Annotated in this window: 48 protein-coding genes, 3 tRNA genes, 1 other RNA gene and 1 pseudogene (1 of these 53 running past the window's edge); 19 read left to right on the top strand and 34 right to left on the bottom strand. The window is 46.1% G+C overall.

Features of this window, described 5'->3' with window-relative positions; translation table 11 throughout:
- A protein-coding gene (locus tag ACPEPR_RS02040) for an alkaline phosphatase D family protein (RefSeq protein WP_423561862.1) crosses the window boundary here: on the bottom strand, positions 1–1539 show its 5' portion. It extends 231 nt beyond the left edge of the window; only the first 1539 of its 1770 coding nucleotides appear in the window; it begins with the start codon at positions 1537–1539; the stop codon falls past the left edge of the window.
- Positions 1540–1738: 199 nt separating this feature from the next.
- On the opposite strand from ACPEPR_RS02040, the gene ACPEPR_RS02035 reads away from it, so the two are divergent.
- Positions 1739–1824 (top strand) — tRNA-Leu (locus tag ACPEPR_RS02035).
- A 363-nt stretch (positions 1825–2187) separates the two neighbouring features.
- Here the strand turns inward: ACPEPR_RS02035 and ACPEPR_RS02030 are convergent.
- From ACPEPR_RS02030 to rlmE, 5 genes are all read right to left on the bottom strand, one after another.
- Positions 2188–2502, bottom strand: coding sequence for a DUF5713 family protein (locus ACPEPR_RS02030; RefSeq protein WP_205779573.1), 315 nt, complete (start codon positions 2500–2502; stop codon positions 2188–2190).
- A gap of 126 nt (positions 2503–2628) precedes the next feature.
- Positions 2629–3480: a dihydropteroate synthase gene (gene folP / locus ACPEPR_RS02025; protein WP_423561861.1), complete on the bottom strand. Its 852-nt coding sequence runs from the start codon at positions 3478–3480 to the stop codon at positions 2629–2631.
- A 188-nt stretch (positions 3481–3668) separates the two neighbouring features.
- Positions 3669–4322, bottom strand: a complete 654-nt coding sequence (locus ACPEPR_RS02020) for a YitT family protein (protein ID WP_016659947.1) — start codon at positions 4320–4322, stop codon at positions 3669–3671.
- Between the two features lie 259 nt (positions 4323–4581).
- Positions 4582–6471: an ATP-dependent zinc metalloprotease FtsH gene (gene ftsH / locus ACPEPR_RS02015; RefSeq protein ID WP_005176319.1), complete on the bottom strand. Its 1890-nt coding sequence runs from the start codon at positions 6469–6471 to the stop codon at positions 4582–4584.
- Positions 6472–6605: 134 nt separating this feature from the next.
- Complete coding sequence (rlmE, locus tag ACPEPR_RS02010) at positions 6606–7256, bottom strand: 23S rRNA (uridine(2552)-2'-O)-methyltransferase RlmE (protein ID WP_005176316.1); 651 nt, start codon at positions 7254–7256, stop codon at positions 6606–6608.
- Between the two features lie 196 nt (positions 7257–7452).
- Here rlmE and yhbY point away from each other — a divergent pair, with 196 nt between their 5' ends.
- Both yhbY and ACPEPR_RS02000 read left to right on the top strand, forming a co-directional pair.
- A complete protein-coding gene (yhbY, locus tag ACPEPR_RS02005) occupies positions 7453–7776 on the top strand; it encodes a ribosome assembly RNA-binding protein YhbY (RefSeq protein ID WP_005176314.1) in 324 nt (107 codons plus the stop codon).
- A gap of 9 nt (positions 7777–7785) precedes the next feature.
- The gene (locus tag ACPEPR_RS02000) at positions 7786–8325 is read left to right on the top strand and encodes a DOMON-like domain-containing protein (RefSeq protein ID WP_075167187.1); all 540 of its coding nucleotides are present in this window, start codon (positions 7786–7788) and stop codon (positions 8323–8325) included.
- 95 nt (positions 8326–8420) lie between these two features.
- On the opposite strand, the gene ACPEPR_RS01995 is transcribed toward ACPEPR_RS02000, so the two are convergent.
- The gene (locus tag ACPEPR_RS01995; protein WP_423561860.1) at positions 8421–8912 is read right to left on the bottom strand and encodes a hypothetical protein; all 492 of its coding nucleotides are present in this window, start codon (positions 8910–8912) and stop codon (positions 8421–8423) included.
- Between the two features lie 310 nt (positions 8913–9222).
- On the opposite strand from ACPEPR_RS01995, the gene carA reads away from it, so the two are divergent.
- From carA to ACPEPR_RS01965, 6 genes are all read left to right on the top strand, one after another.
- The gene (carA, locus tag ACPEPR_RS01990) at positions 9223–10362 is read left to right on the top strand and encodes a glutamine-hydrolyzing carbamoyl-phosphate synthase small subunit (RefSeq protein ID WP_005176309.1); all 1140 of its coding nucleotides are present in this window, start codon (positions 9223–9225) and stop codon (positions 10360–10362) included.
- Positions 10363–10376: 14 nt separating this feature from the next.
- On the top strand, positions 10377–13607 hold the full coding sequence (gene carB, locus ACPEPR_RS01985) for a carbamoyl-phosphate synthase large subunit (RefSeq protein WP_005176308.1): 3231 nt from the start codon (positions 10377–10379) through the stop codon (positions 13605–13607).
- 92 nt (positions 13608–13699) lie between these two features.
- The gene (greA, locus tag ACPEPR_RS01980; protein WP_016659940.1) at positions 13700–14176 is read left to right on the top strand and encodes a transcription elongation factor GreA; all 477 of its coding nucleotides are present in this window, start codon (positions 13700–13702) and stop codon (positions 14174–14176) included.
- Positions 14177–14308: 132 nt separating this feature from the next.
- Complete coding sequence (locus ACPEPR_RS01975; protein WP_423561859.1) at positions 14309–15745, top strand: cryptochrome/photolyase family protein; 1437 nt, start codon at positions 14309–14311, stop codon at positions 15743–15745.
- Between the two features lie 42 nt (positions 15746–15787).
- Complete coding sequence (locus ACPEPR_RS01970) at positions 15788–16411, top strand: CatB-related O-acetyltransferase (RefSeq protein WP_005176296.1); 624 nt, start codon at positions 15788–15790, stop codon at positions 16409–16411.
- Positions 16412–16730: 319 nt separating this feature from the next.
- A complete protein-coding gene (locus ACPEPR_RS01965) occupies positions 16731–17168 on the top strand; it encodes a universal stress protein (RefSeq protein WP_005176293.1) in 438 nt (145 codons plus the stop codon).
- 52 nt (positions 17169–17220) lie between these two features.
- Here ACPEPR_RS01965 and ACPEPR_RS01960 read toward each other — a convergent pair.
- From ACPEPR_RS01960 to ACPEPR_RS01950, 3 genes and pseudogenes are all read right to left on the bottom strand, one after another.
- Positions 17221–17550, bottom strand: a pseudogene (locus ACPEPR_RS01960) (MGMT family protein).
- Between the two features lie 137 nt (positions 17551–17687).
- Positions 17688–18593 (bottom strand): KPN_02809 family neutral zinc metallopeptidase, encoded by a 906-nt coding sequence (ypfJ, locus tag ACPEPR_RS01955; protein WP_005176288.1) that lies wholly within the window; start codon positions 18591–18593, stop codon positions 17688–17690.
- A 47-nt stretch (positions 18594–18640) separates the two neighbouring features.
- Positions 18641–19567: a DUF808 domain-containing protein gene (locus ACPEPR_RS01950; protein WP_075174426.1), complete on the bottom strand. Its 927-nt coding sequence runs from the start codon at positions 19565–19567 to the stop codon at positions 18641–18643.
- A gap of 203 nt (positions 19568–19770) precedes the next feature.
- Between ACPEPR_RS01950 and trpS the strand changes: the two genes are divergently transcribed.
- The 3 genes from trpS (at position 19771) to ACPEPR_RS01935 (ending at position 23593) form a co-directional block, all read left to right on the top strand.
- A complete protein-coding gene (gene trpS, locus ACPEPR_RS01945; RefSeq protein WP_005176282.1) occupies positions 19771–20784 on the top strand; it encodes a tryptophan--tRNA ligase in 1014 nt (337 codons plus the stop codon).
- Between the two features lie 405 nt (positions 20785–21189).
- A complete protein-coding gene (locus tag ACPEPR_RS01940; protein WP_005176281.1) occupies positions 21190–21837 on the top strand; it encodes a YqiJ family protein in 648 nt (215 codons plus the stop codon).
- 25 nt (positions 21838–21862) lie between these two features.
- Positions 21863–23593, top strand: coding sequence for a flotillin family protein (locus tag ACPEPR_RS01935; RefSeq protein ID WP_127798958.1), 1731 nt, complete (start codon positions 21863–21865; stop codon positions 23591–23593).
- A gap of 59 nt (positions 23594–23652) precedes the next feature.
- On the opposite strand, the gene pgaD is transcribed toward ACPEPR_RS01935, so the two are convergent.
- The 11 genes from pgaD to sdhC form a co-directional block, all read right to left on the bottom strand.
- Positions 23653–24024, bottom strand: a complete 372-nt coding sequence (gene pgaD, locus ACPEPR_RS01930; RefSeq protein ID WP_423561911.1) for a poly-beta-1,6-N-acetyl-D-glucosamine biosynthesis protein PgaD — start codon at positions 24022–24024, stop codon at positions 23653–23655.
- A gap of 131 nt (positions 24025–24155) precedes the next feature.
- Entirely contained in the window at positions 24156–26534 is a 2379-nt protein-coding gene (pgaA, locus tag ACPEPR_RS01925; RefSeq protein ID WP_423561858.1) for a poly-beta-1,6 N-acetyl-D-glucosamine export porin PgaA, read from the bottom strand.
- Between the two features lie 220 nt (positions 26535–26754).
- Complete coding sequence (sucD, locus tag ACPEPR_RS01920) at positions 26755–27645, bottom strand: succinate--CoA ligase subunit alpha (protein ID WP_104471739.1); 891 nt, start codon at positions 27643–27645, stop codon at positions 26755–26757.
- 11 nt (positions 27646–27656) lie between these two features.
- Positions 27657–28823 carry an ADP-forming succinate--CoA ligase subunit beta gene (gene sucC / locus ACPEPR_RS01915; RefSeq protein ID WP_005176263.1) on the bottom strand — a complete coding sequence of 389 codons (1167 nt, stop codon included), beginning with the start codon at positions 28821–28823 and terminating at the stop codon, positions 27657–27659.
- Positions 28824–28993: 170 nt separating this feature from the next.
- Positions 28994–30427, bottom strand: a complete 1434-nt coding sequence (gene lpdA / locus ACPEPR_RS01910) for a dihydrolipoyl dehydrogenase (protein WP_045796462.1) — start codon at positions 30425–30427, stop codon at positions 28994–28996.
- A gap of 99 nt (positions 30428–30526) precedes the next feature.
- Complete coding sequence (odhB, locus tag ACPEPR_RS01905; protein ID WP_104471741.1) at positions 30527–31735, bottom strand: 2-oxoglutarate dehydrogenase complex dihydrolipoyllysine-residue succinyltransferase; 1209 nt, start codon at positions 31733–31735, stop codon at positions 30527–30529.
- A gap of 16 nt (positions 31736–31751) precedes the next feature.
- A complete protein-coding gene (locus ACPEPR_RS01900) occupies positions 31752–34577 on the bottom strand; it encodes a 2-oxoglutarate dehydrogenase E1 component (protein ID WP_005176258.1) in 2826 nt (941 codons plus the stop codon).
- Between the two features lie 816 nt (positions 34578–35393).
- Positions 35394–36104, bottom strand: coding sequence for a succinate dehydrogenase iron-sulfur subunit (locus tag ACPEPR_RS01895; protein WP_005176256.1), 711 nt, complete (start codon positions 36102–36104; stop codon positions 35394–35396).
- 14 nt (positions 36105–36118) lie between these two features.
- The gene (locus ACPEPR_RS01890; protein WP_005176254.1) at positions 36119–38017 is read right to left on the bottom strand and encodes an FAD-binding protein; all 1899 of its coding nucleotides are present in this window, start codon (positions 38015–38017) and stop codon (positions 36119–36121) included.
- Between the two features lie 12 nt (positions 38018–38029).
- A complete protein-coding gene (sdhD, locus tag ACPEPR_RS01885) occupies positions 38030–38395 on the bottom strand; it encodes a succinate dehydrogenase, hydrophobic membrane anchor protein (protein WP_005176252.1) in 366 nt (121 codons plus the stop codon).
- Complete coding sequence (gene sdhC / locus ACPEPR_RS01880) at positions 38395–38793, bottom strand: succinate dehydrogenase, cytochrome b556 subunit (protein ID WP_005176242.1); 399 nt, start codon at positions 38791–38793, stop codon at positions 38395–38397. Before sdhC ends, sdhD begins: the two co-directional genes overlap by 1 nt.
- Before the next feature lie 1020 nt (positions 38794–39813).
- Between sdhC and gltA the strand changes: the two genes are divergently transcribed.
- The gene (gene gltA, locus ACPEPR_RS01875; protein WP_005176240.1) at positions 39814–41088 is read left to right on the top strand and encodes a citrate synthase; all 1275 of its coding nucleotides are present in this window, start codon (positions 39814–39816) and stop codon (positions 41086–41088) included.
- 119 nt (positions 41089–41207) lie between these two features.
- Here gltA and ACPEPR_RS01870 read toward each other — a convergent pair whose 3' ends face one another.
- The 5 genes from ACPEPR_RS01870 to ACPEPR_RS01850 all read right to left on the bottom strand — a co-directional run bounded on the left by ACPEPR_RS01870 (position 41208) and on the right by ACPEPR_RS01850 (position 47824).
- Complete coding sequence (locus ACPEPR_RS01870; RefSeq protein ID WP_171526552.1) at positions 41208–42662, bottom strand: flavin-containing monooxygenase; 1455 nt, start codon at positions 42660–42662, stop codon at positions 41208–41210.
- Between the two features lie 175 nt (positions 42663–42837).
- Complete coding sequence (locus ACPEPR_RS01865) at positions 42838–43689, bottom strand: SDR family NAD(P)-dependent oxidoreductase (protein WP_034597594.1); 852 nt, start codon at positions 43687–43689, stop codon at positions 42838–42840.
- A gap of 15 nt (positions 43690–43704) precedes the next feature.
- Positions 43705–44661, bottom strand: a complete 957-nt coding sequence (locus ACPEPR_RS01860) for a metal-dependent hydrolase (protein WP_423561857.1) — start codon at positions 44659–44661, stop codon at positions 43705–43707.
- A gap of 209 nt (positions 44662–44870) precedes the next feature.
- The gene (locus ACPEPR_RS01855) at positions 44871–46334 is read right to left on the bottom strand and encodes a VWA domain-containing protein (RefSeq protein ID WP_005176227.1); all 1464 of its coding nucleotides are present in this window, start codon (positions 46332–46334) and stop codon (positions 44871–44873) included.
- A complete protein-coding gene (locus ACPEPR_RS01850; protein ID WP_163146055.1) occupies positions 46322–47824 on the bottom strand; it encodes an AAA family ATPase in 1503 nt (500 codons plus the stop codon). Before ACPEPR_RS01850 ends, ACPEPR_RS01855 begins: the two co-directional genes overlap by 13 nt.
- Before the next feature lie 154 nt (positions 47825–47978).
- Between ACPEPR_RS01850 and ACPEPR_RS01845 the strand changes: the two genes are divergently transcribed.
- The 3 genes from ACPEPR_RS01845 to ACPEPR_RS01835 all read left to right on the top strand — a co-directional run bounded on the left by ACPEPR_RS01845 (position 47979) and on the right by ACPEPR_RS01835 (position 51004).
- Entirely contained in the window at positions 47979–48479 is a 501-nt protein-coding gene (locus tag ACPEPR_RS01845) for a hypothetical protein (RefSeq protein ID WP_016659914.1), read from the top strand.
- A 374-nt stretch (positions 48480–48853) separates the two neighbouring features.
- Positions 48854–50479: an NAD+ synthase gene (locus ACPEPR_RS01840; RefSeq protein ID WP_005176221.1), complete on the top strand. Its 1626-nt coding sequence runs from the start codon at positions 48854–48856 to the stop codon at positions 50477–50479.
- 237 nt (positions 50480–50716) lie between these two features.
- Entirely contained in the window at positions 50717–51004 is a 288-nt protein-coding gene (locus ACPEPR_RS01835) for a hypothetical protein (RefSeq protein ID WP_087662151.1), read from the top strand.
- A 116-nt stretch (positions 51005–51120) separates the two neighbouring features.
- On the opposite strand, the gene ACPEPR_RS01830 is transcribed toward ACPEPR_RS01835, so the two are convergent.
- Positions 51121–51197: transfer RNA gene (locus tag ACPEPR_RS01830), tRNA-Met, on the bottom strand.
- Between the two features lie 186 nt (positions 51198–51383).
- On the opposite strand from ACPEPR_RS01830, the gene ACPEPR_RS01825 reads away from it, so the two are divergent.
- The gene (locus ACPEPR_RS01825) at positions 51384–51797 is read left to right on the top strand and encodes a hypothetical protein (protein WP_225876425.1); all 414 of its coding nucleotides are present in this window, start codon (positions 51384–51386) and stop codon (positions 51795–51797) included.
- 41 nt (positions 51798–51838) lie between these two features.
- Here the strand turns inward: ACPEPR_RS01825 and ACPEPR_RS01820 are convergent.
- The 4 genes from ACPEPR_RS01820 to coaD form a co-directional block, all read right to left on the bottom strand.
- A tRNA-Met gene (locus tag ACPEPR_RS01820) sits at positions 51839–51915 on the bottom strand.
- Between the two features lie 73 nt (positions 51916–51988).
- Positions 51989–52367: RNase P RNA component class A (gene rnpB, locus ACPEPR_RS01815), an RNA gene on the bottom strand.
- Positions 52368–52394: 27 nt separating this feature from the next.
- Positions 52395–52658, bottom strand: coding sequence for a YfhL family 4Fe-4S dicluster ferredoxin (locus tag ACPEPR_RS01810; RefSeq protein WP_034597403.1), 264 nt, complete (start codon positions 52656–52658; stop codon positions 52395–52397).
- Position 52659: 1 nt separating this feature from the next.
- Positions 52660–53151 (bottom strand): pantetheine-phosphate adenylyltransferase, encoded by a 492-nt coding sequence (gene coaD, locus ACPEPR_RS01805; protein WP_005176208.1) that lies wholly within the window; start codon positions 53149–53151, stop codon positions 52660–52662.
- 181 nt (positions 53152–53332) lie between these two features.
- Between coaD and smpB the strand changes: the two genes are divergently transcribed.
- Positions 53333–53809 carry an SsrA-binding protein SmpB gene (gene smpB, locus ACPEPR_RS01800; RefSeq protein ID WP_005176206.1) on the top strand — a complete coding sequence of 159 codons (477 nt, stop codon included), beginning with the start codon at positions 53333–53335 and terminating at the stop codon, positions 53807–53809.
- Between the two features lie 80 nt (positions 53810–53889).
- Here smpB and ACPEPR_RS01795 read toward each other — a convergent pair whose 3' ends face one another.
- The 3 genes from ACPEPR_RS01795 to rluD all read right to left on the bottom strand — a co-directional run bounded on the left by ACPEPR_RS01795 (position 53890) and on the right by rluD (position 56353).
- Positions 53890–54453 carry a flavodoxin family protein gene (locus ACPEPR_RS01795; protein WP_104500249.1) on the bottom strand — a complete coding sequence of 188 codons (564 nt, stop codon included), beginning with the start codon at positions 54451–54453 and terminating at the stop codon, positions 53890–53892.
- A gap of 33 nt (positions 54454–54486) precedes the next feature.
- Positions 54487–55236 (bottom strand): peptidoglycan editing factor PgeF, encoded by a 750-nt coding sequence (gene pgeF / locus ACPEPR_RS01790; RefSeq protein WP_005176194.1) that lies wholly within the window; start codon positions 55234–55236, stop codon positions 54487–54489.
- Between the two features lie 64 nt (positions 55237–55300).
- Positions 55301–56353 (bottom strand): 23S rRNA pseudouridine(1911/1915/1917) synthase RluD, encoded by a 1053-nt coding sequence (gene rluD / locus ACPEPR_RS01785; RefSeq protein ID WP_104470400.1) that lies wholly within the window; start codon positions 56351–56353, stop codon positions 55301–55303.
- A 71-nt stretch (positions 56354–56424) separates the two neighbouring features.
- On the opposite strand from rluD, the gene ACPEPR_RS01780 reads away from it, so the two are divergent.
- Positions 56425–57408 (top strand): outer membrane protein assembly factor BamD, encoded by a 984-nt coding sequence (locus ACPEPR_RS01780; protein WP_005176190.1) that lies wholly within the window; start codon positions 56425–56427, stop codon positions 57406–57408.
- Positions 57409–57671 lie beyond the last annotated feature (263 nt).

The following is a 57671-nucleotide window of genomic DNA, read 5'->3' as shown; positions in this document are numbered from 1 at the left end:
CTTGGCCGCCGGAATCTGCAGATATTCTTCCATCCCCGGAGAGGACACCGAACTGGTGGCCAGCTCCACCCCGACAAAGTTCTGCTGGGCATCATACAGCTGTGCAGACCAGGCATTATGAGTATCGCCCGCCAGCACCACCACTTTTTTACCCAGTTGACCCAATACGCTATACAGTGCTTCACGCTCGTAAGCATAGCCATCCCAAGCATCCAGATTATACGGCACCACGGTCAAAATACGGGCCTTTTCCTGTGCGGTTAAAGTGGGATCGCCCTGTAAATAACGGCTTTTCAATGTGACCAGTTCTACCAGCATCCGCTCGACATTGGCCAAGGTCTCTACGGTTGCCTGACCACTGGTGATTTGCCCGAGCACCTGCAAGATTTCCGCCGGAATCAGCATTTTCGCCATCAGCACCTGTTGCCCCAGCACATTCCAGGTGGCTTGAGATTGAGTCAGCTGCTGGGCCAGCCAGGCAAACTGAGTACGTCCAAGCAAGGTACGGTTAGTGTCAGTTAAATCTGCGCTAAATCGGGCGGCATCCAGACCGGTCGCGGTTAAATAATGGGCATAATCCAGCTGCTTGTGACGTGCTAGTACCCGCGTATCCAGCATATTCAACTGCACCAGCTGACCGAAATTGAACTGGCGGTAAATATTCAGATGGTCATTTTCAGAGACCGGACGAATTGGCATCCACTCAAAATAGGCCTGCAATGCAGCCAACTTGCGTGCAAAGAAATCACCTTCGTTGTCCTGATGATTCTCCACCCCTTCCATCCAAGTGTCATTGGTTAGCTCGTGGTCATCCCAGATTACAATAAACGGATGACGTTGGTGCACTGCCTGCAAATCGGCATCTCCACGATACAGAGCATAACGCTTGCGATAATCATCTAAACGGATAATTTCCTGATTGTTATCTGCGGCCAAGGTACGTCCCAGTTTTTCGGCATCTTCAGTGGCATAACCATCGGCGCCATATTCATAAATATAATCACCCAGGTGGATGACCACATCCAGATTTTCCTTGGCCATTTCCTTATAGACATGGAAATAACCGGCCGGATAGTTAGAGCAAGAACAGACTGCAAACTTTACGGCAGCGGTATCAAGCGGCAAGGTTTTGGTCTGGCCCACCAGTGAGCTTTGTGCGCCATAGCGGAAACGGTAGAAATAGGTCTGATTGGCTTCTAAACCGTCTGCATCAACTTTGACGGTAAAGTCCTGCGCCTGTGTGGTCAGCACTTTGCCCGTATTTACAATGTGCTGAAACGCCTGATCGGTCGCGATTTCCCATTGTACTTCCAGACGCATGGCCGTATCTTCGGGGCTAAGACGGGTCCATAGAATCACCCGGTCTGCCAATGGGTCACCACTGGCCACACCATGTAAAAATTGTATTTGTGGCGCATCAGGAGATGAATGCTCTGGATCATCATCGCCACAGGCAGTTAAGCTGAGTGGCAAAGACAGTGCCCCAAAACCTGCAATGGTTTTTTGAATCAGTTCGCGACGGTTCATGTGCGTTGTCATACGGTTTTCCTGTTATTTTTATTTGCACTACCTTAGAAAACCGAGGTTTAGCTTTGATCTCATTTTGATGAAAAAATGATGACAGTCGACATCCAGCCTGCTTCGAGTTTAGGCTAATACAATGATTTGCTTGAAAAGAAAGCAATTGTAAGCAAATTTACTTGCCAAGTTTTCCATCCTCCTCTATTATTGCGCACATGCCCGAGTGGTGAAATCGGTAGACACAGGGGATTTAAAATCCCCCGCCCTCAAAGCGTGCCAGTTCGAGTCTGGCCTCGGGCACCATTTTAATAGATCTTAAAATGGTGCAATAAATTACCCAGCGTCAAGCTGGTTTTTTTATGCCCGAAATTTAATAAAACAGATTGAATAGAAAGAGAAGAAATATAAAAAGAAGAATGAAATATCAGGTCACCCTACTCACCTTGCCAAGCTGTTTTTCAAGCATTTATGCCGCCGATGAATCAAGCATTTAATATGATCAAGAAACGCCCGTACAGCAGAGTAACACACTGAGTAGGTCTTGCAGGTAGATGAGAGGACTAAAGCATATCCGAAACAGAGCTGCTATTTACTGTACACCCTGTAAGATTGAGCGATAGAATCATCTCAAACCCAGATCACCCCATTATAAAAAAAGAGAGCGGCTTACCACTCTCGATTCGATACCAGTTCTTCCATTTCCAGCTCGAAATAGCCAGCATCTTGCAGCACCATCATCATCGCTTCGGCAATATAATCTGCCGCAGTATCATCCAGTGATGAATCCAGATCTTCAAATTGTGGTTTCATCTTGTTGATGACGTTTACCGTTTCATGCGCGAAGTGATAAATGTCAGCCTCGGACAAATTCGGCTTGGCGATTTTTTTCGCAAACTGTTCAATGGACTGTTTGATTTCAGCGACCAGAATATCGGGATAATAGTCATCGTCAAACATGGGGAGAAGTAAATCTGTAAACATACAGGCACTCAAAACTACAAAAGGTCAAATTCAAGACAGGCTATATAGCACAAAGCCCCTGAAAAGCCAAACTGAGCGAGATTTGAATACCTATATGATATAAAGCAGGCTGGTATAGAGCAGCCCTTAAGCCAATTGCATCGCCTGCCAGATTTTAATGGCATCGGCGGTAGCTTTCACATCATGCGCGCGCACCATACAGGCACCCTGCTGAATACTCAGCAAATGCGCAGTGGCTGAACCAACTGCACGTTGCTGTGGCTCTGCGGCATCCAGCACACTGCCAATAAAACGTTTACGCGACAAGGCAGATAAAATTGGATAACCCATGTCAGTCAGTTTATGGAACTCATTTAGCAATTGCAGATTTTGCTGGGCATTTTTGGCAAAACCAAAGCCCGGATCAATCATAATGTTTTCAGCCTTGACCCCGGCATCCAGTGCATCCTGAACCCGTTGCGAGAGTTCACGAATAACATCTGTAGTGACATCTTCATATTGATCCAGATTATTCATGGTGGTTGGCTCACCGCGCATATGCATGATGATCACCGGAATATTTAATTCAGCTGCGGTTTCCAGCGCCTGAGGACGGGTTAAAGCCCGCACATCATTCCAGATATGTGCACCGGCCGCTACTGCCGCACGAATCACTTCCGGCTGTGAAGTATCACTTGAAATCACCACATCCAGTTTGGCCAGCTCCTCGACCACAGGCACCACCCGGCGGATTTCTTCCTCAATTTCCACCACCGCTGCGCCGGGACGGGTCGATTCACCCCCCACATCAATGACGGTGGCACCTTCAGCAATCATCTGTTTGGCACGGGCAATCGCCTGCTCTTTTTCATTGTGCTGCCCCCCGTCACTAAACGAGTCCGGGGTTACATTCAAAATTCCCATCACATGCGGCTGAGACAGATCCAAAGTTAAAGCTCCAAAGCTCCATTGACGCTGCGGTAATGGCATCAGCTGCATGTTTTTCTCCTCATTCACAATAAGGCAAATATTGTCTTATGGATAATTCAGTAAAGTAAAGCCTTAGATGTCAAACTGCGGCTTATTTGCATATTGCAACAGCTTGGACAGTCGGCTTAATTTCACAAAAGGGATCATTTTTTTCGTCCGACAAAACAGCTGATAGATCCCCTATTAAAGACAGGAGATTATGACTGACCCTGATAACGCCCCGGCCGATGATTGAGGGCCAAAAAGATACCCATAATCACCGCTGCCAAGATAGACCACAACACCTGCTGATACGGCATTACCCCAAAGGCCAATGCAACGACCACACAATCAATGGCCATTTGTACTTTACCGGCACTGATGCCAGCTTTGTCTTGCAAATACAGCGACAAGATGGTGGCGCCGCCCAAACTCGATTGATGCCGGGCCAAAAACAGAATACCAGTTCCCAGCATTAAGCCACCGGCAATGGCGGCAAAAAGTGGATGCAAATAATGAATGTCCAGATATTGCGGCACAATATAGGTCAATAAAGAAAGTAAGGCCACGCAAATAAAGGTTTTTAGTGTGAAGCTTTTGCCCAACCTGCGCCACGCAAACCAGTAAAATGGCAGATTAATCAGGAAATACAGCAAACTAAACGACCAGCCAGTTGCATAGTGCAGCACAAAAGCAATCCCTGCGGTACTCCCGGTCAGCAGACCTGCCTGTTCATACAGAATCAGGGTAATTCCGACAAACAGCGTTCCTGAGAACAGTGCTAGGCTGTCATCCATATAACTATGTTTAAGCGGATGCATCGATGGTAGAGGTGCAGCTTTTAGCGCGCTTGGATTAGATTGGTTATTCATGTTGAGAATCCCCTGTTCACCCTGTACTTGTGGTCTGTGGTGAATAGCATGTGTGTGCTTATGGCACGTGGTATTTTTATTGCGTTTTTAATATGACAAAGGATAAAAATTTCTACAATCTTTAATTGTTGTCTTTTCTCCTGTCCGGGTTTATGGCTTGCATAGACCTTTCATCTAACCAATTGGGTCAGGTACCCATAAATACATGCAAATTTCATGCATAAAAAAACCACCCGAAGGTGGTTTTCTTAAAATATTCTTAGTTGGCTGGCAATGGTGGTGGTGTGCTTGGACCATTGCTTGGAGTTACATCAATCACCGGATTTTCTGCAACATATACTTTTGGTGGCTGTGGTTCACGACCTTCCATAATGTCACGAATCTGCTCACGATCAATGGTTTCCCAATCCATCAGCGCTTTTACCATAGCATGGGCAATATCTTTGTTGTTTTCCAGGATATCCCAGGCCACTTTATATTGCTCATCCAGAATGCGGCGCACTTCACGGTCCACTTCCAGCTGCGTCGCTTCAGAAATGGTCCGGCTACCCAGGCTGCCCATGAAGGATTGCTGTGAATCATCTTCATAAACCATCACACCTAGTTTGTCCGACATACCGTATTTGGTCACCATGGCACGCGCCATTTTGGTTGCACGCTCAAAGTCGTTCGATGCACCGGTAGACTGCTGATTAATGAAAATTTCTTCAGCAATACGACCACCAAACAGGATTGAAATTTCTTTCAGCATCTTGTCTTTGTAATGGCTGGTCTGATCAAACTCAGGCAACTGCCAGGTTACACCCAGCGCCCAACCACGCGGCATAATCGTAACTTTATGCACAGGATCCGTACCCGGCAGCATTTCCGCCACAATGGCATGGCCTGCTTCATGATAAGCCGTCGCACGACGTTCTTCTTCACGAATCACCATTGATTTACGTTCAGGACCCATGTACAGCTTGTCTTTGGCGTCTTCAAAGTCATGCATGTCGACCGTGTTCTTGTTACGACGTGCAGCAAATAGCGCTGCTTCGTTCACCAAGTTGGCCAACTGTGCACCCGAGAAGCCCGGTGTACCACGTGCAAGGACTTTTACATCCACACCTGTGGTTGAAGGCAATTTTTTCAGGTGAACATTCAAGATTTGCTCACGACCTTTAATATCGGGTAAGCCCACCATCACCTGACGGTCAAAACGACCTGGACGTAATAAAGCTTTATCCAGTACATCGGCACGGTTGGTTGCGGCAATGACGATAATACCTTCGTTGCCTTCAAAACCGTCCATTTCGACCAGCATCTGGTTTAAGGTCTGCTCACGCTCATCGTGACCACCACCAGTACCTGAACCACGGTGACGACCGACCGCATCAATCTCATCAATAAAGATAATACATGGCGCGTGGCGTTTCGCCTGCTCGAACATGTCACGGACACGAGAGGCGCCCACACCCACGAACATTTCTACGAAGTCAGAACCTGAAATACTGAAGAATGGCACTTTAGCTTCGCCAGCAATGGCTTTTGCCAGCAAAGTTTTACCGGTACCCGGAGGACCAACCATTAACACGCCTTTCGGAATGGTTGCACCCAAACGTTTAAATTTGGCCGGATCTTTCAGGAAGTCGACAATTTCTACTACTTCCTGTTTGGCTTCATCACAACCTGCAACATCGGCAAAGGTTACTTTAATCTGGTCTTCAGACAGCATTTTCGCTTTGGACTTACCAAAGCTCATTGGGCCGTTTTTACCACCTGCACCGCCACCCATGTTGCGCATAAAGAACATGAATAACAAAATGATTAAAAGTACAGGGAAACTAGCAATGAGTAGTTGCATCAACAAACCTTGACGTTGAGGTGCAGTACCTTCAACAACAACGTTGTTTTCAATGAGGCTCGGCATGAGTTCAGGATCTTGAACCGCCGGACGAATACTTTCAAATGGTGAGCCATTGGCTTTTTCACCACTAATTCTTTCGCCATCAATTGTAACTTTTTTAATTTGACCAGCATCCACCGCCGCAACGAACTCGGAATAGTTCATTGACGTTGGCTTATCACTGCCATTGATGTTACTGAAAATCAGAATCAGTACACCAAGTATAATTAGCCACAATACGGCATTCTTGAAGAGATCGCTCAAAGCTTTATTCCCATATCAATCTAATTTGATCATGCCCTTTACAGGGTGACCTTAATGTTAAAGCTGAAGATCAGCCTACAAAACTCTTAAAAACGTACAAAATGCACAATTTTTAACGGCTTGGCAAGTAAACTTTATTTGAATGCCTTCTTCCGGCCCTGTCCGATCAAAAACACTTCTTTCGAACGTGCACGAGAAGCTGCCGGTTTTGCAGTCTTTAATACATCGAAGCTGTCGACGACCTGTTTGCGAAATTCATCGAAGCCAGAACCCTGGAACACCTTCACAACAAACTGTCCGTTTGGCCCCAGCACTTTTTGCGCAAAGTCCAAAGCCAGTTCACATAAATAGATTTGTCGTGGCTGATCTACTGCTCTATTACCTGATGTATTGGGGGCCATATCGGAAATTACAACGTCTACAGTCCGGCCATTTAAAATATTTAACAATTTTTCAAAAACTTCTTCCTCACGGAAGTCACCTTGCAGGAAGGTCACATCTGGTAAGGCATCCATAGGCAAAATATCCGATGCAATCACCAGCCCTTTGTCACCGACCAGTTTGCCGGCAATTTGCGACCAGCTGCCGGGCGCAGCACCCAGATCGACCACCGTCATGCCGGGTTTGATAATTTTATATTTTTCCTGAATCTCTAGCAGTTTATACGCAGCACGCGCACGATAACCTTCCTTCTGGGCTTTTTTCACGAAAGGGTCATCCAGGTGCTCTCTCATCCACGCACGACTACTTTTGGATAATTTCTGGTTGGTAATGCGTGTTGCCATAACTCTCTAAATATTAAAAACCTTCTAATTTATAATTGTACGTGAAAATTGCCGCGCTTGCAGTACAGATGTGTAGTTAAATGGACGTAGAGGGTGTGATTTTTTCTATTATTTGCATCGATTATTTGCGCAGATTTTACAGCGTTTCAAATTGGGATTTGCTATACTAAGCCGTTTTTAAAATCAGGTTATTTTTATGGCGGCTTTATCTATTCAGGAACGCAAGCGTTTACGTCAAATCGGTCATGCACTCAATCCGGTTGTGATGATTGGCGGACAAGGGCTTACTGAAAATGTCATTGAAGAAACCACGCGTGCGTTAAACGACCACGAACTGATTAAAGTGAAAATTGGCGGTGAAGACCGTGAAGCACGTGCAGCTGTAATTGAGGCAATTGCAGAAGCGACTGGTGCAGAAGTGGTACAGACCATTGGTAAAATTGCCCTGCTGTATAAAAAAGCCAAACCGCAAAATCCAAAATTATCGAACCTGGTTCGTCACGCGCATCTGGCAAAATAATTTTTCCTTATGGCAAGTTATGAACTGAGTGCTTTTGATCGCCGTTTTCAGGCCATCTCCCTGGTCGGGGCGATTGAGCAGCAAAGCCCGTTTAACCTGAATATTGGTTACTGGCTGCGTGATCCGAACCAGTATGTGCAGTGGCCCGATCTGGTGTCTGCGCATCCGCGTCAGGATTTTCTCTGGCAGAACACCTGTTTTGAAGTGTTTATTGGGGTTCATGGGGAAGATTTTTATCGTGAAATTAATCTTTCTCCATCTCAAGCCTGGCAGGCCTATCAGTTTGAGGAATATCGCTATCCGGAAGATATGCCGCCGCAAGCCGCCTATGATATTGAGCTCAACCAGCTGAAACGCACCCATTATGGACTGAATGTCAGTCTGGACTTGGGCGAATTCATGGCCAAGCATAAATTAAAGTGGTCGGATCTGTTCATTGGTTTAACTGCCGTGTTAAACACTTCTGAAGGTGAACACTATTACGCCATGCAGCACAGCAGCCCACAGGCCGATTTTCATAACAAGCGCGATTGGCTGCATCAGTTCTAGGCATTATGTCTGAACTAAAACGCAGTATAAAAAAAGTGAGGCACATGACCTCACTTTTTTATTGCCTGCATCGCACGCACCCGCTACAACACGCCTTAGCTTTTAAGGGTGGTGTCGGTTTCAGAAGCGGGTGCCGCCTCTTTTGCTGGTACAACTTTTTTCCAGGTTTCCAAGGTATGTTCTTTGGAGCGCTTGAAGGTTTCAGTTAACTGGTCTTTATGCTTGACTGAAATCTGGCTGACATCAGCTTTAAGCTCTTTGCCAATTTTATTCAAATCTTCAATCACTACATTAAACTCGGTTTTCACGAACTCTTTTAGTTCACCAAGATCTTTTTGTGAGCTGCCAAAATGCCCCTTGAGCGATTCAATTTTCTGTAGCAGCTCTTTCTTGAGCTGACTGAGCTGCTCCTGCACGCTGCCATTAAATTTTTTCGCTTCGGTCTGCAGTTTTTCCTGGGTCTCCCCGACTGCTTCAGTAACCTGCTGCTTGGCCTCTTGCGCTGCCTGTTCAAGCTTTTCAGTGCCTTCTGCCACCACGTCTTTTAAGGAGTTTTTAGCCGCTGGCTGTTTTTGTTCTGCTGTCATTGCCGTTCACCCGCCTGTTATTATGAAAGACCACAGCATAGTAGAAACAGATAAAATTTAAGTTTTGATTTGTTAGACAATTATTAAATGCTTACATTTCTGTGACATTGCGTGACAAACATGCTTTTGCACCAAAAGAATACTTTTTTATTGGATATTCCGCTTCAAGAACGTGGACTTTTTCAGAGTTGGTGCGTATAATGCGCTGTTAAGTTCAAGCGAGCAGATGTGAGGAGGGTAGGTTGTATAGTAGCCTTCCTTTTTTTTCGTCTACTCGCTTTTTTACAGCCTAAATTTCAGGAGCTTTGGTTTGAGCACCCCCGCCATTTTAGCCCTTGCCGACGGTACGATCTTCAAAGGAACGTCAATCGGTGCATCGGGTAGTACGACTGGTGAAGTCGTTTTTAACACTGCCATGACTGGCTATCAAGAAATTTTGACTGACCCGAGTTATGCACAGCAACTTGTGACTTTAACTTACCCGCATATTGGTAACACAGGTTGTAATGAAGAAGACGCAGAATCTGGTCGTATTCATAAAGTATGGGCCAACGGATTAATCATTCGTGATCTGCCTTTATTGCATAGCAACTTCCGTTCTACACAGTCTTTAGCGGATTACCTGAAGCAACACAATGTGGTTGCCATTGCCGATATCGACACGCGTAAACTGACTCGTATTTTACGTGCAAAAGGTGCGCAAAACGGTTGTATTCTGGCTGGTGAAAATATCACTGAAGAAGAAGCAATTGCAAAAGCACGTGCATTTGGCGGCTTAAACGGTTTAGACCTTGCAAAAGAATGCTGTGACCCGAACGGTTTTGAATGGACCGAAGGCTCATGGGAACTTGGCAAAGGCTTTACTCAACCTGAACTTAAATTCCATGTGGTTGCATACGACTACGGTGTCAAAACCAACATCCTGCGTATGCTGGCAGACCGCGGCTGTAAACTGACCGTTGTGCCTGCACAAACCCCTGCTGCTGACGTACTTGCGTTAAATCCAGATGGCGTGTTCCTGTCGAACGGCCCTGGCGACCCAGCTGCTTGTGATTATGCAATTGAAGCTGTAAAAACTATTGTTGAAACCACCAATCTCCCTGTGTTTGGTATCTGTTTAGGTCACCAGATTCTTGCTCTGGCTTCTGGCGCAAAAACCATGAAAATGGCGCACGGTCACCACGGTGCCAACCATCCTGTACAAAACATCGAAGATGGTACAGTGATGATTACCTCGCAAAACCACGGCTTCGCAGTGGATGAAAGCAACCTGCCAGCAGTCTTGCGTGTTACCCACCGTTCACTGTTCGATGGTACTAACCAGGGTATCCACCGTACAGACAAGCCGGCATTCAGCTTCCAGGGTCACCCTGAAGCCAGCCCAGGTCCACACGACTGTGCCCCACTGTTCGATCATTTCATCGAACTTCTTGAAGCAGCTAAGAAGTAATTAAGGAGCAAATAATGCCAAAGCGTACGGATATTAAAAGCATCTTAATTATTGGTGCTGGTCCTATTGTTATCGGTCAGGCCTGTGAGTTTGACTACTCGGGTGCTCAAGCCTGTAAAGCGCTGCGTGAAGAAGGTTACCGCGTCATTCTGGTGAACTCGAACCCTGCGACCATTATGACTGACCCGGCAATGGCGGATGCAACCTATATCGAGCCAATCACCTGGCAAACCGTTGCAGCGATCATTGAAAAAGAACGTCCAGATGCAGTTTTACCAACCATGGGCGGCCAGACTGCACTAAACTGTGCCCTTGCTCTGGATGCCAACGGTATTTTAGAAAAATACAATGTTGAGCTGATTGGCGCGACTAAAGAAGCGATTGAAAAAGCAGAAGACCGTAAACTGTTTGACGAAGCAATGCGTAAAATTGGTCTGGAATGTCCAAAAGCTGCGATTGCGGAATCTATGGAAGAAGCGCTGGACATTCAGGCGCGCTTCGGTTTCCCTGTGATTATTCGTCCATCATTCACCATGGGTGGTTCTGGTGGCGGTATCGCGTACAACCGCGAAGAATTCCTTGAAATCTGTGAACGTGGTTTCGACCTGTCTCCGACTCACCAGTTATTGATTGATGAATCACTCATTGGCTGGAAAGAATACGAGATGGAAGTTGTTCGTGACAAAAACGACAACTGTATTATCGTCTGTTCAATCGAAAACTTTGACCCAATGGGCGTGCATACTGGTGACTCCATCACAGTTGCTCCGGCACAAACATTGACCGACAAAGAATATCAACTCATGCGTAACGCGTCTTTAGCGGTACTGCGTGAAATTGGTGTAGAAACCGGTGGTTCTAACGTTCAGTTCGGTATTAACCCGAAAGATGGCCGTATGGTTATCATTGAAATGAACCCGCGTGTATCGCGTTCATCTGCCCTTGCGTCTAAAGCAACAGGTTTCCCGATTGCGAAAATCGCAGCGAAACTGGCAGTGGGTTATACCCTGGATGAGCTGAAAAACGACATCACTGGCGGTACAACTCCTGCATCGTTCGAGCCATCAATTGACTACGTTGTAACCAAGGTTCCACGTTTCAACTTCGAAAAATTCCCGCAAGCAGATGCAACACTGACAACTCAGATGAAATCTGTGGGTGAAGTGATGGCAATTGGCCGTAACTTCCAGGAATCTGTCAACAAAGCCCTTCGTGGTCTAGAAGTCGGTGCTTCTGGTTTTGATGAAAAAATCGAAGTGGGTACTGAAGGTGCGCGCGAGAAAATCCTGCAAGAACTTAAAGTTCCAGGCCCAGAGCGTATCTGGTACGTAGCGGATGCCTTCCGTCATGGCTTCACTTTAGATGAAGTATTTGAAGCGACCAAAATTGACCGCTGGTTCCTGATTCAGATTGAAGACATCATCAATACTGAAAACCAGATCAAAACTTTAGGTTTCGGTGATTTAAACGCAGACAACATCCGTGCGTTCAAACGCAAAGGTTTATCGGATCTGCGTATTGCCAACCTGATGGGTATTTCACAAAAGCAATTCCGTAAACACCGCTGGAACCTGGGCGTGACTCCGGTTTACAAACGTGTGGATACATGTGCAGCAGAATTCGAATCTGATACCGCTTATATGTATTCAACTTACGATGATGAATGTGAATCGAATCCATCTGCGAAAGACAAGATCATGGTCATCGGTGGTGGTCCTAACCGTATTGGTCAGGGTATCGAATTCGATTACTGCTGTGTACACGCGGCGCTTGCGATGCGTGAAGACGGTTATGAAACCATCATGGTGAACTGTAACCCTGAAACGGTTTCTACTGACTATGACACCTCAGATCGTCTGTACTTCGAACCAATTACTTTGGAAGATGTGCTTGAAATCGTGCGTACCGAGAAGCCTAAAGGCATTATCGTACAGTACGGTGGTCAAACACCGCTGAAACTGGCGCGTGCGTTAGAAGAGGCTGGTGCACCAATCATTGGTACATCTCCAGATGCGATTGACCGTGCCGAAGACCGTGAACGTTTCCAGCAAATGATTCAACGTCTGCAACTGCGTCAACCAAACAACAGCATCGTAAAATCGGCTGAAGAAGGTATTGCTGAAGCGGCGAAAGTGGGCTATCCACTGGTGGTACGTCCATCATACGTACTAGGTGGCCGTGCGATGGAAATCGTGTACAACGAAGAAGAATTGAAGCGTTACTTACGTGATGCCGTTCAGGCGTCGAATGATGCCCCTGTTCTTCTTGACCGCTTCCTGGATGATGCGATTGAAGTTGACGTAGACTGCGTATCTGACGGTAAAGATGTAGTGATCGGCGGGATCATGCAGCACATTGAACAGGCGGGTATTCACTCAGGTGACTCTGCATGTTCGATTCCACCTTACTCGTTATCAAACGAAGTACAGGACGAAATGCGTCGTCAAACCGTAGCCATGGCCAAAGAGCTGGGCGTTATCGGTTTAATGAACGTACAGTTCGCGGTGAAAGGTGATGACGTTTACATCTTAGAAGTGAACCCACGTGCATCTCGTACCGTGCCGTTCGTATCTAAGTGTATCGGTGAATCTTTAGCGAAAATTGCAGCACGTTGTATGGCAGGTCAATCTCTGGAGTCACAAGGCTTCACGACAGAGATTATTCCTGAACACTTCTCTGTTAAAGAAGCGGTGTTCCCATTCAACAAATTCCCGGGCGTTGACCCAATCCTTGGCCCTGAAATGAAATCGACAGGCGAAGTGATGGGTGTGGGTAAAACTTTTGGTGAAGCATTCTACAAAGCTGTGTTAGGCTCGAATGAACGCTTACCAGGTTTGCCAACCGAAGGCGAAATCAAGCATGCATTCATTTCGGTACGTGATTCTGATAAACCACGTGCAGCAGGTATTGCCAAACAGCTTGCAGACTTTGGCTTCAAAATTATCGCTACCGGCGGTACTTATGATGTGATCAAAGCCGCAGGAATTGAATGTGAACGTGTGAATAAAGTAACTGAAGGTCGTCCGAATATTGTGGACCGCTTGAAAAATGGCGAAATTCACCTCATTATCAATACCACTGAAGGCAAACAAGCGCAGCAGGATTCATTCTCAATCCGCCGTTCTGCCCTGCAAGGTAAGGTCTATCATACGACTACCCTGAATGGTGCCGATGCGGTATGCCAAGCGTTAGCCATTAAATTGCCGATGGATGTTTATCGTTTGCAAGATTTAAGCAAAGGTTAATTGTCTACCGAGAAGTCCCGTCACCTCTCGGTGGCGGGCTTTTTTTCATTTATAGAGCTGTATTTTTCTAATATTCAACTTGAGGGACAACAATGCAACGTTATCCTATGACTCCTGAAGGCAAAGTCGCCTTAGAGAAAGAATTACACCAGTTAAAAACTGTTGAACGCCCACGTATTACTGCTGCGATTGCAGAAGCACGTGAACACGGCGACCTAAAAGAAAATGCAGAGTATCATGCAGCACGTGAGCAGCAAGGTTTCTGTGAGGGGCGTATTCAAGACATCGAAGGTAAACTCGGTGCTTGCCAAGTCATTGATGTAAAAGAACTTGAGCAAAATGGTCGTGTTGTATTTGGGGTAACAGTAACCATTGAAAACCTTGACACAGAAGAACGTAAAACTTACAAAATTGTAGGTGATGATGAAGCAGATTTTAAAATTAATAAAATCTCTGTGAACTCTCCTATTGCTCGTGGTCTTTTAGGTAAAAATGAAGGCGATGAAGCAAAAATTGTAACACCACAAGGTGAAGTTGAGTACGAAATCGTCAGCGTTGAATACATCTAATCCTTAGATGGTTTGACATCCCAAAGCCCCTCTTCTGAGGGGTTTTTTTATTATCTTTCAAACAAAAGTTCACGAAAAAATTACAGCAAATGTATATGCTTTAATAGTCAATATTTTTCTATAAATTTTAAAATGCAGCTTATTTGGTTCCGTCAAGATTTAAGAATTCATGATCATGCAGCTCTTTGGCATACTCGCGAAGCTGGCCCTTGCATTGCCTTAGTCGTGCTATCGCCAAAACAATGGCAAGTGCACAATGATGCGCTAATTAAAATTGACTTCTATTTAAGACAACTGAATCATCTAAAAAATGAACTTGCCACGTTAAATATTCCACTTGTTATTTTAACTATTCCATTATGGAAAGACCTGCCAAATCAATTATTAAGCTTATGCCAAAATCATAATATTCAAGCTGTTCATGCCGATATAGAATTGGGTGTAAATGAATTAAAACGCGATGCTCAAACTCAACAGCTATTAGAAAAGAATAATATTCGTTTTGAGTTGTATCATGACCGAACTATTTTCCCTGTTGGAAGCATTCGTAATAAAACTGGTCATCCATATCAAGTATTTGGTGCATTTAAAAAGCAATGCTATGAGAAACTCAGCATAAGCTTGCCACAATGCTACCCAACTATTGAGGTTCAAAAACCAATTCCACAGCACAATGACTTTACAAGAGAAGTTCCACAATTAAGTGATATTTACTCAGATTCAGAAGAAAAAGTAATCAGCGAAAACCTACAGAATCTTTGGCAAATTGGTGAGCATCATGCTTGGGAACTTTTAGATGAGTTTATTGAAAATCAAGTTGAGTATTATCATATTGAACGTGATTTCCCGAATTTGAATAGCACGAGTAAACTTGCAGCTTATTTAAATATTGGCATTCTTTCTATTCGCCAATGTTTACAAGCTTTGTTTCGCCACAGTCACGGCTGTATGGAATTTAAAAACAATGGGCAACAAATTTGGTTAAATGAACTCCTTTGGCGTGAGTTTTATCAGCATATTTTATTCGACTACCCTCGCGTATCGAAAAACTTACCATTTAAATTAGACACTCAACGCATTGTATGGCGCAATGCTCCTGAAGATTTACAGGCTTGGCAGCATGGGCAAACAGGTATCCCAATTGTAGATGCTGGCATGCGACAGTTACTTGCAACGGGTTGGATGCATAACCGTGTTCGTATGATTTGCGCGATGTTTTTAAGCAAAAATTTACTGATAGATTGGCGTTTAGGCGAATCATGGTTTATGCAGCATTTAATTGATAGTGATTTAGCTGCCAATAACGGTGGATGGCAGTGGTGTGCCTCTACAGGAACAGATGCTGCACCGTATTTCCGTATTTTCAACCCTGTAAGTCAGTCGCAAAAGTTTGATGCAAATGGCGATTATATTCGTCAATGGGTACCTGAAATTTCACATTTAAATGCGAAACAAATTCACGAACCTTATGCGAAAAATCCACAACTAAAATTGGATTATCCAAAGCCGATTGTAGATTTAAAAAGCAGTCGTGTTCGTGCAATTGAGGCCTTTAAGCATTTGAGTTAACTTCGGCTATAATGGCGTTACGCTTGTTCTTTGATTGCTCTTATGGCTGAACCCTTAATTAATTCCCCTGTTAAGCATTGGTGTGAATTCGAATTTATTTCTAAAACTATGAAAAACCCTAATATTCATATTAAGGGAAACTATTCTTATTATTCTGCTTATTGGGATCAGGGTTTTGAGCGTTGTGTTGTGCGTTATTTGCATGACAAGCCTTCTACGCCTGAGAAGCCAATTGATCAGCTTTATATTGGCAATTTCGTGTGTTTTGGGGCGGAATGCGTGATTATGATGGGCGGTAATCAGTTACACCGAACTGACTGGATTTCTGCCTTTCCGTTTGATACGCGCAGTTTTGTACCTGCTGGCGATACTGTTATTGGTGATGGTTGCTGGATTGGCTCACGTGCCATGATTATGCAAGGCGTGACGCTGGGTGAAGGTGCAATTGTGGCAACTGGTGCGGTCGTAACAAAAGACGTTCCACCTTATGCCGTAGTGGGAGGAGTTCCTGCCAAAATTATTAAATATCGCTTTCCACAAGAAGATATAGAAAAACTGCTTTCCCTTAAAATTTACGAGATGGATGAAAAGCAGTTTTTAAAGATGCGGGAACAGTTGCAGACAGAGGATGTTGCTGCTTTGGTTGATTATTTCAAAGACTGCTGATTATTCCCTTGGACTTTTGCTTAGGCCAAGCATCAGGTCAAAACTTTCATCTAATCGATATTAAAACTCAAAAAACCTGAGCTAAACACATTCTAAAGCCAGACTTAATGAAATAAGCCTTCAACTTTAGTGTAAACTGCTGATTAATTACTCAAAAACATGTTAAATTAGAAAGGCTTAAACTTTCTTAAAAAAATAATTATCCCTATGAAATTACTGGGTTTTATTATTTAAAAATAAGCGCTAAGATAACATTAAGGCAATAGAAAGTGTTCCCTCAATTTTTTATTGTTGAATGACACAATAAGGAGAAATAACGATGGCATTTCAACACATTTTAGTTCCAGTGGACGGTTCTGAAACTTCTTACGCAGCAGTTGCCAAAGCAGTCGAGCTTGCCAAAGCTTTCGGCAGTAAAGTAACCGTTGCACAGGTGTTAACACTCGATCCATATATTGCATCAGAATACATTTCAGCAGGCCAGACCAATGACCTGATTGAACGTGCGCGTGTGTCTATTCTCAAAACACTGGATGAAGCCAAAGCAAAATTCCAGGAACAAGGTGTAGCAGTTGAGTCTCGTCTGCTTGAAGGTCAAGTGATTCATCGTGAAATTGCACGTGCTGCAACTGAAATGAATGCAGACCTGATTGTGATGGGTTCTCATGGCCGTACCGGTTTGAAAAAGTTATTCCTCGGTAGCGTCGCGCAAAGCGTACTGGGCGAAGGTAATGTTCCTGTACTCATCGTACGTTAATCTTTCCTCCAGAAAATTCCCTGTACCTGCGGGTATGGGGAATTTTTTATTTTTAGGGCTGCCATTGATACTGCTTTAAGCTCACCTTGTTATTCAGGACCACTACACCCTCCTGTATCAGTTTTAACGCCTGTATATTTTCACCCTGCGCATTGATTTTGCTTAGGCTAATTTTCCCTTGCGCATTTAGCACCCGATGCCATGGCAACACATGCCCCGGTGCCAGATGTTTCAGTACATAACCCACCAGACGCACATGTTTCGGCAAACCGGCCAGTTTTGCAATCTAACCATAGGTGGCAACTTTACCAGGTGGAATCTGGGCAATCACCGCGGTGATATAAGCGGCCAACTCCTGACTGGGACGTGCTGGAATAGACATAAAAAGAATCTTAGAGTGTTGAAATCTATTGGGATGAAAAGCTGTGCTGGTTAGAAAAGCTAGGCTTAAAAAACTAGAGGACATGCAGTTGCACATCCTCCTGTATTCACCTTGAGTTAAAAAGCGGATGCAACGCTTTAGATGGCTTGTCCAAAGGTATCGCAATCATTCATATTGCCTGACTTCAGGCCAGTATTAAACCATTGCACGCGCTGGGCACTGGTACCATGGGTAAAGCTATCCGGCACTACTTGTCCACTCGAACGTTTCTGCAAATAGTCATCACCAATTTTATGTGCGGCATCCATCGCTTCCTGTACATCGCCCTGTTCCAGGAATTGAGTACGCTGATGGTTATGATGCGCCCAGACACCGGCCAGACAATCGGCCTGAAGTTCCTGACGAACCGATAACTGGTTGCCTTCGACCTGACTGGCACGCTGACGCATCTGCTGTACCTGTCCGGAAATCCCCAGAATGGTCTGAATATGATGGCCGACTTCATGTGCAATCACATAAGCCTGGGCAAAATCTCCAGCCTGATCCTGACGCGATAATTCGGTCTGGTTCTGCTCGCCGGAAATTCCCATCTGGGTGCGCATATCTTTAAAGAAACCAGTATCTAAATAGACTTTCTGATCGGCCGGGCAATAAAACGGCCCCATGGCAGCGCTGGCATTGCCACAGGCGGAACTGACCGCACCATTAAACATCACCAGTTTGGGTGGCACATATTGCTGGTTCAGCTGCTGGGCAAACACCTGCGTCCAGGTATCTTCGGTATCGGCCAGAATGGTACCAATAAACTCCATCGATTCCTGCTGCTCCGGCGTCGGATTTTCCAGACCACGCGTTTCCGCGCTCTGCCCCTGATTGGTCACCTGTTTGGTGGCCTGATAGGCTGTTTGCGGATCGACCCCAAAAAACTTCCAGGCCACAAAAGCCACCACCAGACCCAGAATACTGATCCCGCCGGCTTTGGCACCGCCACCACCGCGACGATCTTCTACATTGCTACTGACGCGACGACCTTTCCAACGCATAGCAATCTCCTTATTATCTTTATCTCTTGGCTAGAATTTTACATAGTTTAAGAGGCTTTGGAACGTGGCCAGACCTTTTTCACCAGACCAATTAGCGCCACCACAATCAAACCGGCAATAAAGCCCACAGCAAAATTGATCAAGGTTGGAGTAAGCGCACCAAAAATACTGCCGATATTGGGAATTTCCTGCACGTATTCCACACTGTCTTCGGTAAAGTGATGTACCAATGGAATAGCGTGGTTGATAATCCCGCCGCCCACCAGGAACATGGCCAGAGTCCCGACAATCGACAGGATTTTCATCAAGATTGGCGCAAAGGCCAACAAGCCGCGCCCGACCGACTGTTTAAAATTAGAAGCCTGTTCCGAGAGATGCAGCCCAATATCATCAATCTTGACAATAAATGCCACTAACCCATAGACCCCAATGGTCATGGCGATGGCAATAATACTCAGCACTGTGACTTTTACACCAAAGGCCGCGGTAGCTACAGTACCCAAGGAAATGACAATAATCTCTGCCGAGAGAATAAAGTCGGTCCGGACTGCCCCTTTGATTTTTTCATTTTCAAACGTGGCCAGATCGGTTTCGGTTTTAATTAATTCCTGCTGCGCTTCTTCGGCAGTTTTGGCTTTTTTCTTGTGCAAGGAATGCAGGACTTTTTCAACCCCTTCATAACATAAGAATAAACCGCCCACGACCAGTAACGGGTTAATCAGCCACGGCGCCACCACGCTAATCAGTAGAGCTAGAGGCACCAGAATCAGTTTATTGACAAAAGAACCTTTGGCCACGCGCCAGACCACCGGCAGTTCCCGCTCCGAACGTACACCGCTGACCTGCTGGGCATTCAGGGCCAGATCATCACCGAGTACACCGGCCGTTTTCTTTGCGGCCATTTTACTCATGACCGCCACATCATCTAAAACAGTGGCAATATCATCTAATAATAGTAATAAGCTACTCGCCATAATTTTTATCCTTATCGTGTTCTAGGCTTATTCTAAGGAGAAATCTTCCAAGACTCTGTATTTACTTCATTAATAAATCTTTAAAATTTCCAGACAATTGTTGATTCTGTTCGGCTTATCCCGTGACATTCAAAAATATTATGCCGTACAATGTAGCCCAATCATCGGTATAGAAATGTCGTAACAACGACTTGGAAGAGATAATGAGTAATCAAGATAATCGTCCTGTTATTTTGACTGGCGACCGTCCAACCGGACAACTTCACCTCGGTCATTTTGTAGGTTCTTTACGTTCACGTGTAGGTTTACAGGATTCTCACCATCAACACCTTTTACTTGCCGATGCTCAAGCCCTGACTGATAACGCCGACAACTTTGAAAAAGTACGTCGTAATATTATTGAAGTGGCGACCGATTACCTGGCCGTGGGCATTGACCCGACCAAAACCACCATTTGTGTTCAGTCTTGCCTGCCGGCCTTGAATGAACTGACCATGCTGTATTTAAACTTTGTCACTGTGGCACGTTTAGAGCGCAACCCGACCATTAAATCTGAAATTCAGATGCGTGGTTTTGAACGTGATATTCCAGCTGGTTTCCTGTGCTATCCAGTTGCCCAAGCGGCCGATATTACCGCGTTTAAAGCGACTGTAGTGCCCGTGGGTGAAGATCAGATTCCTATGATCGAACAGACCAACGAAATTGTACGCCGCATTAACCGTCAGGTAGGTCAGGACCTGCTGCCTGAATGTAAAGCACTGCTGTCGAATGTTGGCCGTTTACCTGGTTTTGATGGTAAAGCCAAAATGTCAAAATCATTGGGCAACACCATTGTGCTCGATGCTACTGACAAAGACATTAAAAAAGCAGTAAATGCCATGTACACCGACCCGAACCACCTCCGCATTGAAGATCCGGGCCAGGTTGAAGGCAACGTGGTATTTACCTACCTAGATGCTTTCGATCCGAACAAAGAAGAACTGGAAGAATTAAAAGCCCATTATCGCCGTGGTGGTCTGGGTGATGGTACCGTGAAAAAACGTCTGGAAGGCATTTTAAAAGAGCTGATTGGTCCAATCCGTGAACGCCGTTTAGAACTGGCCAAAGATCCGGATTACATCATGGATATCTTAAAGACCGGTACCGATAAGTGCCGTGACATTACTCAAGCCACTTTAGATGAAGTTAAAGCCGGTTTAGGGGTGTTCCGCTTCTAAGCCCCATGCTGATCTTGAAAAGCCTTTCCTCGCGAAAGGCTTTTTTATGCTACGTTTACAATGATGGAGAAAATATGGAGAGAAATGTCACACAATTTTTATAGAAGCAACAATCTTTAACATGAATTTACCTGAACGCTGCTGAACCCTGCCTCATGCCGGCGTATTCTAGTCATATGTTCTAGGAGCAATCCTAATTCATAACATTTCTCCTTTACCGAAACTGTGCAAGCAGATTCGTTGTTCTACGCAATGATCACCCCAATCATTGCGTATTTTTTTGCCTAAAATATGCAGGTTTTTTAGACAAAAACGCGGCCTAATGCTATGCTAGGCGCATTCAATAATAATATATATTTTGAATATCAATAATTTAAACACAACAGAACAATAGAGTATTCAGTTATGTGGGATTTGCTCACTCACCCTTCCAATCTGATTTTTAGTGTCTGTATCTGCCTGCTGTTTTTCTTTGCCCTGCTGGAAGTGTTTCTGTTACTGGCCGGTGGCGGCAGTCAGGGCATTCTGGACCAGTTCCTGCCAGATGACTTAATTCCGCATAAAGATGTAGAAGTGAATATTGATGGTTCTAGTGGCCTGTTGGTCCAGTTTCTGGACTGGCTGTACATTGGCCGGGTACCGCTGCTGATCTGGCTGATTATTTTCCTGACCTTATATGGTTTGTCTGGCCTGATTTTACAATCAGTGCTGTTTCAATGGATCGGTCAATATATTACAGCCTGGATAATGGCACCGGCCTGTCTGTTTCTGAGCATGCCCCTGGTGCGTTATAGCGCCATGCTGATTGCCCGCATTTTACCGCAAGATGAAACCACCGCCATTTATAGTGACGAGCTGATTGGCCGCACAGCCACCATTATTTTAGGTGTGGCTACTCCCAATTCTCCGGCAGAAGCCAAAGTGCAGGATCAGCATGGTCTGACCCACTATATTCTGGTAGAACCGGAACAGGACGAAAGTTTTCAACAGGGTCAATCCGTAATTTTAACGGGGAGAACCAAAATTGGCTTTTATGCCATGCATTTAAATTAACAACTGAAAAACACAAGAGATAACAATGTTAAGTTCAAATATGTATAACGTCTTGATTATTGCCGGAATTATTTTCCTGGCCTTATTTGTGATTGGTTTAATCCTGGCCCGCCTGTATCGCCGCTCTAGCAAGGAAATTTCCTTTGTGCGTACCGGTTTTGGCGGTGAGCATGTCATTCTCGGCGGGGGGGCGATTGTGTTACCGGTGCTGCATGAAATTATTCCGGTCAATATGAATACCCTGCGTCTGGAAGTGCGCCGTGCTGAAGATCAGGCCCTGATTACCCGCGACCGTATGCGTGTCGATGTCATGGCCGAATTTTATGTGCGGGTTAAACCGACCGCTGAATCTATTGCCACCGCAGCACAAACGCTGGGGCAAAAAACCATGTCCCCGAATGAATTAAAAAATCTGGTCGAAGGCAAATTTGTCGATTCTTTACGTGCCGTAGCCGCAGAAATGGCGATGGAAGAACTGCATGAAAAACGCGTCGACTTCGTACAGAAAGTACAGCAGGTGGTGTCGGAAGATCTGTTTAAAAACGGTCTGGAACTGGAAACTGTATCTTTAACCGGACTGGATCAGACCAGTTTCCGCTACTTTAACCCGCAAAATGCTTTCGATGCCGAAGGTCTGACCAAATTAACCGAAACCATTGAAGACCGTCGTCGTAAACGTAACGACATTGAACAGGATGCCGACTTAGCCATTAAAGCCAAAAACCTGGAAGCCGAACAGGCGCGCCTGCAGATTCTTCGTGAAGAAGAATATGCCAAGTTACAGCAAGAACGTGAAATTTCGGTACGCCGTGCTGAACAGCTGGCGGAAATTGCAGCCCAGGAAGCAGCCAAAAAACGTGAAGCGGAAGAAGCCCGCATTGCTGCTGAACGTGAAATTGAACTGAAACGGATTGGCTCAGCACGTGATGTCGCCAATGAAAATATTTTAAAAGAACAGCTAGTCCAAAAAGCCCAAGTGGAACAGAAGAAAACCATTGAGCTGGCCGAACAGGACCGCGCCATTGCCATTGCGGAAAAATCCCGTGCCGAATCTGAAGCCAAAGCGCAGGCCGATTTAGCCCGTGCTCAAGCGGTAAAAGCAGAAGAAGAAGTGATTACCGTACGTGAAACCCAGCGCGCAGAACGTGCCAAGGCAGTCGAGCTGGTGGCTGCCAAGCAGGCCGCTGAAAAAGATGCGATTGCCATTACCGTTGCTGCTGAAGCCGGCAAACAGGCGGCGGTCGATGAAGCGGAAGCGGTGCGGATTACCGCAGAAGCCAATGCAGAACAGCTGCGTTTAAAAGCGCGTGGTGAAGCCGATGCCAAAGTCCTGCTGGCACAAGCGATGGAAAAACAGTATCAGGTTGATGCTGAAGGTACCCGTGCAGTCAACGAAGCCAATAACATCCTGTCAACGGAACAGGTCGAAATGCAGGTACGTCTGGCCATGCTGAAATACCTGCCAGAAATTATCCGTGAAAGCGTCAAGCCAATGGAAAATATTGATGACATCAAGATTCTGCACGTCAATGGTTTAAATGGGATGGGCAGCGCACATGTCGATGGCAGCGAACACGGTCATGGTCAAGTGGCCCTGTCTGATCAGGTGGTGAACAGTGCCCTGCGCTATCGTTCGCAAGCGCCGTTAATTGACAGCCTGATGAGTGAACTGGGTATTCATGGCGGTGATATTAACGGTCTGACCCAAAGCCTGAAATCTCAGCCGAAAATCAATCAGGAAACTTCATCAACTTAAATGAGGTGAATAAAAAAACGCAGCTAAGGCTGCGTTTTTTATGGCTGTTTTTCAATGTTCTATGATGAAGACAGTGGCTGATGAACTTCAAATTTTTCCAGCTGTCCATCTTGATCATAATGTAAGGTCAGATTTTTGGCCTGCTGCAAATACGCCATTTCAGTTGTGTCGACCTGAAAACTTTCCGCCAGCTGCTCAGTCTGAATATGCTCCGGAAAAGCCCGGCGCTCATTATCACGAAAACGCAGCCAGTTATACACAGCCCAGATCAGCAGAATCAGAATAAACACCATAATCGCCAGCCCCAGATAAAACAGGCTGAACGAGCTTTGCGGCGCCGACATCACAAACAGCTGCTCATATACGGTATAGCCCTGAAACAGCCACAGCAACATAGTGATCAGAGGCAGGAATAACCAGATCCAGGCCAGCCAGCCCAGAAAGAATAGTCCATAGCCTGCGGCCTTGTTACGTACATAGGGCTTTGTTGCACAAAGATTTCATAACTATATGATTTTAAAAGTTTTGATTATTTTTTGATCCAAAATTAAATTTATTTAAATCAGATGCTTACATATTTATGCAACAAAGCCATGCCATAGTGCAGTTTCCAGGTTCGTGACACACGCCAGTCATGGCGATAAAACAGGTTATATATCGGCTCATTGGAATAATCTTTCTGTCCAAATGTGCCCAGCGTCAGTTCAAAATGCTGATTAAAATGTTGCTCATAACGACGCCAGGTCATCCAGTCATGTTCCAGTTTCAGCTCTAAACTATGGCTGGATTCAGGATTAAAATAATCCACGGCGACGGGCTTATTTTTTCCATAATAGCCGCTGAGCGTGGCACGACTCAGATGATGCGGGGCCTGATAAAACTGCTGGCTAAAATAGGCCTGATATTCCTGACGGGTGTTGCCATCATCAATATCGGTCAATTGAAATTGTGCACCGGCTTTACGCGACTCGTTGGCCTGCCAGTTAAAACCCGCCCGATACGACTGTCCTTCATGTGCTTTGGCCATTGCCTGCAACGGAATATCGGCCTGGGTATTCACCGCCAGATGATATTGCCAATGATCATTTAACCAGTGTGACCAGTCCAGTGCAGCGCCCACACGGTCTTCATCTAAAGATTGAGACAGCAACAGGCTGGCATACTTGCGATCTTTGGACCAGGCCACACCCAGACCTAAACGCGGATCATCCAGGGTGCCATCTTCATAACGCCCCTGCCGATGCTGATGGTCAATAAAAACCTGATAATGCTCATTTAGCCACGGGCTGTTAAGACGGGTCCAATGGGTACGCTCTTCTGAACCTTTTAAACGGTTCAGCAACTGTTCCTGATCGGAACGACTTTCAGAAAAATAACTTTCATGCTGAATGCTGAAATGATCGCGATCCTTTAATTCTTTGCGGCTTAATTGCACACCGGTATCATCTGCAGCCGTCTGTAACAAGGCCTGATTCAGCTGACGCCAGCCCCTAATATCATTCAGGGCTTGGGCATTTTGCATCTGGTTAATCTGGGTGATTTGACTGACCTGATCCAGGCCATTCCACTGCTCCAGCGTTTGTTGGGAAGTCAGTGGTTTTTCACGCCAGCGCTGAATTTGTGCCAGATTGTTCTGATAGGCCAGATTATTCGGTGCAATTGAAACCAGGGTTTCAAAATACTGCTCGGCTTTGGCATGTTCGTTGCGGTAGGCATAGTTCAGCCCTTTTAAAGCCAGATACTGCTCCCGGTCTTCATGGGTACTGCGGTCCACGCCTTTGGCCTCGCTATAACGATAACGCGGTAACTGACGGTCCATGTCCTGAATCAGCTGATCAGCCTGCTTGAATTTTTCCTGTTCGATATAGGCATAATACAAACCGGCATACACCGTATAGTCTGCATAGTTCTTTTCCTGAAACAGGCTTAAATACACCGGTTCAGCCAGTTCCGGTTGTCGGGTGGCCAGATAGGCATCGGCAATGGCATGGCGTACATAAGCCGGCCAGTTTGCAATTGGCTGATGCTGCTGTTGCACAATTTTCAAGACCTGCTGATGACGCTTACGCTGTCCCAAGGCATACAGATAATCGGCATAGAATGCGCGCTGCAGTTCGGCGTCAGCTGCCACCTGTGGTTCATGTGCAGCCATATCGGCCAGTACCGCATCCAGCTCGGTATAGGCTGTTGCATATTCACTGCGCAGTTGTGCCGTTTTATAGGCCTGTACTGCATTCTGAATCCGGGTAGAAAACTGGTGCTGTTTAACTTGCAGTAACAAACGAGGATGGCTCTGTGCTAACTGTTGTTGCAGCAGATAGTTCTCTGCTGCATGATGCTTGCCATTAAGCATCAGCGACAGTACATATTGTTCATGGCCTGCAATGCTGCTTTGCTTTTTTAATCCGGCTTCGGCTGCCTGCAAGGCTTGTACCGGCATATTCAGGATACGATAGGTATAAGACAATAAACTCAGGTCATCGGCACTAAGCTGTTGCCATTGCAGGTTTTTCAGCAACGTTTTAGCGGCTGCTGCCTGACCCGACTCGGCTTCTAGTACCGCGTGCCAGACTTTGCCGCTGGCCTGGGTATTTAAAGGCTGAAACCGGGCCAGATACGCTTTGGCCTGAGCATACTGCTTGGCATCACGGAGCACCTTGATAGCGCTGACCTGGGCATAGGCAGGAAAGGTTTTAGGTTGAATCTGCTGCGTTAGGCGGTATAAATCCTGTGGATGTAACACAGGCTGACCATAGGCCAAAACTAGATAATCCGCAATTAACTTTTGATCTGTGGGAAATTGAGCTAATAACGCCTGCAAGCGATTGAGTCCAGAGACCACCTGCCCGGACCGAACCATCTCCACCGCGTGCTCACGTTGCTGATCAAGCGTATTGGCATGAGCAGAAGAAAAAATAAAAAAGAGCAAAGCGACAGACACTGAATCGGCATGATCGTTGTTATTTTGATCATATAAATTCTCAAGTTTCTGATAATTATTGTTCGATATCCTATTAAAGTGTGATGTAAATCACAATTACTAAAACAATCATTTTATTTGTTTTGTATGCTTTACTTTTTCCTCAATAGAAGCGTCATCATTATCTATGTTCTTTGCCATAAAAAACCCCAAGAACTGGGGTTTTTTAGTCAGGTAGGTTTTACACCAAACCTTTGGCCTGCAATACTTTCAGCATGGTTGAACCGAGCTCGGCCGGGCTACGGGTATAAGCCATTCCGGCACGTTCAAAGGCAGCAAATTTCTCCTCTGCGGTTCCTTTACCACCAGAAATAATCGCGCCAGCATGGCCCATGCGTTTGCCTTTTGGTGCGGTTACACCGGCAATATAGCCCACCACAGGCTTGGTCACATGCGCCTGAATGTATTCGGCTGCTTCTTCTTCGGCTGTGCCGCCAATCTCACCAATCATGATAATGGCTTCAGTTTGAGGATCGTCCTGGAACAGCTTCAGACAGTCAATCTGGTTCATGCCCGGAATCGGATCACCGCCGATGCCGATACAGGTCGACTGGCCCAGACCCAATTTGGTGGTTTGCGCAACCGCTTCATAAGTCAGCGTTCCTGAACGCGAGATAATCCCGATTTTCCCTGGCTGATGAATATGACCTGGCATAATCCCGATCTTACATTCGCCCGGGGTGATAATACCCGGACAGTTCGGGCCAATCAGGCGTGTACCATTACCATTGGTTTCCAGATAGCGTTTGGCTTTTAGCATATCTAGGGTCGGTACACCTTCAGTAATTACCACAATCAGTTCAATACCGGCATCGACCGCTTCAACAATCGAGTCCAGTACAAAAGGTGCGGGTACATAAATCACCGAAGCGTCAGCCTGAGTTTCACGGACCGCCTGCTTCATGGTGTTAAATACTGGCAGGTCTAAATGGGTTTGACCACCTTTACCTGGAGTTACACCGCCGACAACACGCGTGCCATAATCCAGCGCCTGGGCCGAATGGAAGGTTCCGTTTTTACCGGTGAAGCCCTGAACCAATACTTTTGTGTCTTTATTTACTAATACGCTCATGATGCATCTCCTTAAGCTTTTACCGCAGCAACAATTTTTTCTGCAGCATCGGCCAGGCCATTTGCAGAAATTAAGGTCAGGCCAGATTCATCCAGTAATTTGGCCCCCAGCTCAGCATTGTTTCCTTCCAGACGTACCACCACCGGCACGCTGACATTGACTTCCTGAACTGCTGCAATAATCGCCTCCGCAATCATGTCACAACGTACAATCCCACCAAAAATATTGATTAATACTCCCTGAACCGAATTGTCGGCCAGAATAATTTTAAATGCTTCAATCACGCGCTCTTTGGTTGCACCGCCACCGACATCAAGGAAGTTGGCCGGTTGACCACCATACAATTTGATGATGTCCATGGTTGCCATGGCAAGACCGGCACCATTGACCATACAGCCAATATTGCCTTCTAGCGCTACATAGTTCAGATCGAACTCAGAGGCTTTCAGTTCGCGCTCATTTTCCTGGCTCTTGTCACGCAGTGCCGCCACTTCCGGCAAACGGTACAGCGCATTGGAATCAATGCCAACTTTGGCATCGACACATAAAATTTCGCCGTTTTCACGTACAGACAGCGGGTTAATTTCAAACAGGGCAAAATCGTTTTCAATAAAGGCCTGATACGCCGCAGTCATGATTTTAACAAACTGGTTGATTTGTCCATCTTTTAAGTTCAGGGCAAACGCAACTTCACGTGCCTGAAATGGCAATAAGCCGACTAGTGGATCAACTTCGACTTTAATAATTTTTTCTGGGGTTTCTTCTGCGACTTTTTCAATTTCAACCCCACCTTCGGTTGAGGCCATAAAGGTCACGCGACGGCTAGAACGATCCACCACGGCACCCAAATATAATTCGCGCTCTACCGGATAAACATCTTGGGCCACCAGAATACTGTTCACCGGCTGGCCATTGGCATCGGTCTGATAAGTGACCAGTCGAGTACCGATCAGCTGATTGGCATACTCTGCCGCTTCTTCAGCCGATTTCACCACTTTCACACCACCCGCCTTACCACGGCCACCCGCATGCACCTGGGCTTTCATGACAGCGAATTTGCCACCGAGCTGTTCAAATGCCTGTACTGCTTCATCTGCATTGGTTGCAAGCAGACCTTCCTGCACCGGCATACCATATTTTTTTAATAGCGCTTTGGCTTGGTACTCATGTAGATTCATTTATTTACCTTTTACTACTTTTCACGTTTTTTTATGACTCGCTAAAACTCCAACATCCATCGTCGTGAGTATTAACATTTATACAGTTTTATCGTTTTAGTTTTAGATGATTATTCAAACAAAAACAACCACCAAATGAAAAAGAGCGGTCGAAACCGCTCTTTTTTTATTTATTTACGCTTACGCTGAATCGCGTGGATGGCACGTCCATCGACGGCCAGTGCCGCTTCGTGCACCACCTCAGAGAAGGTTGGGTGACCGAATGTCATTAATTGTAAATCTTCAACTGAAGATACAAATTCAAGCGCGATCATACCTTGGTGAACAATGTCAGACGCTGCAGGCCCAATCACGTGCATACCCAGTAAACGATCTGTTTTTGCATCAGCAACAAACTTCACGAAACCAGCACCTTCACCGGCAGCTAAAGCACGGCCGTTGACTGCGAAACCGAATTGACCGGTTTTCACTTCATGACCTTTTTCTTTGGCCTGCTCTTCTGTTAAACCTACCCACGCCGCTTCAGGGTGTGTATAGATGACAGAGATGATGGTGTCATAGTTCACTTGAGCAGCATGACCGTGAATACGTTCAACTGCCATTACGCCTTCTTCCATGGCCTTGTGTGCCAGCATTGGACCGCGTACCAAGTCACCAATTGCATATACGCCTTCAACAGAAGTCGCACACCAGTCGTTCACTTCAACCAGACCACGTTCAGTCAGTTTGATACCGCAGTCATCAGCCAGTAAGCCTTCAGCATACGCACGACGACCCACACACACGATCAGCTTGTCGAAAGTCTGTTCTTTCTCTTCGCCGCCTTGGGTGTATTTTACCGTCACTTCACGACCGTTGACTTCAGTGCCAGACACTTTCGCGCCTACACGAATATCCAGACCCTGTTTGGTCAGCAGTTTCTGGTAGTCTTTTGCCAGCGCTTTATCCGCCATTGGCAAGAAGGCATCCATTGCTTCAAATACAACAACTTCAGCACCTAGACGACGCCATACTGAACCAAGCTCCAGACCGATCACGCCGGCACCAATCACGCCTAAACGCTTCGGTACTTCAGGGAACTCAAGCGCGCCAGTAGAATCAACAATAATGTCTTGATCAACAGGAGCTACCGGAATGTTCACTGGTACAGAACCAGACGCAAGAATTACATATTTTGGCTCTAGAACCTGAGTTTCACCTTCGTGAGGAACAAACTCAACTTTCTTACCCGCCAGTAATTTACCAGTACCTTTTAACCATTCGATACCATTGCCTTTCAGCAACTGGTCAATACCGCCAGTCAACTGGTCAACAATCTTGTCTTTACGTGCCAGTAATTTAGACAGGTCAAAGTTTACTTCACCTGTCGTAATACCATGATCAGCCAGGTGATGAACGGTATCTTCATAACGGTGTGAAGAATCAAGCAGTGCTTTAGACGGGATACAGCCCACGTTTAAGCAGGTACCACCTAAAGATGGTTTACCTTTGTGGATGCGTTTTTCGATACATGCCACTTTAAAACCAAGCTGAGCCGCACGAATGGCTGCTTCATAACCGCCTGGACCACCGCCAATAACAACTAAATCAAATTGTTGAGACATTTTTATCTCCAATCAATCTCTCTAAATTCCACCTTTTGCTTAAGGGGGAACCTTTCCCCTCTTTTTTAGAGGGGTTAGGAGAGATTTTTAATTAATAAATTATAAGTCAAGGATAAGTTTAGCTGGCTCTTCTAACAATTCTTTGATTGTTACAAGGAAACCTACCGCTTCTTTACCATCGATTAAACGGTGGTCATAAGACAGCGCTAAATACATCATTGGCAAGATTTCAACCTGACCATTGACTGCCATAGGACGTTCCTGGATTTTGTGCATACCCAGAATAGCAGTTTGTGGTGTATTCAGAATTGGCGTAGACAGCAGTGAACCGAAAGTACCACCATTAGTAATGGTGAATGTACCGCCAGTCATGTCTTCAATCGCAAGTTTACCTTCACGTGCTTTCGCAGCATAAGCACCAATGCCAGATTCAACTTCAGCGTAGTTCATACGGTCTGTATCACGTAATACAGGAACCACCAGACCACGGTCAGAAGATACAGCTACACCGATGTCATAGTAACCGTGATAAACGATATCGTCGCCATCAATTGATGCGTTTACTGCTGGGTAGCGTTTTAGCGCTTCAGTCGCAGCTTTTACGAAGAATGACATGAAGCCAAGACGCGCACCGTGGCGTTTTTCAAATGCGTCTTTATATTGCTTACGCATTTCCATGATTGGTTTCATGTTCACTTCGTTAAACGTCGTCAACATTGCAGTTTCTTGAGTCGCTGCAAGTAAACGTTCAGCTACACGCTTACGTAAACGCGTCATAGGAACACGTTTCTCGATACGCTCACCTACTGCTGCAGTTAAAGGCGCAGCCGCTGGTTTCGCTTGATGGTTGGCCACATCTTCTTTAGTGATGCGACCGCCACGGCCTGTACCTTGTACGTCAGCAGCGTTGATACCGGTTTCAGTCAATGCTTTACGCACCGCTGGTGCCTGGTCCGCAACTGGTTGAGCACGCTCAACTACAGGTGCTGCACCTGCTTCAGTTTTCGCAGCCGCCTGTTCAACTTTCTCTTCAGACTGAACTGCTTGAGTTTGCGCAGCGCCAGATACAGCACCTTCTTCAAACTGTGCAATCACTTCATTTGAAAGTACAGTATCACCTTCATTTTTAATGATTTGAGCAATCGTACCGTCTGCAGGAGCTACAACTTCCAGAACAACTTTGTCAGTTTCGATGTCACAGATCACTTCATCACGTGATACTGCTTCACCTGGTTGTTTGTGCCAAGTCGCGATTGTTCCATCTGCAACTGACTCTGGAAATACCGGTGCTTTAATTTCGGTTGCCATTACTTCGAATCTCCTGTTATTCAGCTACGATCGCAAGCGCGTCATTGATGAGCTGAGCTTGTTGTTTTGCATGCAAATATGGTGAACCACACGCTGGAGCGGCAGAAGCCTCACGACCAGCAAAGCTGATACGAACCTGTTTACCAGCTTTCATCACGTCATCATATAGACGCGGCGCGATGAACAACCAAGCACCTTGGTTCTTCGGTTCTTCCTGAGTCCAAACCAGTTCTTTCACGTTTGGATAAGCTTCAAGAATTTCCGCAATGCGTTGTTCTGGGTATGGATACAACTGTTCAATACGAACAATTGCCGTGTTGTTCAATTCTTTTTCACGACGTTTTTCAAGCAGGTCGTAATACACTTTACCACCACAAAGTACCAGACGGGTCACGTCGGCCTTGTTGATGTTGCTGTCGATTTCGTCAATCACAGTCTGGAAAGTACCAGTTGCCAGCTCATCAAGAGATGAAGTTGCCAGTTTGTGACGCAGCAATGATTTCGGTGACATCACAATCATTGGCTTACGGATTGGACGAATTGCCTGACGACGTAAAGCGTGGAAAATCTGTGCTGGTGTAGTCGGGGTAATCACTTGCATGTTGTCTTCAGCACACAGCTGTAAGAAACGTTCTAAACGTGCAGATGAGTGTTCCGGACCTTGACCTTCAAAGCCGTGTGGCAGCAACATGGTTAAACCACATACACGTTCCCACTTGGTTTCACCAGAGGCGATGAACTGGTCAATCACCACTTGCGCACAGTTAGCGAAGTCACCAAATTGTGCTTCCCAAATGATCAGACCGTGTGGAATCGTGGTCGCATAACCATATTCAAATGCCAGTACCGCCATTTCAGACAATAGCGAGTCATATAAAGCAAAACGCGGCTGGTTTTCTTTCACATGGCACAATGGAATATAAGTTTCGCCATCAACCTGGTTATGCAGTTTGGCATGACGGTGCGAGAAGGTACCACGACCTACGTCTTCACCAGTAATACGTACCAGGTAACCCTGATCTAGCAGTGTTGCATAGGCTAGAGTTTCAGCAGCACCCCAGTTCAGCGGCATTTCGCCGGTCTGCATTTTCAGACGTTCGTCAATCACTTTAGACACCTGACGCTGCATCACGAAACCTTCTGGAAGTTTACGCATGCCTTCACCAAGCTCTTTTAAGCGCTCAGCCGGGAAAGTGGTATCCCATTCGTCAGTGTATTCATGGCCCAGGTACGGCGTCCAGTCCACAAACATTTTCTTGTTCGGTTCAAGAACCAGCGCATTGGCAACGTGATTACCTGCTTCAAGATCGGCACGGTAGTCTTCAACCATTTGGTCTGCAGCAGCGCGATCTAATACGCCCTGTTGTACTAGTTGGTCTGCATACAAAGTACGTGTAGTGGCTTTCTTGTTGATCACCTGATACATCAGTGGCTGGGTTGCAGATGGCTCATCCGCTTCGTTGTGACCACGACGACGGTAACAGAACAGGTCAATCACTACGTCTTTACGGAAAGTATGACGGAAGTCGTGTGCCAATTGCGTTACGAAGATTACTGCTTCAGGATCATCACCATTCACGTGGAATACTGGCGCCTGAACCATTTTCGCGATGTCGGTACAGTATTCTGTAGAACGCGCATCACGTGGATCAGAGGTAGTGAAACCAACCTGGTTGTTAATTACGATGTGCACAGTACCACCCACGGTATAACCGCGTGTTTGTGACATCTGGAAAGTTTCCTGGTTCACGCCCTGACCTGCAAATGCAGCATCACCATGTACGATTAATGGCAATACGTCATCGCCACCAATGTCTTTACGACGTACTTGACGGGCACGTACCGAACCTTCAACCACAGGTCCAACAATTTCAAGGTGCGACGGGTTAAACGCCAATGCCAAGTGAACTTCGCCACCTGGGGTCATTACGTTAGATGAGAAACCTTGGTGGTACTTAACGTCACCCGAACCTTTCTTGTGTAAAGATTTACCTTCGAACTCGCCAAACAGGTCAGCCGGGTTTTTACCCATGATGTTAACCAGCAAGTTCAGACGGCCACGGTGTGGCATACCAATCACGACTTCTTTACAACCAACCGCACCGGCACGTTGAATTAGTTCGTTAACCATTGGAATGAAAGATTCACCACCTTCCACACCAAAGCGTTTTGCACCAACGTATTTATTACCTAAATATTTTTCCAGACCTTCAGCGGCAGTTAAACGCTCAAGGAAGTGTTTTTTCTGTTCTGCATTGAAGCCATACTGACCACGGGCACTTTCAAGACGCTGTTGAATCCAGCGTTTCTCTTTGGTGTCAACAATGTGCATGTACTCTGCACCAATTGAACCGCAGTAAGTTGCTTCCATCGCTTCAACCATTTCGCCCAGCGTGGTATCTGTTTTACCAATCGCCAGGTTGCCTGTGTTGAATACGGTATCTAAATCAGATTTGGTTAAACCGTGCGCAGCAAGATCAAGATCTGGCACTTCTTCGCGTTTTGCCAAACCTAGCGGATCTAATTTTGCTTTTTGGTGACCACGATTACGATACGCTGCGATCAGTTGCAGGACGCCTATTTGACGACGTTCATGCTCAGAGCTTACCGCGCTTTGAGCCACAGACTGAATACGATTTGAGTTGCGACCCAATAAAAGGAATTGCTCACGTACATTGCTATGAGGTTGATCACCTTTTGGGAATTTATCGAAGTACACTCTCCAGTCTTCACCAACTGACTCTGGAGACGTTAAATACTGCTCATAAAGTTCTTCAATATACGCTGCACTATCAGCGGAAAGTTCAGTGTCAAGACGCAGAGCGTCAGCAACTTCTTGCATTTGTGGACCCATTTCCTATTGCAAAAACATTTTTCAGGATGCTTTTTAAGCAAAACCCATGATTGATAATGTCAAATTGGTAACATGACATTCGTCCCCATTCGACAACTGTCATGAGGCGTTATCACTACATTAGGACTACCCAATGTGAATAATGAATCATAACACCCTGATTGGCATCATCACTCATTTTATACTCGGCCAAAACCGAGCAATTTTTTTGCAAATCGACTTAGAAAAATTAATTCGGCAAATTAGCTTTTCTAAATAGGTTTACTCTAATTTCTGGCTTTCTACATCTCTTTAAATGTTGAAAAAATGTACATAAATTCAACCTCAATTTTTAAATATAGAAGTTTATTAATCGTAACATGATCTCCAACTCTCAATTGATTTTTTTGACGTATACCCCCTATAAATTGGCGAAATACAAGAAACATATTTTGCTCTAACATATGGTGCTTTATTTAATAATTAGAAGCAATTAAGACCAAAGTCCAACGGCTTCTTTATTCCATAAAACAAAAGAGAGCACATCTTTCAATCTGCCCTCTTCAACTTGCGTTATATAATAACATCTTGCACCACTTTTTGCAGTCTCATGCCCCATTTCTGGGCGTATTAAAACAAAATACCATCACTCTATTACACTTTTTTAGAAGATTGATTTAAAACTATTCACCTGCACTTTTCATACCCAGTTTGTATGCAGCAATGCATCTCATCAGACCAACCCCATTCAAGTGTTCAATAAAACAGCATAAAAAAAGCACATCCAGAGATGTGCTTTTTGAATTCACCAAACTGGCGTTCAGATTAACCCGCAGTATCCAGAAGCATGTTACGGATGTGACCGATTGCTTTGGTTGGGTTCAGACCTTTCGGACAAACTGACACACAGTTCATGATGCCTTTACAACGGAACAGCGAGAACGGGTCATCAAGACGCGCCAGACGCTCTTGAGTTGCAGTATCACGTGAATCGATGATGAAGCGGTAAGCATTCAACAGCGCTGAAGGACCCAGGAATTTGTCCGGGTTCCACCAGAATGATGGGCATGAAGTTGAACAGCATGCACATAAAATACATTCATACAGGCCATCTAGGTGCTCACGGTCTTCCTGAGACTGTAAACGCTCTTTTGGTGGCGCAGGCTGGTTGTTGATCAAGAATGGCTGAATCTTGTTGTACTGGTCGTAGAACTGATTCATATCAACAACTAGGTCTTTGATCACTGGCAGACCTGGTAATGGACGAATGGTGATTTCATTTGGTAAATCGTTCAGGTTCCAAAGACACGCCAAACCGTTTTTACCATTGATGTTTACACCATCAGAACCACAAATACCTTCGCGGCAAGAACGACGGAACGTTAAAGTTTCGTCTTGTACTTTCAACGCCAAAAGTGCGTCAAGCAACATACGATGCTTATCAGTCAATTCCAGCTTGAATGTTTGCATGTACGGTGCTTTATCCTTATCAGGATCATAGCGGTAGATATGAAATGTACGAGTACCTCTACTCATCTTGTTTCTCCTGATTAGAATGTACGTGGTTTAGGTGGAATAGCTGCAACAGAAAGCGGCTTGTAACGTACTGGTTTGTACTCAAGACGGTTGTCTGCAGAGAACCACAGAGTGTGCTTCATCCACTCATCATCACGACGACCATAAGAATAAGTCGGGTGATCTGGTGGTAATTCAAAGTCTACAACAGTGTGCGCACCACGACACTCTTTACGCGCAGCAGCAGAAATCAAGGTTGCTTTTGCGACTTCGTATAGGTTTTCAACTTCTAATGCTTCTACACGTGCAGTGTTGAAGACTTTAGATTTGTCTTTCAGGTGGATATTGCGAACACGTGGTTCAAGCGCAAGAATCTGTTTCACACCTTCTTCAAGCAATGCTGAAGTACGGAATACACCTGCGTGATCCTGAACGATGTTACGAATTGCATCCGCAACTTCTTGAGCGTTTTCACCTGAAGTTGATTCGTCAAGTTTACGAATACGGTTCAGCGTGTTTTCAAGTACAGTTGTAGGTAGTGGTTCGTACTCGCCATCGTGCTGTTTAGTTACATACTCAATGATATGTTGACCAGCCGCTTTACCAAATACCACCAGGTCAAGCAGTGAGTTAGTACCTAAACGGTTTGCACCGTGTACAGATACACATGAACATTCACCAATTGCATAGAAACCTTTTACAGGTTTCGCAAAGTCACGACCTTCCGCATTTGTAGAATATGTGTCAGTGTCTTTGTCGTAGTTGGCAACCAGTGGAGTCGTTTCACGAGATTCTGGAACAACAACCTGACCATGAATGTTGGTCGGAATACCACCCATTTGGTAATGGATTGTTGGTACAACCGGAATTGGCTCTTTAGTACAGTCAACGTTCGCGAATTTCTTGCCAATCTCGAATACAGATGGCAGACGTTTCATGATCGTGTCAGCACCCAGGTGCGTCATATCCAGCAAGATGTAGTCTTTGTTCGGACCACAACCACGGCCTTCTTTAATTTCCTGGTCCATAGAACGTGATACGAAGTCACGTGGCGCCAAGTCTTTTAAAGTTGGAGCATAACGTTCCATGAACGGTTCGCCAGAATCGTTACGAAGGATACCACCCTCACCACGACAGCCTTCCGTTAACAATACGCCTGCGCCCGCAACACCTGTTGGGTGGAATTGCCAGAATTCCATATCCTGTAATGGAATACCTGCACGAGCAGCCATACCAAGACCGTCACCCGTGTTGATATACGCGTTAGTAGAGGCACGGTAAACACGACCTGCACCACCAGTAGCGAATAGCGTCGCTTTAGCTTGGAATACCGCAATTTTACCTGTTTCCTGGTCAATTGCAGTTACACCCAGTACGTCGCCTGCTTCGTTACGGATTAAGTCAAGTGCAATCCATTCAACGAAAAATTGAGTCCCCATTTTCACGTTGCTTTGATAAAGCGTGTGAAGCAGCGCGTGGCCTGTACGGTCAGCAGCAGCACATGCACGTGGCACAGCTTTTTCACCGTAGTTTGCAGAGTGACCACCGAATGGACGCTGGTAAATTGTACCGTCTGCGTTACGGTCAAATGGCATACCCAAGTGTTCTAATTCATAAACCACTTGTGGCGCTTCACGCGTCATGAATTCGATCGCGTCTTGGTCGCCTAACCAGTCAGAACCTTTAACCGTGTCATAGAAGTGGTAGTGCCAGTTATCTTCCTGCATGTTACCAAGAGATGCACCAATACCACCTTGCGCCGCAACCGTGTGCGAACGTGTTGGGAATACTTTGGTCAGTACTGCAACTTTCAAACCCGCTTGAGCAAGTTGGTAAGATGCACGCATACCTGAACCACCACCACCAACGATGACTGCGTCAAAAAATTGGTGTGGAATGTTTGAATAATCTTCTTTAGGGTTAATCGCGCCCATGATATCTTCCTATCAATTCGCCCAGAAAATCTGGATTGCCCAGATTGCATATGCAAAAACAGCAATAATCACTGCTGAAGTCAGCACTAGGCGTAAACCTGAAGCTGAAGGACCCATCTGACGAGTAGTCACGTAATCTGTGAATACCTGCCACATACCAATCCATGCGTGTGCAACAAGAGATAAGACTGCCAATAAAGATAAAATCTTCATTGGTAATGTCATCATAAAGCCGTACCACTGTTCAAAGTTAAATCCGCCATTCAGCAGAATCCAACCAAATACCACAACGGTATAAACAGCAAGAACAACAGCACTTACGCGTTGGATAAACCAGTCGCGAGAACCTGAACCCGTTAAACCTGTAGCACTTTTCATTAGAGAACAATCCATACAAAGGCTGCGAGAATACCAATCGCAGACAAGACTAATGCGATAGTAGCTGCAACACGACCACTTTGCAGTTCCTCTGCAACACCAAGGTCAGCAAGTAAATGCTTGACACCAGCGATGAAGTGATAGATTAATCCGGCTACAAATACCCATACGATAAAGCGGACAAAGAAACCGTTAAAGATTTCCTGTACTTCTGCAAAACCTTCTGGCGAAGACAAAGACTTGTCTAATAACCAAAGAAGTACCGGTACGAGTAAAAATACGATGACACCTGAAAGACGGTGTAAAATTGATGCAATAGCCACAGGTGATTTTAAGTTTACTGATAAAACTTGACCCATGGACAAATTGACAGGTCTGTTGCTTTTCACAGCGGGCATCCTGTAAGTAAAAACTCCATCCGGAGTTTGTTGGAATTAATTCGAAGGAAAGCTGGCATTGCTAGGCATTCGAATGCCTATATTCAAAACGACACTGAATTATAAAACGTCAACTATTAAAATACAAACAACCGCACTGGGCTTTTTGAACAAAAAACCCTTAAATAAGAATCATTAACAAATAGGTAATTTATGAAACACATCAACCGGATACATCTTTAAGGCATCATCTCACTGTTTTTTATTAATTTATTTTATGTTTCTGCTATTGGTTTTAGCTATAATTGCAATTTTCACCGGACTGAAATATTTAGACTAAAGCAGCACAGTAAATGTCTAGACACTATATTGTTGAATCTTTTCACTTTATCTTTGGGTGCCTGAATATTTTTTCCTTGAATATTTGCTATCAGGCAAACAACATGAAATATTTTCAGCGCCCTGCCCGTGCTTCCCGCTTCAGGCCGGCATTTGGATTTTGAGTCTTGCAAAAGCTGACAGATTGCTCTGACTTTACTTGCAATTTCAGCGCATCAGAACAAGTTAACTGGCTGAATGGCTGATTTAATTAGCTATTTTTTAACCAGTCAAACCTAAAAAAATGACAGACTTAGCGCTTTTATTTATGAATAACAAAGCAGCAGCAGAACCGGCAAAGCCCAGCTAAGTTATGAAAAACAGATACATTTCGGAAAGCTTAAAATTCCAGCAGCCTGGCTTTTCAAGAGCTTTTAACGCTAAAAAATTGCTTACAATTAAAGCATTCCTATTATTTTTTTCTGCACCTATCCGGGAATTTGACTTATTATAGCGCGTCGGTGCTGTGATTTTACTCAGTTTTTCATACGAATATTTTTTGACTAAGCTGCTGTGTCAGCGTCACTTTTTATCCATAAGTATAATTGACAAAATTTCAGTACACACTAATCTTATAGCAAATTTTCGATCCGTCTGATTCGCGCATTAAAAGATTGATACTACGAGTCAGATCAACATTCACCAGGACAGGAGATCTATTGAATGTCTGAAGCAACTGGCAAGAAAGCCGTTTTACAGCTTGATGGCAAAGAAATTGAATTACCAATTTACAGCGGCACATTGGGCCCAGATGTAATTGACGTTAAGGATGTGTTGGCTGCAGGTCACTTTACTTTTGATCCTGGTTTTATGGCGACAGCTTCTTGTGAATCTAAGATCACATTCATTGACGGTAACAAAGGTGTTCTGTTACACCGCGGTTACCCGATTGATCAATTGGCGACTAAAGCTGATTACCTGGAAACTTGCTACCTGTTATTAAACGGCGAGCTTCCAACAGCTGAGCAAAAAGAAGAATTTGACGCGAAAGTTCGTAACCACACCATGGTTCACGACCAAGTTAGCCGCTTCTATAACGGTTTCCGTCGTGATGCGCATCCTATGGCGATCATGGTTGGTGTTGTGGGTGCATTATCTGCGTTCTATCACAACAACCTGGACATCGAAGATGTTAACCACCGTGAAATCACTGCGATCCGTTTAATCGCGAAGATTCCTACTTTAGCGGCTTGGAGCTACAAGTACACTGTGGGTCAACCATTCGTTTACCCACGTAACGACTTAAGCTACGCTGAAAACTTCCTGTACATGATGTTTGCTACGCCTGCAGACCGTGACTACAAAGTGAACCCGATTCTTGCCAAAGCAATGGACCGTATCTTCACTCTTCACGCTGACCACGAGCAAAACGCGTCTACGTCTACAGTACGTTTAGCGGGTTCTACCGGTGCTAACCCTTATGCTTGTATCGCTGCGGGTATCTCTGCACTTTGGGGTCCTGCGCACGGTGGTGCGAACGAAGCAGTTCTTAAGATGCTGGATGAAATCGGCACTGTAGAAAACGTTGCTGGCTTCATGGAAAAAGTGAAGACTAAAGAAGTTAAACTGATGGGCTTCGGTCACCGTGTTTACAAAAACTTCGACCCACGCGCGAAAGTAATGAAAGAGACTTGCGACGAAGTTCTTGGTGCATTAGGTATCAACGATCCACAATTAGCGTTAGCAATGGAACTTGAGCGTATCGCGCTTTCTGACGAATACTTCATCAAGCGTAACCTGTATCCAAACGTAGACTTCTACTCTGGTATCATCCTGAAAGCGATTGGTATTCCGACAGAAATGTTTACTGTGATCTTCGCGCTTGCACGTACAGTTGGTTGGATCAGCCACTGGTTAGAAATGCACAGCGGTCCTTACAAGATCGGTCGTCCTCGTCAGCTTTACACTGGCGAAGTTCAACGCGACATCAACCGTTAATCCGGTTCGCGTTCAACGACGAAAAAACCACCCGTTTGGGTGGTTTTTTTATGGACATTCAAACTAAATGCGCGTTTCGACCAGACCGAGGCAACGCCAATATTCAGCGCAAAAGTACGTTAAGCTACCTGATAATGCTCCAGATCTAGGCGCTGTAAACGTCGCTTTAACTCGGCCAGTGACCACGGCCAGGCGGCAAAGTTGCGACCATTCTGGTCCAGATAATAACTTTGACAGCCGCCACGGTTAAACACAGTTTTCTGCACATGAGTCTGTACTTTGGCATTGTGGTATTTCAGCACATCCGGCTTGATTTCAATACGCTTTAAGCCCTTGGCTTTCATTTGCAATAAACCACTGACAATATAGTCCAGTTGCGCTTCTGCAATACCAATAAAGGAATCATAGACCAGAATATTCGGCCCGAGCACCAAAAAGGCATTGGGCAAATGCTGGATACTGGTGCCCAAAAAGGCTTCGGGTGAACTGCTCTGCCACAGCTCGGAAAGTCGTTGGCCTTGGGCATTCTGCACACGGCGACCAATCGGTGGATGTGACACCTCAAAGCCCGTTCCCCAGATAATCACATCGACCTCATGCCGGTCACCATTGGCGGAAATCACCGTATTGCCTTCAATTTCCACCAAGCCATGCGGAATTAAAGTGCTATTCGGGGCCTGCAAGGCCGGATAATAATCATTGGCAAACAGTAAACGCTTACAGCCGACCGAAAAATTGGGGGTAACCGCCTGACGTAAAGCCGGATCTTTGACCTGTAATTTTAACAGCTGCCGGCTGAGTACATTCACGGGCTCCAACAAAGGTGGATGACGCAGGCCAAAATTAATCAGATTCAAAGATTGCGATACCGCACCGCGCCAACGCTGCTGGATGACCGGAAACTTGGCCAGTGTACTTTTCATCACCTGATTCAGGGGCAGATCAGGCTTTGGCAGGACCCACGGCGCTGTACGCTGGAAAATATATAACTCTTTGGCCAGAGGCTGAATTTTCGGAATAAACTGAATGGCCGAGGCGCCGGTGCCAATGACTGCAATGCGTTTACCACGCAGGTCATAGGCATGGTTCCAGCGTGCCGAATGGAACATTTCGCCCTTAAAACTGTCGATGCCTTTAATTTTCGGCAGTTGCGGCTCGGTAATCGGGCCGGTAGAGAAAATCACGGTTCTGGCCCGATATCGCCCTTTGCTGGTGTTGAGCTCCCACATCTGTTCAGTCTCATTCCAGCGTGCATCTTGCAGTTCATTATGAAATTGAATCTTGGCATATAGCTGAAAACGGGTCGCCACATCTTCCAGATAACGCAGGATTTCCGGCTGCTTGGCAAATAAATGACTCCAGCCATGACTTGGCGCAAAGGAAAAAGAATATAAGGCCGAGGGCACATCACAACCACAACCCGGATAGGTATTGTCCCGCCAGGTGCCTCCTACCCGGCCGGCTTTTTCCAGCACCAGATAATCCTGATAGCCAGCCTGATTCAGTTTATAGGCCGCTGCCAGACCGGAAATACCCGCCCCAATAATAATGGTGTCATAGACCCGGCTTGGCATAGTAGTTGATCTACCGCGCTGCTCAGTTGTTTGAGAATTTGGCTGATTGGCCCCTGCCCTTGCTGATGCTGCACTGGCACTTTTGGCTTTTCGACTAGGCTTTTTGAGCACAAGATCGGCCGGCTCAGCGACCGTTTGCAACGTGACTTGATCATCTTGTTTCATTTTTTTCTACTCAGGATTTTTGTACATATTTATTGAATAATGGATAACCCACACCCAGCAGCTTGGTATATAAACGCGGCGCGGCACGCTTGAACCACCAGAACAGTTTGGCATCTGGCTGTGGAATGGTATACAGCTCGCCCCGGTCTAAATTGTTTAAGGTCTGCGCTACCACCTGCTCACAGCTGACAAAGGCATGATGGGTCAGCAAATGATCTGCCAGTCCCGAATAATGCGCAGGCAAACGGCCATTTTTCATGATATTGGTCGGCACCAGCGTTGGGCATAACACATTGATGCGAATATTGGCGCCACGTAACTCGGCAGACAGGGTTTCAGACAAGGCCAGTACGCTGGACTTGCTGACGTTATAGGCGGTCATTTCCGGCGCTGCGGTATAACCAGCAGCCGAAGCGACATTAATAATCGCACCACCACCCTGCTGTTTCAGTTTCGGTACGAAATAATGACAACCGTGGATCACGCCCCATAAGTTGACCTGCATACACCATTGCCAGTCGGCCAGGCTGACTTCATCAAACTTGCCACCCAGCCCCACACCGGCATTATTGATCAGCAAAGTCACCGGATGGCCCAACAGCTGTTCAGACTGTTCAGCCAGTTGCTGCACCTGCTCGGCCACACCCACATCACATTGCAACGCAAAGGCCGCAGTCGCAAACTGGTGTTCAATCTGCTTGGCGGTTGCTTGAGCCGCCGCCAGATTGATATCGGCACAGATCACGCTGCCACCACGCCTGGCCAGTTCCAGCGCAAAACTGCGTCCAATCCCACTGCCTGCACCGGTCACCACCGCATAAGCCTGCTGGCTCAGTCGCACTTTTTTTGCAAATAATCCCATCATCCTTCTTCATCCTTACACTTTGAGCGCCGGGGTAAATTCCTTGACGAAATACGGCGTTAACACCCCGCTTTCCGGATGCAGCAAACGTTCCTTGTAATAGGCTAAAAAGGCCGAAGTATCATGGTCATTCGGATGAAAACCGGGACGCAGATAATCCAGAATATGCGCCCAGCTACTGCCATACACGCCATCTTGCAGACCAAAAATCAGCTTGATGCTACGCGGCAGGTCTTTCCAGTAACTCAGACTAAACAAATTAGACGGTTTGCGATAAAACGGCACCAGCAGCGAGGCAATGGAAATCAGCACCAGGATGGTGATGAGCGCCGGGAAGAAACCGGCAATGCGCAAGCCATAACTGTTGGATAACGACTGGAACACATCATAGGCAATGTCTTTGTGTTCCGATTCTTCCAGCATGTGCCACATCCAGATGGCACGCTGCTTTTCATCATGCGACTGGAAGAAAATTTCCTCATGATTCATCATGTACTCGGCCAGCACCGCGGTGAAATGTTCAATGCCAGCCATCAGCGACAGTTTCATCGGCTGTGGCAAACGGTTAAAGCCGTGATCAAAGACAAATCTGGCCCAGGAACGGAACAGCTCAACCGGCAGATCGGCATCCCGAAAGGCATCATTCAGCTCTTCATGCAATCTGGAATGTAGCGCCTCCTGGCCAATTAGGGAGGTGACCCGCTGTTTTAGCACGGGATCATTTAACAGCTCACGATGATAACGCGCGGTGTCAATCACCAGATCTTCGCCATAGGTCAGGAAAATCGACAGCGAGGCAAAATAGGCACTGGCCAGTTCGGCATTCAAGTAAAATTTGGGATCCATTTCTTCGGCCTTAAAGTCGAATTTCATATGCCGGATTGGGAGGGCAGCCGACTGTTTCTCGGCATCAAAAGGTGTCGCGCTGAAAAAATGGCGAACAGGCTGAGGTAAAAACTGAGCAATCTGCATGGCTATTCTCTTTGTTTTGTCCATTTGAGCCAGGTCAAGACACCGTGGTCATCGACCTGAATGAGACCAAAACTAAGCCAGCCCTGCATTGAAACCAGTTGCCAAAATCGTCATAAAATTGGCAAATCGTGACTTTAAAAAATATTGTCTGACAATTTGCTCACACTTTTTTCCGCAGAGCTCATTTCCTTGTCAATTGGGGTCAGCGCCTATTTGGACACTCTGTCACTGCGGTTACTGGGCAGATAACGCACTTTGCGTTCTTTGGACTGATAAATCCACTGATGATCGAACAGGCCCTGATTCAGATGTTCAAAACGGAAGTTACCAATCGCTACCGCATAAAAACCGGTGCCCTGCTGTTTCTGCTGCTCGACTTGGGCCATCAGTTCTGTCGGTAACTGCCCCATGATGAAATCGGACACCACCAGCACATCGGCATTGTGAAAATTTGGCTGGGCCAGCATCGACAGGGCATGTTCGATGGCGGGAATAACATCGGTGCCGCCATGAAAAGACTGGCTAAGAAAGTGAATCAGATCATCCAGCGAATAGCCTTCGAGTAAATTCAGGCTGGTCAGCTGGGTCGAGAAGTTAATTAAATACATCGGGCGTTTGGCTTTCATGGCCTGAATTGCCAGATACAGACTCATGGCTTTGGCAATCAGCTCCGGCTGGCCGTGCATGGAACCGCTGGTGTCCAGACACAAAATCATCGGGCCTTTTTGCCCCAGACGCTTGTGCCGTGCTGTTTGATCCTGAATTACCCGACTGCTGTGCTGACCTTGCAGGTTAAAGCTCATCAGGTTGGATTCCAGATATTTCAGGTCAAATAAAAGCGCCAGATCGGGATCGGCCAGTAAGGCCAGCTCGCTCGGCAGCGCCAGATTCAAATCCTGCGCCAGCTGAATACCGGTAATTTCTTCATGCCAGTGCTGCTCCAGCAATTCCAGCTCCTGCTCTGGCCGATGCTGCTGCACGGCCTGGCGCGGATAATGTGCAGGCTGGGCAGAACCGATTTTCTGGCACAAGGCTTGCAGCTCACGATCCTCCTGCAAATAGCTGGCCCATTGCTCAAACTGCTGGATATCCTGTGGTTGTAACTGGCCTCTGGAATAGTCAATAAAAATACCGGTTTCGATGCCGGTGGCATCTTTGTATTTGGCCAGTCGCTGCATCTGGCTGAGAAAATCGCGAATCTCATCCAGAAAAGCATCCCGCTGCAAGGCCAGCTGCTCAAATTCCCAATGAGCAATGGCTTCGGTCAGTTTACGTTGCCATTTTTCTGTTAATAACTGTGCCTGTAGCTCGCGCTGTCCGGCAGAGAAAGTAGCGCTTTGAGTCCAAAACGGGCTTAAATCAGGCAGCCCCAGCTGAGCCTGAAAATCCTGATATTGCACCTGCATCTGCTGAAACTCGGCGCTATTGATGGAGGGCTGCGCCAGCCAGTGTTCCAGTTGCTGCTGCACTTCCCTATAAGGATGCTGCTGATCGAGACTGGATTTGGCCTGATAGGCCCAGGCCCGGACTTTATCATCCAGATGCTGACTGACTTTCTGATCATCCAGCCAGTGTTTTAAGGAGGAATCGGCCAGCTCCTGATACAGCTGTCCGGTCAACTGCTCTAACGCTGTATGCTGACGCTGATGCTGCTGCAGGTCTAGCCTTGACATAGCTGTTCCAGCCGCGCGCAGTCTTGCAGTTGCAGCTGATAGCGCTGTAACTGCTGCTGCACATGCTGTTGTAACTGGGCACTGTCGGCGGCGGCAACAAAGACTGAAGCAAAATGTGCTGACTGGGCATTAAAACGCTGCTGTAACAGGGCTAAATCTTTGCTCAGTGCATTTTGTAGCTGGGCAAGCTCTCCCCGCAACTGCTGCACCAACTTTTCATCAATGACACGGCGTGCGCTGCCTTTCGGGTATTTAATATACGGTGTGACCACTTCTTCCAGCCCATAATAGCCGCCTTTTAAGGTACAGAGCCGGCCGCCATTAAAGTTACACACGATGCCGCGAATTTCCTCACCGGAAGCATCCACAGCAAAGAAATCCTGTTTGCTGTCCATTTTATTTAATAACAGATACAGCACTTTATCCTGATAATGATGATCCAGGTGAGTCACTGCTCTTAAGTACTCCTTGTCCTGAATCAGATAGCTTTCATAGACATCATCGGTATAGTAAAAGGCGTTCAGCATCTGCTGTTCCAGCTCGTCTTTGCGCTGAATTAGTGACTCCAATTGCAAATCGGCGTGCAAGCCAATCTCCAGAATGGCCTGATCAATCAGCTTGTGCATCTCCGGAATATCTTCCAGCTGATTCCACAGGCAGGATTTCAGGAGATACAAATCACTGACCAAGACCTGTGAGCGGCCATTTAAAAATGCCGCAGCTTTAAGCAGATAAGCCACACGTTGCCAGCGCCGGTCGGAAATATAGACCGACAGGCCATCGACATGCTGCTGTAAATACTGGCGAATCAGATCAATCACCTGGAATACCAAAGCCGGCAGCTCAATTTCATGAATCTGTTCGCGCCATTCGGCCAGTTCGGCCTGGGTAATTTTAAGCGGTTCATCCATCTGCAAATGAGCACTGCCCGGTTTGGCTTGTAGCAGCTGATGAAAATTGCCGGCCTGCTGAATGGGTTCGACCACCAGACGCAAAATAAAACGGTCATACAGCGCATCCAGTCCCTGATTCGGTTCAGGAATTTCATTGGATGCACCAATCAGCACACTTAAGGGCACCTGCTGCAGCTGCTCGCCATTTTTAAAGACTTTTTCATTCACCAAAGTCAGCAAGGTATTTAAAATGGCCGGGCTGGCCTTCCAGATTTCATCCAGAAAAGCAAAATCGGCACAGGGCAGATAATGCTCGGTTTTACGGATATAGTGATCTTCTTTTAGGGCTTTAATTGACACCGGGCCAAAAATTTCTTCGGGTGTACTAAAGCGGTTCATCAAATATTCAAAATAGGCATCGACCTCAAAAGCGGCTGCAACCCGTCTGGAAATCAGGCTTTTGGCCGTGCCCGGCAAGCCGTATAAAAAGGTATGACTGCCAGCCACAGCAGCCAGCAAGGTTTGTGCGATCACCTGTTCACGTTCATACATCTGCTGGGACATTTGCGAAATAAGTGTATGAATACGTGCTTTCATCGAATACCTGAACCTGCGCGAAAAACTGCATTGTAACGGTTTGCGGAAATGAAGAAAAACCGGCAAGCCACCGCAGATGAAATTTTTGCTACATATCTGCCTGCCAGTTTTGTTATAACTGGGAAAATTGAATGACCCGACCTGATCTTTCACCATGCTGTTATTGAAACTGTTACCGCTGCTACTGCGCCTGCTTAAACTGGAGCAGTTTCGCTGCCGGGCTTTAACCCCGGGCGAAATTGCGTTGTGCCAGCGCGTATTCGGGCAGCTGATTGATTACAGCCGGGTCAGCATCATGAATCATCCTTATTTGCCCTGGCAACCGGCGCATATTCTGATGGCGCCGCAAGGTTATATTCATGTGCGTGATCCATTGTACCGGGAAGATTATAGCCAGGCACCGCTTGCCTTTCAGGCGGTGCTGATTCATGAAATGACACATATTTACCAGCATCAGCAGCAGATTAATGTGCTGCTGAAAGGTGCACTGCTGCAAACCGCTTTTTATCTGTCTGCCGGGCGGTATAATCCCTACCGTTACCAGCTAATTCCCGGTAAGCCGTTTTTTGCCTACAACATTGAACAGCAAGGCGATATTGCCCGCGATATTTTTTTAAACAAGATTGACAATATTATTCTGCATCCACCGGCCTAAACTGCGCTGCAATAGCGCTTTCATGTTGCAAGCTGCCGGTTTTTTGTGCCATCAGGCCTGATTCACCGAACCCATGCTTTTGTTACTCAAGCTTACTAAATAAAGCATTATGCGCCTTCTCTCACGGCGCGAATTGCCGCTACTATGCAATTATCCTGAATATGCTCTAGCATCTGAATTAATTTAAGATAAAATAAACCCGTCTGATTTTTTGCATTGCAAAATAAGATTTTATCAAGTCGTATGCGTATTACTTTTTATACTTGAGCCAGTCGGCAGTACTTTTTAGTATCAGAATGCACCGCTGCCCGATCACCATAATTACAAGCGGCAGTCCGTGTATTCAAAACCCTATAGGAATAGGACGTAAATTAATGAAATCTTTTAAAATTGCCCTTGCACAGTTCTCTCCATACATTGGCAATCTCGAAGCAAATGCGCAAAAAATGCTTGAACAAGCAAATGAAGCGAAAAAACAACAGGCTGACCTGATCATTTTCCCAGAGCTTTCTCTGATTGGTTATCCAGCAGAAGATTTGCTGTTACGCCCAAGCCTCAAAAAACGCACGCAAAAGGCCTTTGAACAGCTCAGCCAGATTAAAGACATCGTTGTGGTATTTGGTTTTGTCAATGAAACTGAAGATGGCCAGCGTTATAACTCGGCTGCGGTAATGAAAGATGGCCAGATTCTGGGTATTTATAACAAGCAGAATTTACCGAACTACGGCGTGTTTGATGAAAAACGTTATTTTAACGAAGGTCATCAACATCTGGTCTTTGAATACTTGGGGCATAAATTTGGCGTACTGATTTGTGAAGATGTCTGGTCTTTAGCCACTGTACAGCAACTGGCCCAGCTGAATGTAGAAACCGTGCTGGTGCTGAATTCATCGCCATACGAAGTTGGTAAACCACAGCACCGTATTGATACCATGACTGCGCTGGCCAAACAGCTGAATCTGAACCTGGCCTATGTCAATCAGGTTGGTGGTCAGGATGATCTGATCTTTGATGGCACCAGCTTCCTGATCAGCAAAGACGGTGAACTTGCTTTACGTGCGCCAACCTATCAGGAAGGCCTGTTTGTGGTGGAGTATGAAGCCGAACAGCAGCGCTATAAAACGGGCGAACAGGCGGCAGCCCTCGACACCATGGCTGAAATTTATCAGGGTCTGGTGCTGGCAACACGTGACTATGTACAACGTTCAGGTTTCCCAGGCGTGATTCTGGGTTTATCTGGCGGGATTGACTCTGCACTAACCTTGGCCATTGCGGTTGATGCCCTGGGTGCAGACAAAGTACAAGCGGTGATGATGCCGTATACCTATACCGCGCAAATTAGTGTAGAAGATGCTGCACAGCAAGCCAAAACCATGGGTGTGACCTTTGGCATTGCCGAAATTCACTCGATTGTGAACAGCTTTATGCAAACCCTGTATCCATTCTTTGGCAATAGCCCGGTTGATACCACCGAAGAAAACCTGCAGGCCCGTGCCCGCGGTACGTTGCTAATGGGCTTATCCAATAAATTTGGCAACCTGGTCCTGTCGACTGGTAACAAATCTGAACTGTCAGTCGGTTACTGCACCCTGTATGGCGATATGGTTGGTGGTTATGCAGTTCTCAAAGATGTCTACAAAACCATCGTGTTTGAACTGGCCAAATACCGGAACAGTATAAGCGAACAGCCGGTGATTCCGGAGCGTGTAATTAGCCGTCCGCCATCAGCTGAACTGAGCCCGGACCAGAAAGATCAGGACTCTTTGCCACCGTATGATGTGCTAGATGCGATCCTGTATGCCTATATTGAAGAAGACCTGAGCCAGGACGATATTATTGCCAAAGGCTTTGATCAGGCTGTGGTTGAAAAAGTGGTGCGTCTGGTTGACCGCAATGAATACAAACGCCGTCAGGGCGCAATTGGTCCACGCATTACATCACGTTCTTTTAGCCGTGAACGCCGTTATCCATTAGTCAATGGCTGGAAACCGGGCCTATAAGCCCCTGATCTGATCCATCCTAAAAACCTCAAGCCAGTCTTGGGGTTTTTTATTGTCTGCTGGAATGAGGCTACTTAGAATACGCATCTTCCCCTGCCATCTAAACCGATCCTATATTTTTGAGTTCTACGTCATTCAAAAAAACCAATATCAATGAATCGTCTAGGTTGACTAAAAACAGATAGACAACGGTCTATGTTTAACCCTATGTTCAAGATATGCATGAGCTAAAATTGGATGCAATGGATTTCATATGACACTAAGAAATACCCTGCAGACTTTAGAACAGATTTATCATTATTTAATGAACGTCCGCATTTTCATCGCTATAGCCAGTATGAGCGCCTGAACGCGTTTTTCGCCGAAATCCATGATACAGGCAGTATCGAGTTTGAAGCTGGGCAGTCTTATCTGTTTAAAGGTATATTTAATGGCAAGCCTAAAGTGATTGATGGTTCTAAAGCGCCAGCCCTTGCGCATAAACAGGAATTCTTAAGCTGGGTACAGCAACAGCTGAATTCCTAAGCCAGCATTTTATTCATCGCTGGTATCTAAATTGCGCGGAGAGTTTGCACAACATTTTTTTGGACTTTTTGAACAGACAAAAAAAGAGACCAAGCTGAGAGCTTGGTCTTTTAAAATGGTGGCTATGACGGGACTTGAACCTGTGACCCCCGCATTATGAGTGCGGTGCTCTAACCAACTGAGCTACATAGCCGTAAACTGTGTGCGCATTATCTAAAGTTCGGACTTTATCGTCAAGATATTTATCTACTCAAATGAACACTGTTTAAGCAAAACATGACGTTTTTATTAATTTTTAACCGGATTTGCAATTTTTTACTTGGGTCAAACCCTTTCGCTGACTATGATGAAACTTTCCAGGATCAATCATTTGAACACAATGCAGTTAAAAATATGGATCAGTAGTCTGCTAGTTGCGACATTATCGGGCTGTCAGCTGGTTGCCCCACTCATGGTGGACTATAACGGGGTACGCCGCGATGTCGCAGAATTTATTAATGGTCATCTCTGGTTCACCATTCCGCAAAAACGCATTCTGGTCGAGTATGCCAAAGGCCAGCAGAAGATTTTAACCGCAGATCGCCTAAGTCCTGAAGCACAACAGGCGCTTGCACAGGAACGCTATGAAGGCCGTTATTGTGCTGCACAAAAAATTACCGTGTCCAAACTGGATCAGGTCGATGAGAAAATTTTTGTCTATGCCGACCAGCAGCAACGCTGGCAACAGATTCAACAGCTACAGCAGACGCTGAAGCTGGATGTGCAGCAGCTCAACTGCGAGCACAGATTTTAAAGACAAAAAAAAAGATCACATAAGGATGTGATCTTTAAAAATGGTGGCTATGACGAGACTTGAACTTGTGACCCCCGCATTATGAGTGCGGTGCTCTAACCAACTGAGCTACATAGCCGTAAACTGTGCGCGCATTATCTGCTGTAATGTTTATAACGTCAAGCCCTTCTACAGGCTAATTGTACAAAATTTGGTGAAGTGAACCGATAAGCCGGGTTCTGTCGAGAACGATCATTCCTCTAGGCGTACAATCACTCATACGCTCAAGCGACCTACCCGAATCCAGTACGGGCCGTACCTCAGGATTCCTATTTGGTCTTGCTTCTGGTGGGGTTTACCATGCCATGAACTGTTACCAGTCATGCGGTGCGCTCTTACCGCACCCTTTCACCCTTACCTTCGATTTCTTCCGAAAAAGAAACCTGAATGAAGGCGGTCTACTCTCTGCTGCACTTTCCGTCGGCTCACGCCGCCCAGGCGTTACCTGGCACCCTGCCCTATGAAGCCCGGACTTTCCTCCCCTGCTTTAGTCACGGAGACCTCCACAGCAGCGATCGTCTGGTTCACTTCGAGGGCGCATCTTAACAAATAAATGCACTAATTGCTCGTGCTTTTTTGATCAATCAGTTTTTGATACTTTTCCAGCAATTGTTCCTGGGTTTCGACATGATGGGGATCATGCGGAATACAGTCCACCGGACAGAATAACTGACACTGCGGTTTATCATGATGCCCGACACATTCGGTACACAGCGCCGGGTTGATTTCATAAATCAGCTCGCCCATGAAAATAGCCTCATTCGGGCACACAGGTTCACAGACATCGCAGTTAATGCATTCATCGGTAATATATAAAGACACGCTACCAACCTTGTTGATGTTTGCGTTCAAAGGCTTCGACCACGGTTTGCGGTACAAACTTGGTCACATCTCCTTTTAAACGCGCAATTTCACGCACCAGCGTGGATGAAATAAACGAATATTGCTCTGACGGCGTTAAAAATACCGCTTCAAAATTGGTATCCAGCTGACGGTTCATATTGGCCAGCTGAAACTCGTATTCAAAGTCAGACACTGCACGTAAACCACGAAGTACCGCCGTGGCCTGCTGTTCGCGGAAGAAATTCACCAGCAGGCCATCAAAGCCGACAAATTCCACATTGGGTAAATGGCTGAGTGAGGTTTTGGCCAGTTCTACCCGCTCATCTAGAGTAAACACCGGATTTTTATGATGACCAATGGCAATTGCGACCACCACTTCATCAAACATTCTGGCCGCCCGTGTTACTAAATCGATATGACCATTGGTGATTGGATCAAAGGTCCCCGGATAAATCACGCGAGTTTTAGACATCCATTTTTACTCTAGTTGGTTTTGTAGAGCCATATTTTAGCAAAAACTTGATTTATTGGTGAATAAACTCGGCCAATTTCACAAAAATCCTGCGATAGTGCTGTAATTCAGCGCTGATTTTGGAATTGTCAGCATGCCTGTGTTTGGGGCACAATAGGACTAACGTTGGAAGTGACTCATTATGGCGAAAGCAACTGTAGTTAAAAAAAATACCAGTGGCACGATTGCACAGAACAAACGTGCACGCCACGATTATTTTATTGAAGAAAAATTTGAAGCCGGACTGTCCCTGCAAGGCTGGGAAGTCAAGTCTTTGCGTGCCGGTCGTATGAGCCTGACCGAAAGCTATATCACCTTTAAAAATGGTGAAGCCTTCTTATTTGGCGCCCAAATTCAACCTTTACTGTCGGCTTCGACCCATGTGGTGCCTGAAGCGACCCGTACCCGCAAGCTGTTACTGAACCGCAAAGAAATTGCCAAACTGCTCGGTGCGGTGAACCAGAAAGGTTATTCCTGTGTGCCGCTGGTCTGTTACTGGAAAGGTCCGCTGGCCAAACTGGAAATTGCCCTGGTGAAAGGGAAACAGCTGCATGATAAACGTGCCACTGAAAAAGACCGTGACTGGCAGCGTGATAAAGCCCGTTTAATGCATAAATAAGCACGTTTGAACACAAGTACTTGATGTAAAAATGCCTCCAACATGGGAGGCATTTTTTATTGCATCATTGGAAAGCAAACTTATTTCTGTTTTAAGCCCACCAGATAAGCGCCAAACTTCACCGCTGTTTCCAGGTCACCTTCTGGCGGGGTAACGTCAACGCTGGCATTGTCAGACTGGGTCATTAAGCCCAGAAAGCTCGACATCCGGTTAATATCATGCGGACTACGGCCTGTTGGCATAAACGGCAAGCCCGACCATAACATGCCATGCTGCATGGCAAATAAATTGATCTGCTGTAACACCGCCAGCTTGTCACCGCTTAAACCGCCGCCATTGGTAAAGCCAGCAGCAATTTTGCCCTGCCAGCTTCGCGCCAGCCAGCGTTTTGAAGATTGTTCCATAAACTGTTTCAGTGCCGAAGTCAGACTGCCCATATAGGTTGGACAGCCCATGACCAGAATATCGCTCTGATCCAGCACATCCCAATCGACCTCGCTCACTGCCATTAAATGTACTTCAGCTCCGGCTTTTTCGGCGCCCTGCACAATATGCTGTGCCACCTTAGCGGTATGGCCATAGGGACTATGATACACAACACAGACTTTTACTTGCGACACAGATGTTTGATCAGTAACAGACATGGAAACTTTAAAAACCCAATAATTCAGTCAAGTTTAGCATTGATCAGCGATAAAAACGAATGTTGCCATGCGTCCGGTTTTGGCCTGACGACGATAAGAATAATACTCCTCGGCCTGCCGATAGGTACACTGATCACCACCTAAAATGGTGGTTACCCCCTGCTCGGTCAGGATATAGCGGGCAATCGCATATAAATCGGCATAGAATTTTCCGGCCTGTTTCCCTGCCTGAAAGGCGCTGCTTAATGCGGGATATTTCTCACAAAATACCTGCTTTACTTCGGCCCCTACCTCAAAACACGGCTGACTAATGGCCGCGCCTAACCAGGCCCAGGTCGGTGGGTGCTGCATGGCGGCAATGGTATTTTCAACAATACCCTGTGCCAGACCTTTCCAGCCGGCATGTAAATTGGCCACTTCAGTGCCATCCTGATTGCCCAGCACAATGGGCAGGCAGTCGGCGGTCATCATCATTAAGGCATGGCCTTTGCGCTGCGTGACCAGTCCATCGCCTTCCGGTGCATTAAAATGCAGCTCATCATTTATCACATGACACAAGGTGCTGTGGGTCTGGTTCATCCAGCTGATTGTATTAACACCGTATTCGGCCAGCTGTTCCAGTAACAGCATACGATGCTGCTGCACCCGTTCCGCTGCATCCTGCACATGCAAGGCCAGGTTAAAACCGGCCAGTTCCGGTACTTGCGCTGGCAAGGCCTGCTGATGCTGAATCCGCGTTTGCGCCACATAAACCTGTGCCGGTAATCCCTGAATAAATTGCATCTCAGCTCCTGTGTTCACTTAAAAGCGGCGTTGAGATCATACTTTCTCAACGCTGCAGAACGGTTTAATAGGCAGCGTTTTCGCTACGCAACACATCCACCAGCTGGCTGAAATCTTCCGGCCACGGCGCTTCAAACATCATGTCCTGTTTGGTACGTGGATGCACCAGCCCCAGTTTGGCCGCGTGCAGTGCCTGACGTTTAAAACCGCGCAAGGTTTCATTGAGCAGCTCGGAGGCTCCAGCCGGCACACGCACACGTGGCATATACACCGGATCGCCAATCAGACCATGACCGATATAGCTAAAATGAACCCGAATCTGATGGGTACGGCCGGTTTCCAGACGCGCCTGAACCCGGGTGAAATGCTGGAAACGCTCTTTCACGTTATAGTGGGTCACGGCGTCTTTGCCGCCCGGAAGCACTGTCATTTTGACACGGTCGACCGGATGGCGCTTGATCGGTTCATCAATGGTGCCGCCGGCAATGATATTGCCATATACCACCACGTCATAAATCCGGTACACCGACTTGTTGGCCAGCTGCTTGCTCAGGTCAAACTGCGCTTCCAGATTTTTCGCCACCACCAGCAAACCGCTGGTGTCTTTATCAATACGATGTACCAGCCCGGCACGTGACAATTCTGCCGATTTTGGATAATGGAACAGCAAGGCATTGACCAGTGTGCCGGTAATATTGCCCGCACCAGGATGCACCACCATACCAACCGGTTTATTAATCACTAAAATATCATCATCTTCATAGACAATATCTAAAGGGATGTTTTCAGGCTGACTGTTGGTCTGTGCTTCAAGTTCAACATTTAAACTTAACAGTTCATTGCCTTCGCACTTGTACTTTGGTTTGACAGTGTTACCATTCACCAACAAATGGCCATCTTTTAGCCACTGTTTCAGTTTTTCACGTGAAAAATCACTCCAGATGAGAGCTGCAACCTGGTCGATACGTTGCCCCAGATAGCTTTCATCCAGTTGAAATTGCAACGATAAACGTGTTGCAGTTGGGTCTGAAGTATGATTATCTGCATCCTCAGAATCATCAAGTAAATTGAAGTCAGTTTCAGGGATGTTGGAATTGGAAGATTGTGCTTGAGACATTTGATCATTCAGACAAAAGTGGTTTAATAGCGCAATTGTAGCTCATTGCCCGTAATAACAGAGGAATTTTTATGTCGCTACCACGTTATAAAATTACCATGCTAGCTCTTTCACTTGGCGTTGCATCTGCAATCGTGGGCTGTAGCAGTAATCCAAAAAAAGAAGTGGTCGATACAGGTCCGCAATCTAGCGAACAAGTTTATATTCAAAAAGCAGAACGAGCACTGGAACGCGGGCAATATACCGATGCTATCCAGCATCTTGAAGCATTAGAAACCTATTATCCTACCGGTGAATATGCCCAGCAGGCACAACTTGAGCTGCTGTATGCAAAATTCCAGCAAAAAGATTATGAAGGTGCAGTCGCGCTGGCCGACCGTTTTATCCGGATGAACCCGCAGCATCCAAATGCTGACTATGCCTACTATGTGCGCGGCGTGGCCAATATGGAACAGAACTATGATGGTTTAATCCGTTATACCTCGTTAAAACAGGCGCATCGTGATGTCAGCTATTTAAAAGTGGCTTATCAGAACTTTGTCGATTTCATTCGCCGTTATCCATCAAGCACCTATGCTGTGGATGCTGCACAACGTATGCAGTTTATCGGGCAAGAGCTGGCAGAAGCGGAAATGAATGCGGCACGTTTTAATATTAAACGTAAGGCCTGGGTCGCCGCGGTGGAACGTTCACTCTGGGTAATCGAACATTATCCGCAAACCCCACAGATTCCGGAAGCAATTGCCACCGCAGCCTATGGTTATACCCAACTGGGTGACCGTGCCACTGCACAACAGTATATTGACCTGTTAAAACTGAACTATCCAAATCTGGTTAAAGCCGATGGCTCTGTAAACCTGCGTGCTGCACGGAATGAAGGTAGCTGGCTAAACCGTGCGACTTTGGGTATTTTTGGTCGTGAAGCACAGGCCACCACCGAACAGCAGCAAAAACTGGCCAACCAGCAGGAAGAACCACGTAGCTGGACCAACCGTTTAAGTTTTGGTTTGCTGGACCGTCCTGAAAAACAGGAAAACAGTGAAGCGGCCGAGTAAACATAATTAACATCCATGACTGTCTTAAATTTGATTTAAACATTCCATTGGATACGCGGATGTGGCAGGGATGCCACACGTTCCCCATCACAACAAGGATGCTGTGTATGGGGAACAAAGACTTTTGCCTACTTTGGGTCTTTCCAAAGTAGGAAGTTCTCCATACAAAGCCCTTAACAGGCCGAATGAAAATAGAGGCCCAACACACTTAAAATAAAATTTGTCTCTTCCTTTTATTGTCCTAACATAAGTACAGCTTTGAA

The sequence above is a fragment of the Acinetobacter sp. AND/436 genome (genome assembly GCF_049546925.1).
Lineage (GTDB): Bacteria > Pseudomonadota > Gammaproteobacteria > Pseudomonadales > Moraxellaceae > Acinetobacter > Acinetobacter indicus.
The sequence above is the reverse complement of the archived record's forward strand: the minus strand, read 5'-3'. Positions and strand labels throughout refer to the sequence as shown.

Excerpts from the sequence above, each read along its gene's own strand:
- ACPEPR_RS01865 (WP_034597594.1), bottom strand. The coding sequence starts at position 43,689 with ATGGGATTATTTGCAAAAAAAGTGCGACTGAGCCAGCAGGCTTATGCG.
- rlmE (WP_005176316.1), bottom strand. The coding sequence starts at position 7,256 with ATGGCAACACGCATTACCAACCAGAAATTATCCAAAAGTAGTCGTGCG.
- ypfJ (WP_005176288.1), bottom strand. The coding sequence starts at position 18,593 with ATGCGTTGGAAAGGTCGTCGCGTCAGTAGCAATGTAGAAGATCGTCGC.
- ACPEPR_RS01950 (WP_075174426.1), bottom strand. The coding sequence starts at position 19,567 with ATGGCGAGTAGCTTATTACTATTATTAGATGATATTGCCACTGTTTTA.
- ACPEPR_RS01840 (WP_005176221.1), top strand. The coding sequence starts at position 48,854 with ATGAAATCTTTTAAAATTGCCCTTGCACAGTTCTCTCCATACATTGGC.
- lpdA (WP_045796462.1), bottom strand. The coding sequence starts at position 30,427 with ATGTCTCAACAATTTGATTTAGTTGTTATTGGCGGTGGTCCAGGCGGT.
- carB (WP_005176308.1), top strand. The coding sequence starts at position 10,377 with ATGCCAAAGCGTACGGATATTAAAAGCATCTTAATTATTGGTGCTGGT.
- ACPEPR_RS01940 (WP_005176281.1), top strand. The coding sequence starts at position 21,190 with ATGTGGGATTTGCTCACTCACCCTTCCAATCTGATTTTTAGTGTCTGT.
- ACPEPR_RS01855 (WP_005176227.1), bottom strand. The coding sequence starts at position 46,334 with ATGTCAAGGCTAGACCTGCAGCAGCATCAGCGTCAGCATACAGCGTTA.
- odhB (WP_104471741.1), bottom strand. The coding sequence starts at position 31,735 with ATGGCAACCGAAATTAAAGCACCGGTATTTCCAGAGTCAGTTGCAGAT.
- sucD (WP_104471739.1), bottom strand. The coding sequence starts at position 27,645 with ATGAGCGTATTAGTAAATAAAGACACAAAAGTATTGGTTCAGGGCTTC.
- ACPEPR_RS01780 (WP_005176190.1), top strand. The coding sequence starts at position 56,425 with ATGTCGCTACCACGTTATAAAATTACCATGCTAGCTCTTTCACTTGGC.
- ACPEPR_RS01860 (WP_423561857.1), bottom strand. The coding sequence starts at position 44,661 with ATGCAGATTGCTCAGTTTTTACCTCAGCCTGTTCGCCATTTTTTCAGC.
- ACPEPR_RS01835 (WP_087662151.1), top strand. The coding sequence starts at position 50,717 with ATGCAATGGATTTCATATGACACTAAGAAATACCCTGCAGACTTTAGA.
- ACPEPR_RS01965 (WP_005176293.1), top strand. The coding sequence starts at position 16,731 with ATGGCATTTCAACACATTTTAGTTCCAGTGGACGGTTCTGAAACTTCT.
- ACPEPR_RS01935 (WP_127798958.1), top strand. The coding sequence starts at position 21,863 with ATGTTAAGTTCAAATATGTATAACGTCTTGATTATTGCCGGAATTATT.
- folP (WP_423561861.1), bottom strand. The coding sequence starts at position 3,480 with ATGCAGCTGATGCCATTACCGCAGCGTCAATGGAGCTTTGGAGCTTTA.
- ACPEPR_RS01995 (WP_423561860.1), bottom strand. The coding sequence starts at position 8,912 with ATGACAGCAGAACAAAAACAGCCAGCGGCTAAAAACTCCTTAAAAGAC.
- ACPEPR_RS01870 (WP_171526552.1), bottom strand. The coding sequence starts at position 42,662 with ATGCCAAGCCGGGTCTATGACACCATTATTATTGGGGCGGGTATTTCC.
- gltA (WP_005176240.1), top strand. The coding sequence starts at position 39,814 with ATGTCTGAAGCAACTGGCAAGAAAGCCGTTTTACAGCTTGATGGCAAA.
- ACPEPR_RS01970 (WP_005176296.1), top strand. The coding sequence starts at position 15,788 with ATGGCTGAACCCTTAATTAATTCCCCTGTTAAGCATTGGTGTGAATTC.
- rluD (WP_104470400.1), bottom strand. The coding sequence starts at position 56,353 with ATGTCTCAAGCACAATCTTCCAATTCCAACATCCCTGAAACTGACTTC.
- smpB (WP_005176206.1), top strand. The coding sequence starts at position 53,333 with ATGGCGAAAGCAACTGTAGTTAAAAAAAATACCAGTGGCACGATTGCA.
- pgeF (WP_005176194.1), bottom strand. The coding sequence starts at position 55,236 with ATGCAATTTATTCAGGGATTACCGGCACAGGTTTATGTGGCGCAAACG.
- coaD (WP_005176208.1), bottom strand. The coding sequence starts at position 53,151 with ATGTCTAAAACTCGCGTGATTTATCCGGGGACCTTTGATCCAATCACC.
- sucC (WP_005176263.1), bottom strand. The coding sequence starts at position 28,823 with ATGAATCTACATGAGTACCAAGCCAAAGCGCTATTAAAAAAATATGGT.
- ACPEPR_RS02020 (WP_016659947.1), bottom strand. The coding sequence starts at position 4,322 with ATGAATAACCAATCTAATCCAAGCGCGCTAAAAGCTGCACCTCTACCA.
- ACPEPR_RS01890 (WP_005176254.1), bottom strand. The coding sequence starts at position 38,017 with ATGGGCGCGATTAACCCTAAAGAAGATTATTCAAACATTCCACACCAA.
- ACPEPR_RS01900 (WP_005176258.1), bottom strand. The coding sequence starts at position 34,577 with ATGCAAGAAGTTGCTGACGCTCTGCGTCTTGACACTGAACTTTCCGCT.
- sdhD (WP_005176252.1), bottom strand. The coding sequence starts at position 38,395 with ATGAAAAGTGCTACAGGTTTAACGGGTTCAGGTTCTCGCGACTGGTTT.
- ACPEPR_RS01845 (WP_016659914.1), top strand. The coding sequence starts at position 47,979 with ATGCTGTTATTGAAACTGTTACCGCTGCTACTGCGCCTGCTTAAACTG.
- trpS (WP_005176282.1), top strand. The coding sequence starts at position 19,771 with ATGAGTAATCAAGATAATCGTCCTGTTATTTTGACTGGCGACCGTCCA.
- ACPEPR_RS01825 (WP_225876425.1), top strand. The coding sequence starts at position 51,384 with ATGCAGTTAAAAATATGGATCAGTAGTCTGCTAGTTGCGACATTATCG.
- sdhC (WP_005176242.1), bottom strand. The coding sequence starts at position 38,793 with ATGCCCGCTGTGAAAAGCAACAGACCTGTCAATTTGTCCATGGGTCAA.
- ACPEPR_RS01895 (WP_005176256.1), bottom strand. The coding sequence starts at position 36,104 with ATGAGTAGAGGTACTCGTACATTTCATATCTACCGCTATGATCCTGAT.
- ACPEPR_RS01795 (WP_104500249.1), bottom strand. The coding sequence starts at position 54,453 with ATGTCTGTTACTGATCAAACATCTGTGTCGCAAGTAAAAGTCTGTGTT.
- yhbY (WP_005176314.1), top strand. The coding sequence starts at position 7,453 with ATGGCGGCTTTATCTATTCAGGAACGCAAGCGTTTACGTCAAATCGGT.
- ACPEPR_RS01850 (WP_163146055.1), bottom strand. The coding sequence starts at position 47,824 with ATGAAAGCACGTATTCATACACTTATTTCGCAAATGTCCCAGCAGATG.
- greA (WP_016659940.1), top strand. The coding sequence starts at position 13,700 with ATGCAACGTTATCCTATGACTCCTGAAGGCAAAGTCGCCTTAGAGAAA.
- ACPEPR_RS02030 (WP_205779573.1), bottom strand. The coding sequence starts at position 2,502 with ATGTTTACAGATTTACTTCTCCCCATGTTTGACGATGACTATTATCCC.
- ACPEPR_RS01975 (WP_423561859.1), top strand. The coding sequence starts at position 14,309 with ATGCAGCTTATTTGGTTCCGTCAAGATTTAAGAATTCATGATCATGCA.
- ACPEPR_RS02000 (WP_075167187.1), top strand. The coding sequence starts at position 7,786 with ATGGCAAGTTATGAACTGAGTGCTTTTGATCGCCGTTTTCAGGCCATC.